Raw genomic sequence first — 55,367 nt, 5'->3', positions numbered from 1 at the left:
CGTGCACCTCGTCGCGGACCGTCGACGGGTCGACGGCGACACCGGCGTCGGTGAGTCGCCGCTCGAGGTCGGTGGCGGTGAAGACGTCGTCCAGCAGCGGCCAGACCGCCGCCACGCCGGCCTGCGCGCGGCGGTGCGACTCGTCGGTGCCGTCACCGAGGCGCAGCACCCACCGCGCGGCGTGGTCGCGGTGGTAGGCCAGCTCGTTGACGCCCTTGGCGGCGATCGCGGCCAGCACCGGGTCGCGGGAGTCGCGCAGCCGGGCGAACACGGCCAGGCGCACGGTGGCCGCGACCAGCAGGCGGGCCATCGTCTGGGCGAAGTCACCGTTGGGCGCGGCCACCAGGGCCGTGCAGCGGAACTCGTCGGCGTCGCGGAAGTAGGCCAGCGCGTCCTCGTCGGGGATCGACTCGGTGGCCCGCTCGCGGCTCCGGCCGAGCACGCCGACCGAGCCGGCGCGCGCCAGCAGCAGCCGGGCCTGGCCGAGCAGGTCGAGGGCGACGTTGGCGACGGCGACCTCCTCCTCGAGCTCGGGCGAGGCGGTGATCCACTGCGTCAGCCGCTGGGCGAGCACGAGGGCGTCGTCGCCGAGCATGAGGCAGTACTCGCCGAGCTCGGCCGGGTCGATGCCGTCGGGGACGGTCGTGTCGACGCCGGCCAGCGGCTCGTCGAAGCCGGTGCCGAACGCCCAGTGCCCGTGGTCCTCCTGGGCGTTGCCGAGCGCGTCGTAGACGGTCTCTTCGTGCGCCATGCGTGCTCCGGTTCCCGGCGAGATCTGCACACCGGCCCGCTTCGGGTGACCGGAGCGGGCGAGTGTGCAGATCCCGTCCGTTACATGTGGGGGACGTTCTCGGGGATGTCGTAGAACGTGGGGTGCCGGTAGACCTTGTCGCCGCTGGGGGCGAACATCGGGTCCTTCTCGTCGGGGCTGGACGCGGTGATGTCGGCGGCCTTGATCACCCAGATGCTCACGCCCTCGTTGCGCCGGGTGTAGAGGTCACGCGCGGCGTGCACGGCCATCTCGGCGTCGGGCGCGTGCAGCGACCCGACGTGCACGTGGTTGAGGCCGCGCTTGCCGCGCACGAACACCTCGTACAGCGGCCAGTCGCGGCGCGCCGTCGCCCGCTTCGGCTCGACCGGCACCTCCGGCCCGGTGGGGACGGCGCCGTGCCCGCCCTCGCTGGTCAGGTCGGTCACGCCGCCACCCCCGAGTGCTTCGCGGCGTAGGCCGTGGCCGCCTCGGTCACCCACGCGTTGTCGTCGCGGGCCGCGCGCCGGCGGGCGATGCGCTCCTTGTTGGCCGGACCGTCCCCACCGACCACGCGCTTGAACTCGTCCCAGTCGATCTGGCCGAACCGGTAGTGGCCGGTCTCCGGGTCGTAGGAGAGGTCGGGGTCGGGCAGGGTCACGCCGAGCACCTCGGCCTGGGGCACCGACATGTCGACGTAGCGCTGGCGCAGCTCGTCGTTGCTGTGCCGCTTGATGCCCCACGCCATCGACTGCGCCGAGTTGGGGCTGTCGTCGTCGGGCGGGCCGAACATCATCAGCGACGGCCACCACCACCGGTCCACCGCGTCCTGCACCATCGCCCGCTGCTCGGGGGTGCCGCGCATCATCGTCATCAGCAGCTCGTAGCCCTGCCGCTGGTGGAACGACTCCTCCTTGCAGATGCGGATCATCGCCCGGGCGTAGGGCCCGTAGGAGGAGCGGCACAGCGGCACCTGGTTGCAGATCGCCGCGCCGTCGACGAACCAGCCGATGACGCCGACGTCGGCGTAGCTGAGCGTCCGGTAGTTGAAGATCGAGCTGTACTTCTGCTTGCCCTCGATCAGCTTGTCGGTGAGGTCGGCACGGTCGGCGCCGAGGGTCTCGGCCGCGGAGTACAGGTACATGCCGTGGCCGGCCTCGTCCTGCACCTTGGCCAGCAGGATCGCCTTGCGGCGCAGGCTGGGGGCGGCGAGCAACCAGTCGCCCTCGGGCTGCATCCCGATGATCTCCGAGTGCGCGTGCTGGGCGATCTGCCGGATCAGCGTCTTGCGGTAGCCCTCGGGCATCCAGTCCCGCGGCTCGATCCGGTGCTCGGCGGCGATGGTCGCGTCGAACTGTGCCTGCAGTTCGTCCTCGTCGACGGGGCGGTCCAGCGTGGCGGTCATGCGCGTCACCTCGAGGTCGGGGGATTACTGACCGGGCGGTCGGTAATTAGTGTGCCCCAGGTCTCCATCCGGCACAAGTGCATCGTTCGACGAGTTCACCGATCCCCGCTTGACAGGTCGCCCGGTTCCACGGTTGGTTACTGACCGGGTGGTCTGTAAATGGCCGCCGGACGGCACCTGTCCCACGGAGGCGCAGCGGATGCGATCGACCACGGAGACGACCCGGCGGCTGGGCTCGGCGCCCGACCCCGCCACGCTCGACCCCGCCGAGCGGATGGGCGTCGACGAGCTGCGCGCCCTGCAGCTCGAGCGGCTGCAGTGGACGCTGCGGCACGCCTACGCCAACGTGCCGCACTACCGGCAGGCGTTCGACGCCGCCGGCGTCCACCCCGACGACTGCCGGGAGCTCGCCGACCTCGCGAAGTTCCCGACGACGGCCAAGGCCGACCTGCGCGACAACTACCCGTTCGGCATGTTCGCCGTCCCGCAGGAGCAGGTCCGCCGCATCCACGCGTCGAGCGGCACCACCGGCCGGCCCACCGTCGTCGGCTACACCGAGGGCGACATCGACGTCTGGGCGACGGCGATGGCCCGGTCCATCCGCGCCGCGGGCGGGCGCCCGGGGGACAAGCTGCACAACGCCTACGGGTACGGCCTGTTCACCGGTGGCCTCGGCGCGCACTACGGCGCGGAGAAGCTCGGCTGCACGGTCATCCCGATCTCCGGCGGCATGACCACCCGCCAGGTGCAGCTGATCCAGGACTTCGGACCCCGCGTGATCATGGTGACGCCGTCGTACATGCTCGCCCTGCTCGACGAGATCGAGAAGCAGGGCATCGACCCGCGGTCGACCTCGCTGGAGATCGGCATCTTCGGCGCCGAACCGTGGACCGAGCAGATGCGCCGGGAGATGGAGGATCGCCTCGACATCGAGGCGATCGACATCTACGGGCTCTCGGAGGTCATGGGGCCGGGCGTGGCCCAGGAGTGCGTGGAGACCAAGGACGGCCTGCACATCTGGGAGGACTACTTCTACCCGGAGATCATCGACCCCGTCACCGGCGAGGTGCTGCCGGAGGGCGAGCAGGGGGAGCTGGTCTTCACCTCGCTCACCAAGGAGGCCATGCCGGTCATCCGGTACCGCACCCGCGACCTGACCCGGCTGCTCCCCGGCACCGCCCGACCCGGGATGCGCCGGATGGAGAAGGTCACCGGCCGCACCGACGACATGATCATCCTGCGCGGGGTCAACGTCTTCCCGACCCAGATCGAGGAGATCGTGCTGCAGACCGAGGGGCTGTCACCGCACTTCACCCTCGAACTGGCGACCCGGGAGCGGATGGACCACCTCACCGTGCAGGTGGAGGCCCGCCCGGACTGCCCGCCCGAGCGCCGCACGGCCGCGGCCAAGGAGGTGTCCAAGCGGATCAAGGACACCGTCGGCGTCAGCGTCGCCGTCTCCGTCGTCGACCCGGAGACCCTCGCCCGCTCGATGGGCAAGCTCCAGCGGCTGCACGACCTGCGCACGCGATGAGCCTGCTGACATGACGGTCGACACCGAGCGGAGCCCGGGGCGGCGCGGCCGCCCCGGCCACTCGCTGGACACGCTGCTCGCCGGCGCGGTCGCCGTGTTCAACGAGCGCGGCTACGAGGCGACCAGCATGGACGAGGTCGCGACCCGGCTCGGGGTGACCAAGTCGGCGCTGTACCACCACGTGCCGAGCAAGGGCGAGCTGCTGCGGCTGGCGCTCGACCGGGCACTGGACGCACTGTTCGCCGTCACCCAGGAGACCGGCGCGACCACCGGACCGGCGATCGACCGCCTCGAGTACGTCGTCCGCGGCTCGGTGCGCGTGCTCGCCGCCGAGCTGCCCTTCGTGACCCTGCTCCTGCGGCTGCGCGGCAACACCGAGATCGAGCGGACGGCGCTGCACCGCCGCCGCGAGTTCGACCGGATCGTCACCGGGCTGGTCCGCGCCGCCGAGCACGAGGGCGACGTCCGCGCCGACGTCGACCCCGCCGTCCTGTCCCGGCTGCTGTTCGGCACGGTCAACTCGCTCACCGAGTGGTACCGCCCGGGCGGCGACCTGTCGGCCGCCGACCTCGCCGACGCCGTCGTCGCCATCACGTTCTCCGGCCTGCGCACCTGACCGATCGGAGCTTTCGGTACCGAAAGCTCCGCCGCACGCTTGAGCTTTCGGTACAGAAAGCTCGGAAGGGGTTCTGATGACCTCCGCACCGCTGCTCGAGAGCTACGTCGCCGGCCGGTGGTTCGCCGCCTCGGACGAGGGCGCGCGCGTCGCCGACGCTGTGACCGGCGAGACCGTCGCCCGGGTGAGCAGCACCGGCCTCGACGTGCCGGCGATGCTCGACCACGCCCGCAGCGTGGGCGGCCCGGCGCTGCGCGAGCTGACGTTCCACCAGCGCGCCGGCCTGCTCAAGCAGCTGGCGCTGAAGCTGATGGCCGACAAGGACGAGTTCTACGCGATCAGCCGCCGCACCGGCGCCACCGACCGCGACAGCGCCGTCGACATCGACGGCGGCTTCGGCACCGTCCTCTCCTACGCCAGCAAGGCCAAGCGCGAGCTCCCCGACGACGTCACCGTCCTCGACGGCGCGGTCGAGCCGCTGGGCAAGCGCGGCACCTTCGCCGGCCAGCACATCTGGACGCCGCTGCGCGGGGTGGCCGTGCAGATCAACGCCTTCAACTTCCCGGTGTGGGGGTTCCTGGAGAAGCTGGCGCCGGCCTTCCTCGCCGGGGTGCCGTCGATCGTCAAGCCGGCCAGCCAGACCGCCTACCTCACCGAGGCCGTGTTCCGGCGGATCGTCGAGTCCGGGCTGCTGCCGGAGGGCTCGGTGCAGCTGCTGGCCGGGAGCGCGTCGGGGGTGCTCGACCAGCTCGGCGGCCAGGACCTCGTCTTCTTCACCGGCTCGGCGTCCACCGCGCGCAAGCTGCGCAGCACGCCGTCGGTGGTGGCCAACTCGGTGCGGTTCAGCGCCGAGGCCGACTCGCTCAACTGCGCGGTGCTCGGCCCGGACGCCACGCCGGACACGCCCGAGTTCGAGCTGTTCGTGAAGCAGTTGGTCACCGAGATGACCGTGAAGGCCGGCCAGAAGTGCACCGCGATCCGCCGCGCGCTCGTGCCGCGGGAGCTCGCGGACGACGTCGTCGAGGCCACCCGCGCGAAGCTCGCCGAGGTCGTCGTCGGGGCGCCGGGTGCCGAGGGCGTGCGCATGGGCGCGCTGGCCAGCATCGACCAGCGGCAGGAGGTGCTGCGCGCGGTCAAGGCCCTGCGCGGGGTCGCCGAGCTGGTCACCCCGGAGGAGGTCGAGATCGTCGGCGCGGACAAGGACCGCGGCGCGTTCCTGCCGCCGATGCTGCTGCGCTGCGACGACCTGTCCGCTTCCGAGCCGCACGACGTCGAGGCGTTCGGCCCGGTCAGCACCGTGCTGCCGTACGACGGCGTGGCGCACGCCGTCGAGCTCGCCGCGCGGGGGCAGGGCAGCCTGGTCGGCTCGATCGTCACGCACGACGAGGCGGTGGCGCGGGAGTTCGTGCTCGGCGCCGCGCACGCGCACGGCCGCATCCTGGTGCTCGACCGCGACGACGCCAAGGAGAACACCGGCCACGGCTCGCCGCTGCCGGTGCTGGTGCACGGCGGTCCCGGCCGGGCCGGCGGTGGCGAGGAGCTCGGGGGCATCCGCGGCGTGCTGCACCACATGCAGCGCACCGCCGTGCAGGGGTCGCCCGACATGCTGACCGCGATCGGCGGGCGCTGGGTGACCGGCGCCCGACGCACCGACGACGGCGTCCACCCGTTCCGCAAGTCGCTCGCCGAGCTGCGCATCGGCGACTCGGTCACCGCCGGGCCGCGCGCGGTGACGCTGGCCGACATCGAGCACTTCGCCGAGTTCACCGGCGACACGTTCTACGCGCACATGGACGAGGCGGCCGCCGCGGCCAACCCGCTGTTCGGCGGCCGCGTGGCCCACGGGTACCTCATCGTGTCGTGGGCGGCGGGGCTGTTCGTCGACCCCGACCCGGGCCCGGTCCTGGCCAACTACGGCGTCGACAACCTCCGGTTCCTGACCCCGGTCAAGCCGGGGGAGGAGCTCACGGTCACGCTCACGGCCAAGCAGATCAGCCCGCGCGGTGGGGCCGACCACGGCGAGGTGCGCTGGGACGCCGTCGTCGTCAACGCCGAGGGCAATCCGGTGGCGACGTACGACGTCCTGACGATGGTCGCCAAGACCTGGCCGCCGGCCACGACGGCCTAGCCCGGTACACCTGGTCCCGCGGCGGGTCAGGCGGTCGAGCCGCTCGCCCGGTGCAGCCGCTCGGCGTCCAGAGAGCCGTCGATCACGGCGGTCGCGACCGCGGTCAGGGGCTCGCCGGACCGGCGCGCATGGGTGCGCATCAGCCGGAAGGCCGCCGCCACGTCGGTCCGGCCCTGCGCGGAGAGGATGCCCTTGGCCTGCTCGATGACGATGCGGCTGTGCAGCGCGGTCTGCAGCTGCTCGGACAGCACGACCTGGTCGCGGATGGCCCGTTCGTTCAGCAGGCCGATGGTCGCGACGTCGGCGAGCCCCTGCACGACGGCGAGGTGGTCGTCGCTGAGCGGTGTCGGCGCGATCGTGAACAGGTTGAGCGCGCCGATCACCTGACCCCGCAGCCGCATCGGCAGGGCGTGCGACACCGTGTAGCCCACCTCCCGGGCGGCCTCGGCGAACGTCGGCCACCGGCCCGCCGCGTCGGCCAGGTCGACGTTGGCGATGGTCTCCCCGCTGGCGAAGCAGTCCAGGCAGGGGCCCTCCTCCCGCTGCAGCTCGAAGAGCTCGAGCAGGCGTGCCGACTCGTCGGTGTAGGCGACGACCTGGAGGTTCCCGCGCTGGTCGTCCAGCATGAGGCCGGCGGCATCGGTGTCGACGAGCTCGACGCACCGTTCGGTCAGGACCTGCAGGAAGTCGACGACGTCGAATCCGTCGACGAGCGTGTCGGCCAGCTCCACGAACACCTCCGCGAGGCGCTGCTCGCGTGCCATGCGTTCCCTCCCTTCCGGTCGATCGCGTGCCGTCGTCACCGATCGTCGTCCTTCGTGCGGAAGTGGACCACCCCGCGCAAGACGTCCCGGGCGAGGTCCCGGATCGGGCGATGTTCGGCGTAGGCCCTCGCCCGCAGCAGCATCAGTGCCTCCTCCAGGGTCACCCCGGCATCGACCGACACGACCCCGGTGGCCTGGTGCACCTCGGCCCGGTCGTCCAGCACCGCCACCGGGTCGCGCGGGCCGTGCTCGCCGCCGTCCCCGGCAGGCAACCCCAGCACGATCAGAGTGGCCGCATCGGCGAAGGCGAGTGCGTCGGTCAGCTCCTCGGGGGACAGGACACCGACGGTGTCCCGGTACAGGTCCAGGACGCCGACCCGGATGGCGCCGACCCGCAGGGGGAACGCGAAGACGGCACGCAGGCCGGCGGCGTGGGCCCCGCCCGCGAAGGCCGGCCACCGGCCGGGCGCCGTGCGCGCCACGTCCGGCTGCAGCACCGGCCGGCCGGTTCGGGACGCGTCGACACAGGGGCCCTCGCCGAGGGAGAACTGCAGTTCCTCCAGCTCACCCGCCGGCCCGTCCGAGACGGCGACGGTGCCGGCCGGCCCGTCGGCCGTCATCAGCGCCAGTCCCGCGCCGGTCACGGGCAGCCATTCCGCGCACAGGGCGACCAGCGCGGCCGGCTGCCCCCGGCCGTCCGGGCACCGGGCCTCGACGGCCGCGACGATCTCCGTCACGCGGTTCGAGGCCACATCCGCTCAGCCCCCTGTACCGACAGCGGCGACGGCGGAGCGCATGGTGACCGTCGTTCCGTGCGGGAGCGAGGTGACCGTGGTGTCGGCGAGCGCAGACATCATCTGGAGACCGCGGCCGCGGTACGGGCCGGTCGGACCGTCGCGCCAGGTCCCGTGGTCGCGGACGACGATCGTCACCTGGCCGTCCTCGACCTCGAAGAGCACGTCGAAGAAGGGCTCGCTCGGCTGCTGCGCGTGCTCGATCGCGTTGGTCGCGGCCTCGCAGGCCGCCAGGAGCAGGTCGCTCAGGTCGTCGGGGGCCAGGCCCGTGTCGTCCAGGAAGACCCGCAGGCCGTGGCGCAGCGACCGGACCGAGACGTCGGTGGAGGGAAGGCGCCACTCGTGCCGGACCGCGCCGGGTACGGCGTCGGTGGTGGGGGTGGAATGCGTGGACATGACCGGCTCCCCAGGACGGTGCGGTCGCCGGGTCCGGGGCCACCAGGTGAGCGGATGCGATCCGCTGCGTTCTCCCAGCCTAGTCCGTTCCCCGCCCCGGCACATCCGGTGCGCCCACGGCGGTCCAGCGGACGGGCAGCCGCTTCACCCCGCGCTGGAAGTTCGAGCGCAGGAACACCGGTTCGCCGTCGAGTTCCAGCGTGCGGGTGCGCCGCAGGAGCTCCGCGAACAGCGCGCGCATCTGCGCCCGGGCGAGCTGGGCGCCGAGGCAGAAGTGCGGCCCGTGCCCGAAGCTCAGGTGCGGGTTGGGGGAGCGGCGGACGTCGAACCGGTCGGGCCCGTCGAACACCCGCTCGTCGCGGTTGGCCGAGGTGAACGAGACGACGACCTTGTCGCCGGCCCGGATGGGGGTACCGGACAGCTCGACGTCGGTGGTCGCGGTGCGCCGGAACACCATCACCGGCGTCCACCAGCGGAGCATCTCGTCGACCGCGCCGGGCAGCAGCGCAGGGTCTGCCCGCAGGGCCGCCAGCTGGTCGGGGTGCTGCAGCAGCGCGATCAGCCCGCCGGGCAGGCCGTTGCGCAGCGTCTCGTTGCCGGCGACGGCGAACAGCCAGAACATGTTCTCGAACTCGGCGTCGCTGACCTGCCCGTCCTCGCCCGACTGCGCCAGCAGGATCGACATCACGTCGTCGCCGGGCGTGCGCCGCTTCTCCTCGGCGAGCAGGCGGGCGTAGGCGTAGAGGTCGGGCATGCCGGCGCGGGTGCGGGGATCGGGCATCCGACCGTCGGCGTCGGGCTGCGGGCGCAGCTCGAGGGCCCGCCGCGCCATCGCCGTCCCCCCGGTGCCGTCGAACGCCGCGGACACCGCGTAGTCGGGGTCCTGCCAGCCGATCACCCGGTTCGACCAGTCGTACATCAGCCACCGGTCCTCGGCCGGCACGCCGAGCACGTCGGCCAGCGTGAGCAGGGGCAGGTCGGCCGCGACGTCCTTGGCGAAGTCGCAGCGCTCCTCGCTCGCCCCGCCGATCATCCGGTCCACCAGCCCGGCGGCCGTCGCCTCGATTCCGGCGGTCAGCGCGGCGACCGCCCGCGGGGTGAACGACCGCGAGAGCATCCGCCGCAGCCGGGAGTGGTCCGGCGGGTCCATGTTCAGCATCATCCGGCGGACCCAGTCGAGGTCCTGGGCGTCGCGGATCTGCGTGGCGCCGAGCCAGGACGAGAACGTCGCCGGGTCGCGCAGCACGCGTTCGACCTCGGCGTGCCGGAGCACGAGCCAGAACCCCGGACCGGCCGGCTGCCCGTGCAGCGCCGGCTCGTCCACCCACGCCACCGCCGACGACGACCGCATCTGGTGGAGCAGCTCGAACGGCGGTCCCGCCTCGTAGGTAACCGGGTCGACGACCGCGGAGATGTTCATGGTCCTGCTCCCTGGCTGCGAGGACTGTGGTGTCGGCGCGACGACCGCGACCGGTCCGGCCGGGACAGAATGCGCCATGCCCGTCTGGGACGTCTCGCGGCTGCCCGAGCCCGATCAGTTCGACTACTGGCGCGAGGTCATCTGCCAGGCGTTCGTCCCGCTGACGCCAGGCCGCAAGAACGGCGGGCCGGGTTTCGCCTGGCGGGTCGAGACGCGGCCGCTGGTCGGGATCAACCGTGCCCGGATCGCCTCGCAGGCGCAGACGACCAGCCACGGCCCGCGCGAGGTCGCGGCCACCGACGACGCCTTCTACTTCGTGAACCTGCAGCTGGCCGGGCGGTGCCGCACCCGCATCGGCCGGGCGGACACCGTCGTCCGCCCGGGACAGTTCGTCCTCGTGGACACGACCCAGCCCTACTACTTCGACTTCGACGACGACTGGCGGATGCTGTCCTTCCGCCTGCCGCACCGGCTGCTCGGCTCCCGACCGTCCGGCGTCGCGCCCCGCCTCGGTGTGCCGGTCGACGGCCACGGCGTCGGGGGAGTGGTCACCGCGCTGATGCGCGCGCTGTGGGACGTCGGCGACGCGGCCGGACCCTCGTCGTCACACGAGCTGGAGCAGTCGTTCGCCTCCGCCGTGCTGGCCGCGACCGCGCCGGCCGCGCCGTCGGCGACTCCCCGCGCGGTCCTGCGGGCCGCCGTGCTGCGGCACGTCGAGGAACACCTCACCGACAGCGCGCTGTCGGTGACGAGCGTCTGCCGCCGATTCGCCATCTCGCCGCGGACCCTGCACAACCTCTTCGTCGACGGCGACGACACCTTCGCGGCCACCGTGCGAGGGCTGCGCCTGGACCGCTGCGCGAGGGTGCTCGCCGACCGTGGCACGACCGCGACCGCGACCGTGGCCGAGGTCGCGGCCGCCCACGGCTTCGACGACCCGACCACGTTCACCCGCGCGTTCCGGCGCCGCTTCGGCACCCGTCCCTCGGACGTCCGGGACGGGGTGGCCACGACCTGACGCATGCCCGTGCACGGAATGCCGAGACGTCGTGCACGCGCTGTCTGGCCCTCGGCTGCTCGCGCCGCGATCCTCGCGTCGACCACCGAGGCGTCCGCGAGGAGTTCCGACGATGACCGTGTCCTTCACCCTCACCCCCGAGCAGGAGCAGCTCAAGGCGGCCGCCCGCGGGTTCGCCCGGGATCACCTGCGGGATCTCGCCGTCGCCGTGCGGGCCGAGCAGGGCCCGCTGGCCCGGGCCCTTCTGTTCCGGCCGACCTTCGAGCGGGCAGTCGCCGCCGGCTTCTTGAAGGGATTCATCCCCACGCCGTTCGGTGGTCGGGCGAGCAGCGGCGTCGACGCCGCGATCTTCGTCGAGGAGTGGGCGGCGGAGAGCCCCGACTTCGTCATCTCGATGGCCGGACCGTTGATCGCGCTCATGCCCGTCTACGAGGTCGGCACCCCGCAGCAGATCGAGCGCTTCGTCGCGCCGTTCCTGGCCGACTCCGGGGCGCCGCTGGCCACCATGGCCTACAGCGAACCCGAGGGCAGCGCGAACTTCGCCGCCGAGGGGCCCGGGTTGGGGGTGCGCACCACGGCGGAGCCCGACGGCGACGAGTGGGTCATCAACGGGCGCAAGGCCTGGGCGTCGCACCTGTGCGGCTGGGACGGCGACGGCCCGGACGTAATGACGATCGTCTGCCGGACGCCGGGCGGCATCTCGCTGATCGTCGCCGAGCGGGAGCACCTCGCCGGTCGGATCGAGGTCGAGGAGTACTACGACCTGCCCGGGCTGAAGGGCGCGCTGACGACGCGCGTGCGGCTGAGGGACGTGCGCGTCCCGCGGGCGAACCTGCTCGGAGAGGAGGGGCAGGGCGTCCAGCTCACCCGGAACGCGTTCTTCCCGAGCGGTGCCTCGATCGGCATCTTCGCCGTCGCTGCGATGCGCCAGGCCTTCGACGTCGCCTACCGCTTCGCCCTGACCGAGACGCGCGGCGGCCCCGTGCCGATCATCGAGTACCAGGCCGTCTCCGACGTCCTCGCCGACGCCAAGGGCCGGATCGAGGCGGTCCGGCTGCTGTCCTGGCGGGCACTGGACGCCGTGATGTCGATGCATCCCAGCGGGCCCGAACTCGCGCTGCACGCCAAGGTATTCGGCTCCCGGACGGGCGTCGACGTCATCACCGAGCTGCTCGGGATCGTCGGCGTCACCGCCTACGACGAGGAGTTCCCGATCGTCCGCCACCTGATGGATGCCCTGTCCTACCCGGTCATCGAGGGAAGCAATGTAGGTGTGCGCCGGAGGCAGCTGCAGGCGTTGCTGACCACGCCGGGCTACGACCCGCTGGCGGCCTCGGGCATGGCCTGAGCCCGCGCGGCCCCGCGGCCTCGACGTCGGCGGGCGATGTGACGACGGCGGCGACGTGCGCGCCGGTTCCTCCACTCCTACGGTGGGGCCACCGGCGCCCCTGCGCGCGCGACCAGGAGGTCGATATGGCCGTCTTCCGGATCCTCGAGGCGAAGGCGCGTCCCGGCGCCGTCGACCGCCTCGCCGATCTCCTCGTCACGCAGAACGACCGGGTGGTCGCCTCCGCCCCTGGCGCGCTCTTCGCGCAGGCGCTGCGCAGCGGCGACCAGGTGCTCGCCGTCTCGAGCTGGGACAGCGCCGAGGCCATGCAGCGTTACCTCGACCAGGACGTGACGCAGGAGTTCTACCGCGCGCTGCCCGAGCTGCTGATGGGCACGCCCAGCATCCGCACCTACGAGGTCATCCGGCCCGGGGACGGCGCCGCCGGAAGCGGGTGGCAGCCGTGACCTGGTACTACCCGAAGGGCTGGACCGACCAGGAGGCCGGCGTCGAGCAGGTCGTCATCCACTACGCCTGCACGCCGCCCGAGCAGGTGCCGGACTGGTCGTGGGAGCACGAGTCGCGGGTCCTCGAGGACCGCGGCGGCTTCCCGCGCACCCGGCTCAAGGTGCTGCGCATGCCCCGCGAGGTCTGGGACATGGAGAACGGCTGGTCGACCCCGGAGTACCGCTTCCACTACTGGTTCGAGGTCTTCCAGAACGGCCACCGCTGGACAACGGACCTGTTCAGCGAGGACATCGTCTACCGCGACCTGGAGTACGTCGACCACCACGGCTGGACGACCAACGTCTGCATCTACTGGTCGGTCGGCGACTGGTCGGCGCCCGTCTACAGCCCGATGGAGGACCCGCGATTCCCCGGGGACTCCGACTACCTCGCCACCAAGTACTACGCGTACCAGGACAAGGAGCGCTTCCACCACGACAAGTACTGGATGCTGCAGCACATGGAGCGGCCGCACCGGTGGCAGTCGCGCATGTACGGCCCGCGCGGGGCCACGCTGGTCCAGCAGTTCCACGTCGGGCACATGTGGCCGCCGGAGGAGAAGGACGAGTTCTGGCTGGGCCCCGACGGCCGCGCCCCCGCGAACGGCAGCCACTGGGTGCACACCCTGTGACCGGGCCCCGGGGTCCGATGAGCGAGGAGTGCTTCGCCCTGCGCCGCACCTGGGTCGACCCCGCGCCCGGGATCGACATGGTGCAGATCCACGTCGTCTGCACCCCGCTCGGCGCCGAGCCGGACTGGGAGGAGGCCGACACCCGGGTGCTGACGCCGAGCGACGCCGCCCCGGGGTTGCGCACCGCGGTGATCGAGGCACCCCGGCGGCTCGACGGCCGCACTGACTACTCGCTGCACCACTTCTTCTTCGTCGTCCAGGGTGCGCAGTCGCGGACCTCGCCGGTGTTCACCGAGGAGATCGTCGCCCGGGAGATCAGCTACGAGGAGCCGACCGGCGACTGGACGCACGTCGGGATCGCGTGGGGGGTCTCGCCGGGCCTGCCGGACCTGGCCGCGCCGAACTACACGGTGGCCGCGCTCGACGGTCTCGGCTTCGGCGACCCGGCCGCCGGGGCGCCCGCCGAGCCGGCTCCCATCCACGAGTTCGTCCGGGCGCAGCCGCTGCCGCACGTGTTCCGCGGACTGGTCTGGGGACCCCGGGGATTCGACGTCCGCTACGTCGTCCACCTCGTGCGCTCCGGCAGCCCGCGGCCGGAGGACGACACCGAGGTCTGGGACGACAACGGTGGCCCCGGGTGGACCCTGACGCTGTGACTTCTCCGACGACCTCCCCGACGACTCCGCCGACGGACGACCTGCCCCTGACCTGGGTCTCGCCGGTGGGTGAGCGCGCCCCGTCCGGCCGGGTGCGCTACCGCGGCCCCCTCGCCACGACCGATCGCCCGCTGCACCTCCACCTGGGCTTCGACGGCACCGACGAGCCCTACCGGGACATCGCCCTGGACCGGGAGGACGACGGCTCGTGGACCGCCGAGGTGCCCGACACCGGCGACCACCTGCTGTTCGACTGCGCCGTGACGGCGGAGGGTGAGCACTGGGACAACAACGCCGGCGCCGACTACCGCCTCTGGATCGGCCTGGACCCGGTCGACTCGCACGTCCACGTGCGCGCGCCCGGTCTGGAGTCGATGGGCCTGGACAGCCTGCGCGCCGCCCTGGCCTCCGGCGGGATGACGCACGCGCTCGTCTCGTGGCAGGACAACCGGTTCGTCGACCGGGTGACCGAGGGTCTGTCCTGGTTGACCAAACTGGTCTGGGTGAGCCCGGGCGGCCCGAGCGTGGCCGAGGTGCGCCGCCGCCTGAGCGACGGCGCGGTGGGGCTCAAGCTGCACCCCTCGTACGACGAGTACCCGGCGGACGCGCCCGGGCTCGACCCCTACCTCGCGGTGGCGGCCGAGGCCGGCGCGCCGGTGTGCGTGCACACCGCCCCCGGCCCGTCGGATCCCGACCTGATCCGGAAGCTCGCGGAGCGGTTCCCGCAGGTCCCGTTCGTGCTGTACCACACCTTCCTCGGCCTGCCCGAAGGACGCCGGCGGGCGGCGCGGCACGCCCAGGAGCTGGACAACCTGTACCTGGAGACCTCGTGGTGCAGCTCCGACGAGGTGCTGCGGCTGCTGGACGAGGTCGGCCCCGAGCGGGTGCTGTTCGGGTCGGACGCCGCCGTCGACGGGCCCACCCACTTCGTGCGCGAGCCCCCGAACATCGAGCTGATCGAGAACTACAACCAGGGCCTGCTGCGGCTGGCCCGTGAACTGCCCGCCGACACGTTCCGCGCGCTGCTCGAGGGCAACACCCGGCGGCTCTTCCGGCTGCCGGGGGCACCGGTACCGGTTCCGGTGCCGGACTCTCCCGCGGCCCTGGAGGACCTGTTCGAGGCGGCGCTCGCGCAGGCCGAGGAGGTCGTGACCAGCGTGGGGCCCGACGACCTGGCCCGCCCGACGCCCTGCGTCGAGTGGCAGGTCGCCGACCTGCTCGACCATCTGCTGACGACGGTGCGACGGGCCGAGCAGGTGGCCCGCGGCGGTCGGGCCCCGCGTCCCGGGCGCCGTGACCGCTGGGCGGTCGCCTTCCCGGCGGCCGTCCGCAAGGCCCGCGGTGCGTGGGCGACCGCCGCGCCCGACGACGTCGCCGTGCCCTGGGGACAGGTTCCGGCCCCGGTCGCCCTCTCCGGATTCCTCCTGGAGGTCGTGGCCCACACCCACGATCTCGCGGTCGCCCTCGGCCGCCGCGAACCGCTCGACGCGCGGCTCGCCGAGGCGGCGCTGCGGATCGCCGAACGGCTCCTGCCGGCCGGGCTGCGCGCGGGCAGCGAGGCCTTCGCCGCCCCCGTTCCGGCGCCGCCGTCCGCAGACCCCTACGCCCGGCTGGCCGCCCTCCTCGGTCGCCGACCCGGCTGAGCGCCGCGCCGGCGGCGGGCCGCTAGCGTCCGGGGGGTGACTCTCCCCAGCGCCGACGAGCTCCGTTCCTCCGCCGAGCAGGCCCTGCGCCGCTGCGGGGTCGACCTCGACGCGATCGCCGGCGACCGGCCGGTCACCTCGCCGGTCAACGGCCGGCCGATCGGCTCCGTCCGCTGGCAGGACGCCGCCGAGGTCGACGACGTCGTGACGCGGGCGGGGGAGGCGTTCCGCACCTGGCGCACCGTGCCCGCGCCCGTCCGCGGCGCCCTCGTCCGCCGCCTCGGCGAGCTGCTCCGCGAGCACAAGGCCGACCTCGCCACGCTGGTCAGCCTCGAGGTCGGCAAGATCAGCTCGGAGGCCGCGGGCGAGGTCCAGGAGATGATCGACATCTGCGAGTTCGCCGTCGGCCTCTCGCGGCAGCTCTACGGCAAGACGATCAGCTCCGAGCGCCCCGGGCATCGGCTGATGGAGACCTGGCACCCGCTCGGCGTGGTCGGCGTGATCAGCGCGTTCAACTTCCCGGTGGCCGTCTGGTCGTGGAACACCGCTCTCGCCCTGGTCTGCGGTGACCCCGTCGTCTGGAAGCCGTCGGAGCTCGCGCCGCTGTCGGCGCTGGCGTCCGCCGCGCTGCTCGACCGGGCCGCCGCGGAGACCGGCGCGCCCGGGGGACTGAGCCAGGTGCTGGTGGGCGGTCCGGAGATCGGTGAGGCGCTGGTCGAGCACCGGGGCATCGCCCTGCTGAGCGCGACCGGGTCGACCCGCATGGGCCGCGCGGTCGGGCCGCGGGTGGCCGACCGGTTCGGCCGCTCGCTGCTCGAGCTCGGCGGCAACAACGCCGCCGTCGTCACGCCGTCGGCCGATCTCGACCTGACCACCCGGGGCATCGTCTTCTCCGCGGCCGGCACGGCCGGCCAGCGCTGCACGACGATGCGCCGGGTGCTCGCGCACGAGGACGTGATCGACGAGGTCACCGAGCGGGTGGCGGCCGCGTACCGGCGGCTGCCGATCGGCTCGCCGGTGGGGGAGGGGACGCTCGTCGGCCCGCTGATCGGCCGGCGGGCGTTCGAGGCGATGCAGGCGGCGCTCGAGGAGGCCCGGGCGCAGGGCGGCGAGGTCGTCGTCGGCGGGGGACGGCGCCACGCCGACGAGGCGCCCGATGCGTACTACGTCGAGCCGGCCGTCGTCCGGATGCCGGGTCAGACCGACGTCGTCCGCCGGGAGACGTTCGCGCCGATCCTCTACGTGCTGCCCTATCGGACGCTGGACGAGGCGATCGCGCTGAACAACGACGTGCCCCAGGGGCTGTCGTCGAGCATCTTCACCGGCGACCACGCCGAGGCCGAGCGCTTCCTCGCCGCGGACGGTTCCGACTGCGGGATCGTCAACGTGAACATCGGGACGTCGGGCGCCGAGATCGGCGGGGCCTTCGGCGGCGAGAAGGAGACCGGGGGCGGCCGCGAGTCCGGCTCGGACGCGTGGAAGAGCTACATGCGCCGGGCGACGAACACGATCAACTACTCCGGTGAGCTCCCCCTCGCCCAGGGGGTCACGTTCACCGTCTGACGCCGGCCGGACCGCGGGCGGCGAGCAGCGCCCCCGCGGCGAGCGCGTACGTCGCGTGCCCGACCACGCCCCGCAGATGGCTGACCAGCGGGTAGTCGGCCGCCTGGGAGAGCGAGGTGCCCTCGTCCACGACGAGGAACGCGCCGGCGCCGACGGTCAGCCCGGCCGCCCACGGGCTCCAGCCGCGGCGCACCAGGGCCGCGGCGAGGACCCCGTAGCCGACACCGAGACTGCGGTGCACGGCCACGCCGATCCGGGCCGCGGCGGCGTCGTCGACGTCCCGGCCGACGGCGGCGGCGAGCTGCTGGCCCAGCTGTCGCAGCGTGCCGCCGGGAGCCAGATCCTGCTCGCGGCGCTTGGACGCCTCGTCCTGCCGCGCGTAGAAGGCGGTAGTGGCCGCGTCCATCGTCCGGCTGGCGGCGTAGCCGGCGAGCGCGCCCGTGACGAGGTCGGTGCGACGAGACGCCATGACCGCCACCTTCCGGGAACCGGTGATGGCCGAGCACTGTCGCACCCGCGTCGGGGGAACGGGACCGGATCGGCCGGGGTGCTGCCGAACTCCGGAAAGTCGGTCGCCTCCGCTCAGTTCCGGGAGCACGCTCTGTCAGTAGGGGGAGAGAGCATTCCGGAGAACCGGAGCTGAGGAGTCCCATGACCACCGCAGGTGCACCACTGGCCATCGAGGCCACCGGGCTGGAGAAGTCGTTCGGGGCGACCCGCGCCGTCGCGGGCGTCGACCTCGCCGTGCCCGAGGGGGCCATCTACGGCGTGCTCGGCCCGAACGGGGCGGGGAAGACGACGACCATCCGCATGCTGGCCACCCTGATCCCGCCCGACGCCGGCACCGCGCGCGTGCTCGGCCACGACGTCCGCACCGAGGGCGACGCCGTGCGGGCCCAGGTCAGCCTCACCGGCCAGCTGGCCTCCGTCGACGAGGAGCTCACCGGCCGGGAGAACCTGATCCTGCTCGGCCGGCTCCTCGGGCTGCCCCGGGTCGGCGCGAAGGCCCGGGCCGACGAGCTGCTCGAGGCATTCGGGATCAGGGACGCCTCCGGGCGGCTGGTCAAGCACTACTCCGGGGGCATGCGCCGGCGGCTGGACATCGCCGCCAGCATCGTGGTCACCCCGCGGCTGATGTTCCTCGACGAGCCGACGACCGGTCTCGATCCGCGGTCGCGCGGCCAGGTCTGGGAGATCTGCCGGGCCCTGGTCGCCGGCGGTACGACGATCCTGCTCTGCACCCAGTACCTGGAGGAGGCCGACCAGCTGGCCGACGGGATCGCCGTCATCGACCACGGGCGGGTCATCGCCGAGGGCACGCCGGCCCAGCTCAAGGCCTCGGTCGGCAGCGGGCAGCTGCACGTCCGCCTGCTCGACGCCGGCCTCCGTCCCGGCGCGGCCGGCGTCCTGGAGCGCGCCGTCGGCACCGTCGTCCTCGAGGCCGATCCCGCGGCCCTGTCGGTGTCCTGCTCGGACGCCGACCGCGCGGCGACCGGTGTCGCCGAGCTGTCCCGGGCCGGCATCGGCATCGCGGAGTTCTCCCTCGGGCAGCCCAGCCTGGACGAGGTCTTCCTGGCCCTGACCGGGCACACGGCCGACGAGGCCACGTCCTTCGACGAGACGACCCTGGAGGAGCAGTCATCATGAGCGCCGCCGTCCCGACCATGGAGGGCGCCGACACCGCCGCCGTCCGCCGGGCCATCTCCACCACGGCGCGGCCACCGCGGCCCGGGCCCTTGTCCACGGCGCTGACGTTCGGCTGGCGCGGCATGCTCAAGGTCAAGCACGTGCCGGAGCAGCTGCTCGACGTCACGGTGACGCCGGTGATGTTCCTGCTGATGTTCACGTACCTGTTCGGCGGCGCCATCGCCGGCTCGACCAGCGCCTACCTCGACTACACGCTGCCCGGCCTGCTGGTGATGTCGGTCCTGTTCACGACCGTCTACTCGGGCGTCTCGCTGAACACCGACCTGACCAAGGGCGTCGTCGACCGGTTCCGCTCGCTGCCGATCTGGCGGCCGGCTCCGCTGCTCGGCTCGCTGCTGGGCGACAGCGTGCGGTACGTCATCGCCGGCACGGTGATCATCGTCGTGGGCGTCGCGCTCGGGTACCGGCCCGACGCGGGGGTCGGCGGCGCGCTCGCGGCGCTGGCGCTGGTGGTCGTGTTCTCGTTCGGGCTCTCCTGGGTGTTCTCGGTGCTCGGGCTGCTGCTGCGGTCGCCGAACGCGGTCATGAACGCCGGGTTCATGGGCATCTTCCCGCTGACGTTCCTGTCCAACGTCTTCGTCGACCCGAGCACGCTGCCCGGCCCGCTGCAGGCGTTCGTCGACGTCAACCCGATCTCGATCCTGTCGACGGCGTCGCGGTCGCTCATGGACGGCGACCCCGACGGCGGCGCGATCCTCGTGTCGCTCGCGGTCGCCGCGGTGCTGGCGGCCGTCTTCCTGCCGATCACGACCCGGCTGTACCGGAGCCGGTGACCGGTCAGGCCCCGCCGAGCGGGGCCGCGCGGTGCTGACCGCGCGCTGGTCAGCGACCTGCGGCGACGAGCCCGGGGCGGGGGATCACGGTCGACTCCAGGGTGCCCCGGCGAGCCACGAGCATCTCGCCGTTGGCGAGGTCGTGCCATCCGCTGCCCCAGCCGGTGGACGACACCACCACGGCGTCGTCGGTGACCCGGTACCGGAGGTCGTAGTACTCCGGACCCTCGTCCTCCTGCGACACGGTGGGATCGAAGCGGCAGACGGCGAGCAGCTCCTCCGGCGTCAGGAGCAGGCAGTTCAGGCTCGTGAAGGACGACGTCGCGGCGATCTCCTCGACGGTGTCGCGCAGCGCCTCCCGCGGCGTCGCACCGGACCGCACGCGGGTCAGCAGGGCGAGGAAGTAGCGCTCGCTGTCGGTGGTGCCGCGGCGCAGGCGGGCGACCTCGGGGGTGACCAGCCGGTCGAGCGAGGACGCCGTCAGCACGGAGCCGTTGTGCGCGAAGGCCAGCCGCCCGTCGGTGAACGGGTGCGTGTTCTCGATCCCGACGTCCAGCCCCATCGTGGCCCGGCGCAGGTGCGCCACCCCCAGATCCGTCGCGTGGCCCCGGGCCCAGAGCCGGAACGCGCGGCTGTCCCACGCCGCGTCGGGTCGCTTGTGCACCGTGACGCCGTTCCCGGTCGCCCGCGCGACGCCCCAGCCGTCGGCGTGCTTGCGCGAGAGCTCGGTGAGGACGTCGAGGTCCTGCTCGCCGACCAGGTCGAGCAGCGTCGTGGGCACGCGGCTGGCCCAGCCCAGGAGTCGGCACATGGTGTCGTCACGATGCCCCGCCGGCTGCCAGGATCGGGGGACATCCGTGCGTGCGTCGTGGTCAGCGGGGCAGACGTGACGCAAAGGGAGCTGACGAGGGAGAGCCCATGGGACGGGTGATCGTGGCCCTGTCGGTGTCGGTCGACGGGTTCTTCGAGGGGCCCGGCGGCGACCTCTCCTGGCACCGCGTCGACGAGGAGTTGCACACCCACTTCAACGAGGAGCTGGCGACGATGAGCGCCTTCCTCGACGGCCGGGTGATGCACGAGCTGATGGCCGCGTTCTGGCCGACCGCGGACCAGGACCCCGCCAGCAGCGCGCCGGAGCGGGAGTTCGCCCGCATCTGGCGGGACATGCCGAAGGTCGTCTACTCACGCACGCTCGAGCGGGCCGACTGGAACGCGCGGATCGTCCGGGAGGTCGTGCCCGAGGAGGTCCGCGAGCTCACCGCGCGCGGCGACGTGGCCCTGGGCGGCGCCGACCTGGCGGCCTCCTTCGAGCGGCTCGGGCTGGTCGACGAGTACCGGCTCTACGTGCAGCCGGTGGTCCTGGGCAGGGGTCGCCGGCTGTTCGCCGAGGGCGCGGGGCTCGACCTGCGGCTGGAGGAGACCCGCCGGTTCGGCAACGGGGTCGTGCTGCTGCGGTACGGGCGGGCGGAGGGGGAGCGACCTGCGCGGGCGGAGGGGGAGCGACCTGCGCGGGCGGTGGGGGAGCGACCTGCGCGGGGCGGGGGCTAGCGGCCCTGGCGGGCGCGGTAGCGCGCGGCCCGCCGGGCGGCCGCCTCCCGGCGGCGCCCGCCGTCGAGCAGCTCGCGTTCCCGTGCCTGCTCGTCGCGCGCGGCCTGTGCCGTCCCGGCCGGGTACCCGGCCCGCTTGACGCGGCTCTCGGTCGTCTCGGTCATGTAGGCGATCGAGAAGAAGAGGGCGAGCAGGATGCCGCCGAGCGCGGCCATCCCGCGGATCCAGAACGGGCCGGGGACCAGGACGAGCACCAGCGCGATAGGTACGGCGAGCTGCACGAACGAGCGCAGCACGTGCCGTAGCGCCCAGGTGCGGGTCGAGGTGTCGTGCAGCACCCACGGGCTGAACCGCCGGGGCAGGCCGCCGCCGAGGGCGTACCAGAGCCAGCGGAACGGACCGGGACGCGCGGGCGTGCCGCTGCGGCCGTCGGGCCCGGCGGAGGTGGTCGGCGGTGCGCTCGCGGTCACCGTCCCTGTGTACCCCTGCGCCGCGACCGGCCGCCGTCGGTGTGACGTATCCGATCGGGCCGACGTCCCCTCCTCCCCGCGAACGGCCGCGCACCGGGCGCGGCCTTCCGATCCGGAGGAGAGAACCATGGTCGAGCAGCGGCGGTCGACGGCCACGATGGAGCGACCGGCGGTGCCGGCGCCGCGCAGCGAGAAGACGCTGGTCGCGGGGGAGCGGCGCCCACCGCGCCGGCCCGGCGCCGCCGTCGTGGACCGCGCGGTGGCGCTCAACGCGCGGTACGCGCCGACCGCCTTGCGCCTGGCGCTGGCGCTGGTCTTCGTCTGGTTCGGCGCGCTGAAGCTGGCGGGTACCAGCCCGGTGGAGGAGCTGCTCGCGCAGACGCTGCCCTTCGTCGATCCCGCCATCTCGGTGCCCGCCCTCGGGGCGGTCGAGGTCGCCCTGGGCCTCGCGCTGGTGGTGGGCCGGCTCCCTCGGCTGGTGCTGCTCGTGCTGGCCGGGCACCTCGCCGGCACGTTCCTCACCTTCGTCACCGCGTCGGACCTGATGTGGGGGAGCGGCTTCCTGGCGCTCACCGCCGACGGCGAGTTCGTGGTCAAGAACGTCGTCCTCATCTCGGCCGCGCTGGTGCTCATCGGCTGGTACGGCCGCCGGGCCGAGGACCGGGCCACCACCTGAACCCCACCGCCTGGACGGACGCCGACGGCGCCGGAGCCCGCGGGCCCCGGCGCCGTCGTGCGTGCGGTCGTGCGTCGTGCTCAGACGCCGACAGGTGTGCCGGTGTCCCTCGCCCTGACCGGCGTCGCCCCGCCGGGGGATGCCCGCCGGGCGAGCAGCGCGGCGGCGATCAGGAACAGCAGCCCCAGGATCGCCAGCCCGATCGGGAGGATCGTGCCGAACAGGTTCAGCCGCGAGGCGTCTTCGGCCGTGTCGGCGGCCTGGGCCTGCGTCGACTCGTCCGTCGTGGTGAGCGTGATGGTCGAGAAGGGCACCTGGAGCGGCACGCCCACGTTCAACTCGGCGGTCAGCTGCTGCTCGCTGCCGGCCCGCAGCGGCGCGCCCAGCTCCGCGTCGGCGAAGACGGTCGAGGTCGTCGCGGACGTCCAGCTGATCGGGATGTCGTCGGGCAGCTGCGGGAGGATCGCCGGCAGCTGGGCGAGCAGCTCCGGGGGCAGCAGGTCGGCCAGCGCGGGGGCCAGCGCGGCCAGCGTGGCCTTCGGCAGCGACGTCGGCAGACCCAGCGCGGCGGGGTCGGCGATCTCGCCGTCGGCCTGCGAGCGGTACTCGTAGACCGTCCGGCCCTCGAGCTCCGACGAGCCCTCGTACTCCAGCGGGTAGGCGGCCGCGGTCGTCTGGTCCCACAGCTGGTAGTCGCCGTCGGTCTCCGGGTCCAGCGGCAGCGTGAAGATCAGGCCGTCACTGGCGACGACGTCCTCGGCGCCCGACGGCGCGTCGACGGACCCGAAGTCCACCCGGTCGACGGCGTAGCGCGTCTCCGTGGGCGGGTCGGCCTGCCCGCCGATGCTCCGCTCGATCGTCCGGACCACGACGGCGGTGTCGCCCTCGACCGAGTCGGTGGCGTAGCTGCGGGTCGCCGTCACCGGGACGTCCTGGAGGAGGACGTCGCCGGCGGCCGATCCGGCGAGCGCGGCGGGGTTCAGGCCGGTGTAGGTGCCCTCGAAGTCCTGGCTGCTCTCGAAGTCGCTGGGCAGCTTGCTCATCGACGGGACGAGCACGAACCGCACGAGGGCCGCCGCGACGAGCAGCAGGACCCCCACCACGGCGAGGGCGGTCGATGATCGGGTGAACCTCACGTCGAGCTCCTGTTCTGCGGCCGTCGTCGGCCGGCGGGACGAACGGGAGGTCCGGCCGGATGCGCGGAACTCGCTCCCTGCCCAGACCCTGCTCGCGATCACGTGCCGGCCCGAGGGTCGTTCGTACCCTCGTGCCAGGTTCGCTCGTCGGGCGTCGCGGGTGCCGCTGGTCCCCGGAAGAGGCCGATGGTCCCGTCAGGAGGGGGCCAGGTGACCGGGCGCGACGGTCCCCCCGGCGGCATGATCGACGCCGACGACGGGTCCCAGCGGACGAGAGGTGGCGGGCGTGCTCTGGTTCCTGCTCAGCGTCCTCGGCTTCGTCGTCCTCACCGCCGGTGTGATCGCGATGGCGCGCAGCGACACCGCCCGGTGGGAGCGGGAGACGACGGTGCGCGCGCACGGCCCGGCGCACCGCCACCCGGCCGGGGTGGTCCTCCCGCACGCCCGGCGACGGCGGGTCGAGCGCATCGCCGCCGGGCGGCCGGTGCTCGTCTCGACCAGCCCGGCCTCGCCGGACCAGCGGGAGGTCCCGTGACCCGGGTGGGGCTCGTGCTCGGGGCCGGCGGGGTCCGCGGGCAGGCCTACCACTCCGGCGTCCTCGCCGTGCTCGAGCACGACTTCGGGTTCGACCCGCGCACCGCCGAGGTGATCGTCGGCACGTCCGCCGGGTCGATCACCGGCACGCTGCTGCGGTTCGGTGTCTCGGCGCAGGACCTGGCCGCCTGGACGGTCAAGGCTCCCCTCAGCGGCGATGACGACCTGCTGCGTCAGATGGCCGAGGTCCCGATCCCGGAGCTGGACCCGCTGCGGCCCCTGCAGGTCCTGCGGCGCCTGCCGCGGCCGCCGGGGCGGCACATGGTGGCGCGGGCGCTGATCCGCCCGTGGCAGTTCCGCCCGCTGGCCGCCGGGTTGGCGCTGCTCGCGCCGGGGCGGCACGACATCGTGGAGCAGCTCGCCGCGCTCCGGGAGCTGGAGCGCTCCGCCTGGCCCGATCGCGACCTGTGGGTCTGCGCCGTCCGGCGTCGCGACGGGCGCCGGATCGTGTTCGGCCGGCCGGGCTCCCCGCCCGCGCCGGTGCACCTGGCCGTCGCGGCCTCGTGCGCGGTGCCGGGCTACTTCACCCCGGTGGAGATCGGCGGCCACACCTACGTCGACGGCGGCGCGCACTCGCCCACCAATGCCGCGATCCTGCGCGGACGCGGCCTGGACCTGGTCATCATCGTGTCCCCGATGAGCGGCCCGGGCAACGGGCTGGGGTTCTTCGCGGCCTCCCGCCGGCACGCCGCCCGGCTGCTCCGCCGCGAGGTGCGCGCGCTCGAGGAGGCCGGGACGCGGACCGTCGTCTTCTCGCCCGGCCCGGCCGAGCAGGAGGCCATGGGCGACGACCCGATGTCGCGGCACCGCCTCGACGCAGTCGTGCAGCGCGCCTTCCTCGAGGCCGGGAAGACCGCGTCCACGCCGGCCGTCCGGGCGCTGCTGCGGCTGGCGGCCGAGGGCCCGTAGCCCGCGCTCAGCCGATGACGACGTTCCAGGGCCGGATCGTCCAGGCGGTCACGAGGCCGTGCACCTCGTAGGGATCCTGCTCGCCCCCTGTCACACGAACGCAGGAGGGCCGCGGCGCTGGTGCGCCGCGGCCCTCCCGTATCACTGCTCGATCAGAGCGGGCGGACGTTCTCCGCCTGCGGGCCCTTCTGGCCCTGCGTGATGTCGAACTCGACCTGCTGGCCCTCGTCGAGGGAGCGGTAGCCGTCGGACGCGATGGCGGAGTAGTGGCAGAAGACGTCGGCGCCGCCGCCGTCCTGGGCGATGAACCCGAAGCCCTTCTCCGCGTTGAACCACTTCACAGTGCCCTGAGCCATGCTGTTTCTCATTCCGTGCAGGGGGTGTCCGGACCGGCTAGTGCCGGTCTTCGGGCCGCCGCACCGACCGGCAGGACCGAGAGGAACGTCAGGGCAGAGACGACTGCGGACGTTCGAGAACGAAGCAGAGGCACAACAGCGACCGGGGAGAACTCTACCCTGCCGCGGCGCGGATACCGGTGATCGCGGGTGATCATGCCTCGATGGTGGGTCCCCGGCCGGCCCGCGCCCCCGGCTCGTAGCGTCTCCCCCCGGGGGACGCACCGGCGGACGACGCCGCCGGGATCGTCGAGCGGAGGGACGGGGAACAGTGGGCACGGACGTGTCGGCGGTGGTGGAACGGATCTACGACGAGGTGCTGCGGCGCAATCCGGGGGAGAAGGAGTTCCACCAGGCCGTCCGCGAGGTCCTCGAGTCGCTGGCGGTCGTGCTCGCCCGGCACAGCGAGTACGCGGAGATGAAGACCATCGAGCGGATCTGCGAGCCCGAGCGGCAGATCATCTTCCGCGTGCCGTGGCAGGACGACAGCGGCGAGGTGCACATCAACCGCGGCTTCCGGGTGGAGTTCAACTCCGCTCTGGGCCCGTACAAGGGCGGGCTGCGGTTCCACCCGTCGGTGAACCTCGGCATCGTCAAGTTCCTGGGCTTCGAGCAGATCTTCAAGAACGCGCTGACCGGGATGCCGATCGGTGGTGGCAAGGGCGGGTCGGACTTCGACCCCAAGGGCCGCTCGGACGCCGAGGTCATGCGGTTCTGCCAGTCGTTCATGACCGAGCTCTACCGGCACCTCGGCGAGTACACCGACGTCCCGGCCGGTGACATCGGCGTGGGCGCGCGGGAGATCGGCTACCTCTTCGGCCAGTACAAGCGCATCACCAACCGGTACGAGTCCGGGGTGCTGACCGGCAAGGGCCTCGGCTGGGGCGGCGCCCTCGTGCGCACCGAGGCCACCGGGTACGGCGCCGCGTTCTTCGCGCAGGCGATGATGGAGGTCCGCGGCGACTCCCTCGACGGCAAGAGGGTCGTGATCAGCGGCTCGGGCAACGTCGCCGTCCACGGGGTCGACAAGGTGCACCAGCTCGGCGGCACGGTGGTGGCGGTCTCGGACTCCGACGGCTACGTGGTCGACGAGAAGGGCATCGACCTCGACGTCCTCAAGCAGGTGAAGGAGGTCGAGCGGGCGCGGATCAGCGAGTACGCCGACCGGGTCGCCGGCGCCGAGTTCGTCGAGGGCGGCAGCATCTGGGACGTGCCCTGCGACGTCGCCATGCCCAGCGCGACGCAGAACGAGCTCGACGTCGACGCGGCGCGGACGCTGGCGCGCAACGGCTGCCGGTACGTCGTCGAGGGCGCCAACATGCCCTCGACCCCCGACGCCGTCGACGTCTTCCGGGAGGCCGGCATCGCCTTCGCCCCCGGCAAGGCGGCCAACGCCGGCGGCGTGGCGACCTCCGCGCTGGAGATGCAGCAGAACGCCTCGCGCGACCGGTGGAGCTTCGAGCACAGCGAGGCCAAGCTCGAGGAGATCATGCGGGGCATCCATACCCGCTGCCACGAGACGGCCGAGGAGTACGGCGCGCCCGGCGACCTGGTGCTGGGCGCGAACGTCGCCGGCTTCCTCGAGGTGGCCGAAGCGGTGCACGCGCACGGGCTGATCTGATGCCGTCCCTCCTGGTCGTCCACCACACCCCGTCGCCGAATCTGCAGACGGTCCTGGAGGCGGTCAAGGAGGGCGTGGCCATGGTCGAGGGGGTCGAGCTCGTGCTGCGGCCGGCGCTGTCGGCCGGCCCGGCCGACCTGCTCGCCGCCGACGGCGTGCTCCTCGGGACGACGGCGAACATCGGGTACATGTCGGGGGCGCTCAAGCACTTCTTCGACACCGTCTACTACCCGTGCCACGACGCGACCGTCGGCCTGCCCTTCGGCGTCTACGTGCACGGCGGCGACGACACGGCCGGGGCGCTCCGGAGCATCGAGCGGATCACGACGGCGCTGCGCTGGAAGCAGGTGGCGGCGCCGCTGAGCCTCACCGGCCCGCCGGGCCCGGCGGACCTGGAGCAGGTCCGGGAGCTGGCCGCGACGGTGGCCGTCAGCCTCTGATCGCCCCGGCGACCGCGGCGGGGTCCTCCATCCGCCGGCGCAGGTCGGCGACGAACCGGGCCGCCGGGGCGCCGTCGACGACGTCGTGGTCGATCGTGACGGTCAGGTCGAGGACGTCGCGGATCCCGACGTCCTCACCGACCACCCGTGGGCGGCGGCTGAGCCCGCCGACCACGACCGTCAGCGAGGCCAGCGTCGGGGGCGAGAGGGCGAACCCACCGCCGCCGCCGAACATGCCGACCGCGGTCACCTGGACCGTCCCGGTCGCCCGGTGCACCCGGACGGAGCGCCGCATCACCGCGTACATCGCGCGGAACAGACCCGGCACGTGGCCGGCGAGGGGCACCAGCCGGCGCAGGCTCGCCCCCGTCGTGGCGCGCTCCGGGCTGTCCTTCACCGCCCGCAGTTCGGCGCTGATGCTCCGGGCGCTCCTGATGTCGGCGTCCCGCACGACCTGGACCAGCCCGAAGGGGCCCTGCCGGGTCTCGACCTCGACGAGGGTCTGCACGTCGACGTGCCGGTGCCGGACCAGCCGGCCCCGCCAGTCGCGGTAGGCGTGCACCTCGGGGTGGGCCGCGGCGGCCCGCGCCACGGAGGCCACGACGAAGGCGGTCATCGACAGCGGTGGCTCGTGCCCCGCGAGCAGGCGCCGGGCCTCGGTGACGTCGACGTCGACCAGCCCGTGCATCGGCATGATGCGCCGCCCGGCGCGGACGGCCGCGGTGACCAGACGTCGGTTCGAAGGGAACGGACGGACGTCGACCCCGCGCCCCCGGGGTGTCACCCCCACGGCACCGTCGCCTGCAGCACCGCCTCGGTGAGCCCGCGAGTACGCAGGCCGGTCACCTGCTGGTACTCCGGGTCGGCGACCATGCGGCTGAACGCCTCGCGGGAGGGGTACCGAACCAGGAGCACCGCGTCCCAGGCCTGGCCGTCCTCGGCGACCAGGGCGGTGGACCCGTCGCCGGCATAGAGCACCTCCGCGCCGTAGCGCGGCAGGAACGTGCGGTGCAGCGCCTCGGCGTACTGCGCGTAGAACTCGCGTCCGCCCTCGGCGTACCGCAGCAGGTTGAGCATCACCACCGGGCCGCCGGGGTCGTCCTGGAGGTAGCGCTTGAGGTCCGCTCCGCGCGGGTCGATCGCCATGCCGCACGCTAGCGCCTGATGGACAAGCCCCTGCCCGACGTGATCGCGCCCGGTCTCGACGTGCTCTTCTGCGGGATCAACCCCCTTGAGCTTTCTGTACCGAAAGCTCGACCGCGCGGCGGAGCTTTCGGTGCAGAAAGCTCGGGATCAGGTCTCGGCGATCCGGCCCCGCAGCGAGCGGCCCAGGAGCAGGGCGCCGAGGCCGGCCAGGACGACGAGCAGCAGGGCGACCCGCAGGCTCGTGGCATCGGCCAGGACGCCGATCACCGGCGGGGACAGCAGGAACCCGACCCGCAGCAGCCAGTTGATCACCGTCAGCCCCGAGCCGTGCGCGAGGCCGGGCAGCTCGTCGGCCGCGTGGTATACGGCGGGCACCAGCGTCGCCACGCCCAGCCCGGCCAGGGCGAACCCGACGAGCGTCGTCGCCACCGACGGGACCGCCAGCGCCAGCCCCATGCCGGCCGCGATCAGCACACCGCCGACCTCGACGACCCGGCGCTGCCCGAACCGGTCGACGACGCGGTCGCCGGTCAGCCGGCCGACCGTCATCGCCGCCTGCAGGGCCACGAAGCCCAGCCCCGCCGTCGCCGCCCCGGCCGCGAGCTCCGTGCGCAGGTAGAGCGCGCTCCACGAGGCGCCGGCGTCCTCGACGACGGCGCCGCACACGGCCAGCAGCCCGAGCGCGGCGAGCGCCGGGACCGCGGCGCGGCGGGCGCTGCGGCCCGGCGTCGGGGCCGTCTCGGGTGTGGGCTCCGGCTCCCGGTCGGCGGCGTCGGAACCGGGCAGCAGCGCGCGGTAGCTGACCAGCGCCGCGCCCCCGAAGACGACCGCGGCCACGCCGAGGTGGACGACCAGCGGCACGCCGAACCCGGCCGCGACCGAGCCCGCCAGCCCGCCGGCGACCGCGCCGATGCTCCAGATGCCGTGGAAGGCGTTGAGGATCGAGCGCCGGTACAGCCGCTGGACGCGCAGCCCGTGGGCGTTCTGGGCGACGTCGACGATCGCGTCCATGGCCCCGGCGACGAGGAGAGCGGCGGCGAGGACCGGCCAGTTCGGCGCCACCGAGACCGCCCACACCGCCAGGCCCAGGACGATGAGGCCGTAGGACGCCACCCGCGCCGACCCGAACCGCCGCATGAGCACCGCCGATGACAACCCGGCCAGCAGCGCGCCGAGCGGGAGCATGGCCAGCGCCGCGCCGAGCGAGGAGTTGGAGAGCCCGAGCTCCGCCTTCACCTCCGGGAGCCGCGGCACCAGGTTGGCGTAGAAGACGGCGTTGACAAAGAAGCAGGCGCCGACGGCCACGCGCGCGCGGCGCAGGCGGGCGGGGGAGAACTCGGCGGGGGCCTGGGACACGGGAGACCATTGTGGCCGCCGCCCTCGGACCGCCGCCCTCAGACCTCCAGCGTCCGGACGAGCGGCACGCCGGGCCGGTAGGCGAGATGCCGCCAGGACGGCGCGTCGATCACGGCCAGGTCGGCCCGCGCGCCGGGCGCGAGGTGCCCGATGTCGGTCCGGCGCAGCGCGGCCGCGCCTCCGGCGGTGGCCGACCACAGCGCCTCGGCCGGCGTCATCCGCATCTCGCGGACGGCGAGCGCGAGGCAGAAGGCCATCGACGAGGTGAAGCAGCTCCCCGGGTTGCAGTCGGTGGCCAGCGCGACGGTCACGCCGGCCGCGAGCAGTCGCCGGGCGTCGGGGTAGGGCGAGCGGGTGGAGAACTCGACGCCGGGCAGCAGGGTCGCGACGGTGGTCCCGCCGGCCAGCGCGTCGACGTCGGCGTCGGTGAGGTGCGTGCAGTGGTCGGCGCTCGCGGCGCCGAGCTCCACCGCCAGCCGCACACCGGGACCGGCCGAGAGCTGGTTGGCGTGCACCCGAAGCCCCAGGCCGGCCGCGCGACCCGCCTCCAGCACGGCGCGGGCCTCGTCGCCGTCGAAGGCGTGCGCCGACGCCGGCTCGCAGAAGACGTCCACCCACCGGGCGTGCGGCGCGCAGGCGGCCAGCATCGGGCCGGTCACCAGCGCCAGGTAGTCGGCCCGGTCGCGCTCCGGGGGCACCACGTGCGCGCCCAGGAAGGTGGTCTCCGGCGTCACCTCGCGGGCCAGCCGCAGGGAGCGGGCCTCGTCGTCGACCGTCAGCCCGTAGCCGCTCTTGATCTCGACGGTCGTGGTGCCCTGGGCGCGCATCTCGGCCACGAGCGCCCGCAGCCGGGTGCGCAGGTCGTCGTCGGAGGCGGCCCGGGTGGCGGCCACCGTCGAGGCGATGCCCCCGCCGTCGTACGGGACGCCGGCCATGCGGGCCTCGAACTCCGCGGCGCGGTCACCGGCGAAGACCAGGTGCGCGTGGCTGTCGACGAAACCGGGGATCACCGCGCGGCCGCCGACGTCGACCCGCCGGTCCGCGTCCGGAGCCCCGCGGGCGGGACCCACCCAGGCGACCCTGCCGTCGTCCACCACGAGCGCCGCGTCGGTGACGACGCCGAGGCCCGGATCGTTGGTGACCAGCTCCGCGATCCCCGTGACCAGCGTGGTCATGCGCCCTCCCACAGCGGTGCGATCGCGTCGGCGAGCAGCCGGCCGTCGTCGCCGAGCACGTGCCGCCCCTCCGCGACGACCACCCGGCCCCCGGCGACGACGGTGTGCACGTCGGCCGCCGTCGCGCACATGACCAGCTGCTCGGGCGCGCATCCTGCGGTGCGCGAGCTGTCGGTGGCGGCGGCGACGAGGTCGGCCCGCTGCCCGGGCGCGATCCGCCCGGCGTCCGGCCAGCCCAGCGCGCTGTGCCCGGCGGCGGTGAGCGCCTCGACCAGCTCGGCCGGCCGGAAGCGACCGCGCTCCCCGGTGATCAGCCGCTCCGACGTCTCGACCATCCGGGCCTCGCCGAGCAGGTCGGTCGCGGCCTGCTGGTCGGTGCCCAGGCAGAGCGGGGAGCCGGCGTCGCGCAGCCACCGGAAGGCGCCCACGCCGTCGGCCAGGTCGGCCTCGGTGCTCGGGCAGGCGCAGACCGCCGTGCCGCTCGCGCCGAGCGCCGCGATCTCGTCGCCGGTCAGGTGGGTGGCGTGCACCGCGGTGGTGGCCGGCCCGAGCACGCCGTGGTCGGCGAGCAGGCGGGTGGGGGTGACGCCGTAGAAGGCCGCGCAGGCCTCGTTCTCGGCGGGCTGCTCGGAGAGGTGCACGTGCAGCGGCCGCCCGGAGGCGGCCCGGACGATCGTGGCCAGCGCCTGCGCCGGGACCGCGCGCACCGAGTGCACGGCCGCGCCGATGCGCAGGCCGGGGCGTTCGGGGAGCAAGGCGACCCGGGCGGCCCAGGCGTCGGCGTCGCCGTCGGAGAACCGCCGCTGGGTGGGCTCCAGCGGCAGGTGGCCGGTGCCCTCGAGGCCGCCGGCGAGGTAGCAGGCGTCGAGCAGGGTCAGGCGGACGCCGGCGTCGGTGGCCGCCTGGATGAGCGCCTCCGACATCGCGTTCGGGTCGTCGTACCGCCCGCCCCCGGCCGGGTGGTGGAGGTAGTGGAACTCGCCGACGCAGGTGATCCCGGCCAGCGCCATCTCCGCGTAGGTGGCGCGGGCCAGCGCGAGGTAGCTGTCGGGGTCCAGCCGGGCGGCGACGGCGTACATCCGCTCCCGCCAGGTCCAGAACGTGCCGCCCCGGTCGTGGGTGCGCCCGCGCAGCGCCCGGTGGAAGGCGTGCGCGTGCGCGTTCGCCATGCCGGGGAGGACGACGCCGTCCAGTCGGGTGTCGCCGGGAACGGGTGCCGGGGCCCGTTCCACGGCGGTGATCCGGTCGCCGTCGACGACGACCCGCACCCCTGCCATCGGGCCCTCGTCCAGCCAGGCGTGCTCGCACCAGTAGGCGCTCAGCACGCGAGTTCCTCGACCACGCGGGCGAGGGCGCTCACACCGGCCAGGCAGTCAGGGAGCTCGGCGTGCTCGGCAGGGGAGTGCGAGACCCCCGTGGGGTTGCGGACGAACAGCATCGCCGCCGGGATGCCCGCCGCCGCCAGGATCCCGGCGTCGTGCCCGGCGCCGGTGGGCAGCACGGGAGCGCCGCCCAGGGCGGCGGCCAGCCGGTCGCGCAGGCGGACGTCGAACGGAGTATGCGGAGTCCACGACTCCTCGACCGGCGCGGTCCCGGACGCCGTCCCGACCGCCGCGACGACCCGGCGGACGTCGCCCTCGAACGGCCCGCGGGCGTCGAGCCAGGCGGTCACCGCCGAGGGGATCGCGTTGACCCCGTTCGGGTGCACGCGCACCTTGCCGACGGTGGCGAGCGCGCCGTGCCGTTCGGCGGCGGCGCGCGCCTCGAGGGTGGCGGCGGCGAGGGCGAGCATCGGGTCGTCGCGGTCGGCCAGCCGGGTGGTGCCGGCGTGGTCGGCGCGTCCGTGCAGGTCGAGGCGCCATCGGCCGTGCGGCCAGATCGCCGACGCCACGCCGACGGCGCCCGCCTCGCCCGGGACGTCGGCCAGCGCGCGGCCCTGCTCGACGTGCAGCTCGACGAACGTACCGATCCGCCGCAGCGTCTCGTCGTCGCGGCTGAGGTGGCGCGGGTCGGCGCGCGCGGCGGCCATGGCCTCGGCCATCGTCGTGCCGCCGTCGTCGGTCAGCGCCCGTGCCCGGTCGGGGTCGAGGACGCCGGTCAGCAGCCGGGAGCCGGCGCAGGCGACCCCGAAGCGGGCGCCCTCCTCGTCGGCGAAGCAGGCGACGGCGACCGGCCGGGCGAGGGCGACGCCGCGCTCCCGCAGCAGGTCCAGCGCCGCGAACGCCGAGACGATCCCGAGCGGGCCGTCGAACGCGCCGCCGTCGGGCACCGAGTCGAGGTGGCTGCCGAGGACGAGGCCCGGGCCGTGGGTGTCGGGGTCCGCCGTCCACGCCCAGAGGTTGCCGGCGCGGTCGGCGACCACGTCCATGCCCCGGCGCCGCGACTCACCGGCGAACCACTCGCGCAGGGCACCGTCCTCCGACGTCCAGGCGAACCGCCGGTAACCGCCGGAGTGCGGGTCCCGGCCGATCGGCGCCAGGTCGTCCCACATCGACTCGAACGAGCTCACGCCGCGCTCACACCCCCTCGGCCATCGGCACGCGGATGCCGCGCTCGGCGGCAACGTCGGCGGCGAGGTCGTACCCGGCGTCGACGTGCCGGATCACCCCCATGCCGGGGTCGTTGCGCAGCACCCGCTCGAGCTTGCGGGCCGCGAGCTCGGTGCCGTCGGCGACGCTGACCTGCCCGGCGTGGATGGAGCGGCCGATGCCGACGCCGCCGCCGTGGTGGATCGACACCCAGGTGGCGCCGGAGGCGGTGTTGACCATCGCGTTGAGCAGCGGCCAGTCGGCGATCGCGTCCGAGCCGTCGGCCATGCCCTCGGTCTCCCGGTACGGGGAGGCGACCGAGCCGGAGTCGAGGTGGTCGCGGCCGATCACGATGGGCGCGCTGATCTCGCCGGAGGCCACCATCTCGTTGAACCGAAGCCCGGCGAGGTCGCGCTCGCCGTAGCCGAGCCAGCAGATGCGGGCCGGCAGCCCCTGGAACGCGACCTTCTCCTGGGCCGCGCGGATCCACCGCTGCAGGTGGTCGTCGTCGGGGAACAGGTCGAGCACCGCCCGGTCGGTGGCCGCGATGTCCTTCGGGTCACCGGAGAGCGCGGCCCAGCGGAACGGGCCCTTGCCCTCGCAGAACAGCGGCCGGATGTAGGCGGGCACGAAGCCGGGGAAGGCGAACGCCCGCTCGTACCCGCCCTGCCGCGCCTCGTCGCGGATGGAGTTGCCGTAGTCGAACACCTCGGCGCCGGCGTCCAGGAAGCCGACCATCGCCTCGACGTGCTTGGCCATCGAGGCCCGCGCGCGGTCGGTGAACTCCTCGGGCTTGGCCTCGGCGTAGTCGTGCCAGTCGTCGGGGTCGATGCCCTCGGGCAGGTAGCTCAGCGGGTCGTGGGCGGAGGTCTGGTCGGTGACGATGTCGATCTCGACGCCGCGTCGCAGCAGCTCGGGGAACACCGTGGCCGCGTTGCCGACCAGCCCCACCGACAGCGCCCGCCGGTCCCGCTTGGCGGCGAGGCACCGCTCGACGGCGTCGTCGAGGTCGTTCGCCACCTCGTCGAGGTAGCGGTGCTCCACCCGGCGGCGCAGGCGGGCGGCGTCGACGTCGACGATCAGGCAGACGCCCCCGTTGAGGGTGACCGCCAGCGGCTGGGCGCCGCCCATGCCGCCGCAGCCACCGGTGAGGGTCAGCGTGCCGGCCAGGGTGCCGCCGAACCTCTTGGCGGCGACGGCGGCGAACGTCTCGTAGGTGCCCTGCAGGATGCCCTGGGTGCCGATGTAGATCCACGAGCCGGCGGTCATCTGGCCGTACATCGTGAGGCCGAGGTGCTCGAGCCGGCGGAACTCGGGCCAGGTGGCCCAGTCGCCGACCAGGTTGGAGTTGGCGATCAGCACGCGCGGCGCCCACTCGTGCGTCTGCAGCACGCCCACCGGCCGGCCCGACTGGACGAGCATCGTCTCGTCGTCCTTCAGCGTGGTCAGCGTGCGGACCATGGCGTCGAAGCTGCGCCAGTCCCGGGCCGCGCGACCGGTGCCGCCGTAGACGACCAGGTCGTCGGGCCGCTCGGCGACCTCGGGGTCCAGGTTGTTCTGCAGCATCCGCAGCGGCGCCTCGGTCTGCCAGCTGCGGGCGGTCAGGGTCGTGCCGCGGGGTGCGCGGACCGGTCGGGCGCCGTCCATGGGGTCCTCCTGAGGGTGGGGCGGGCGGGTCAGTGAAGACGCAGCGCGGTGGCGGTGAGCAGTGCGCCGTCGTCCACCAGGCGGACGACGGCCTCGATCTCGGGGGCGAGGTGCCGGTCGGGGCCGGGACCGCCGACACCGGCCTCGCGGACGGCGTCCCGGACCGCGCCGGTGGCGCGCGCCGGTTCCAGCGGGGCGCGCAGGTCCAGCGCGCGGGCGGCCGTCAGGATCTCGACGGCGAGCACCCGGGTCAGGCCGTCGACCGCGCGGCGCAGCTTGCGGGCGGCGTGCCAGCCCATCGAGACGTGGTCCTCCTGCATGGCGGAGGAGGGGATGGTGTCGACGCTGGCGGGCACGGCCAGCCGCTTGAGCTCGCTGACGATCCCGGCGGCGGTGTACTGGGCGATCATGTGCCCGGAGTCGACGCCCGCGTCGTGCGCGAGGAAGGGCGGCAGCCCGTTGCTGCGACCCGCGTCGAGGAAGCGGTCGGTGCGGCGCTCGCTCATCGCGGCGACGTCGGCCACGGCGATGGCGAGGAAGTCGAGCACGTAGCCGACCGGGGCGCCGTGGAAGTTGCCGTTGGACTCCACCCGCCCGTCGAGCGTGATCACGGGGTTGTCGATCGCCGCCGCCAGCTCGCGGCCGGCCACCGTGGCGGCGTGCTCGACGGTGTCACGGGCGGCGCCGTGCACCTGCGGGGCGCAGCGCAGCGAGTAGGCGTCCTGGACGCGGGTGCACTGGGGCCCGCGATGGCTGGCCATGACCCCGCTGCCGTCGAGCAGCGCGCGCAGGTTCGCCGCCGAGGCGGACTGGCCGGGGTGCGGGCGCAGGGCGTGCAGGTCGGCGGCGAACACCGCGTCGGTGCCCAGCAGCGCCTCGACGCTCATCGCGGCGGCGACGTCGGCGGTGGTGAGCAGCCGGCGCAGGTCGGCCAGGGCCAGGACGAGCATGCCGAGCATCCCGTCGGTGCCGTTGACCAGCGCGAGGCCCTCCTTCTCGGCGAGCTGCACCGGTTCCAGGCCGGCCGCGGCCAGCGCCTCGGCCGCGGGTCGCAGCACGCCGCCGGGGTCGCGCACCTGACCCTCGCCCATCAGCGCCAGCGCGATCGACGACAGCGGGGCGAGGTCACCCGAGCAGCCCAGCGAGCCGTACTCGTGCACCACCGGGGTCAGGCCGGCGTCGAGCAGCGCGGCGTAGGCCTGGGCGGTCTCGGGCCGGATGCCGGTGCGGCCGGTGGCCAGCGTGGAGAGGCGGAGCAGCATCAGCGCCCGCACGACCTCGGGCTCGACCTCGGGGCCGGAGCCGGCGGCGTGCGACCGGATCAGGCTGCGCTGCAGCTGGGCGCGCCGCTCGACCGGGATGTGCCGGGTGGCCAGGGCACCGAACCCGGTGGAGATGCCGTAGTGCGGTTCGTCGTCCTCGGCGTGCGCGTCGACGACGGCGCGGCTGCGGGTGATCTCGGCGACCGCGTCGTCGCCCAGTCGGACCCCACATCCGCCGCGGGCGACCCGGACGACGTCGTCCGGGCTGACCGGACCGACGCCGACGACGACCTGCTCGGTGCTCATGGACCCATCGCACACGGCGGCGACGGCTGCGGATACCCCCTGTCGCCTGCTCGTGTCCGGGATCCCAGACAGTCAGGTGCGGTCGGGCGGGTGGCCGCTGAGGCGGCGGGTCAGTTCCGTGGCCGCCTGGACCACCCGGCCGGCGACGGCGGCGCGGTCCAGCGGGTCCTCGGCCGGGAAGGTGACGGCGACGGCGGCGACCGGGCGCGCGGCGTGGTCGTGCACGGCGGCCGCGACCGAGGCGAACCCCGGGGTCACCTCGCCGTCCTCACCGGCCGAGCCCGCCCGCCGGACCTCGGCGAGCAGCCGGCGCAGCTCCGACAGCCGCTGCGGGCCGGAGCCGTGCCGGTCGACGAACGCCTCGCTGCCGGGGAAGAGCGCGCGCACCTGGGCGGGGGGCAGGTCGGCCAGCATCGCGCGGCCGCTCGCGGTGAGCTGCGCCGGCAGCCGGACGCCGACGTCGGTCACCAGCGGAGGGCGGCCCGGGGCGCGTTGCTCGACCACGTAGAGGACCTCGCGACCGTGCAGCACGGCCAGGTGGGCCGAGTGGCCGACCCGCTCCACGAGCCGCGCCAGGACGGGCCGGCCGAGCCGGGCGAGGGGCTCCTGGCGGAGGTAGGCGCTGCCGATCTCGAACGCGCCGACGCCGAGGCCGTACCGCCGCTCCTCGGGCAGGTGGACGACGAAGCCGGCGTCGACCAGCTCGGCCAGCAGGTGGTAGGTCGTGGAGCGGGGGAGGCCCAGGTCGCGGGCGAGGGCCGCCGCCGGGACGGGGACCGGCTGCCGGGCCAGGGCCTGCAGCAGGGCGAGCGCCTGCCGTGCCGCGGGGACGCCGGGGCGGGTGCGCGACCGCCGCCCCGCGACGGGCTGGGACATCCCCGACAGATTAGGCGGGCCTCCCGGTCGAGCCCGGCTGCTCCAGGCAGGCGCGCAGCCGGTCGAGGTCCGCGGCGATGCTGCGCCGCACCTGCCACCGCATCAGCGGGGTCGCCCAGCCGAAGAACCTGCCCGGGGACCCCGCCGCGTGGATCGCGGCGACGGTCGACCCGCCGTCGGCGTCGGCGTCGGCGTCGGCGTCGGCGAGCTCGTAGCGGACCAGCATCGGGAACGGGCGGTCGACCTTCATCTCGACGAGCCGGTCGGGCTCGTCGGCGGTGACCACGTAGCCGTAGGTGAACTCCCGGCCGAGGAACCGTGCGGTGCGCTCGACGACGGCGCCGGTGACCAGCGGGCCGGGCTGGGCCGGGCGACTGCCGGTGATGCCGCCGGTCCAGGCCAGGTCGTTGCGCGGGTCGAACATGAAGGCGGCCACCTCGGCACGCGGCCGGCGGATGCGGACCTCCGGCCGGACGTCGACGGTCATGCGACGAGCAATCGGAACATGCCTGCTATTTTAGATCCGTCTAAAACAACGGCGTCAAGACCGTGGGCCGATCGGGGGGCGAGATGGAGCCGCTGCAGGTGATCGCCTCGCCCCGCCGGCTGCGCATCCTCGAGCTCGTCTGGGACCGGGAACTGACCGCCGGGGAGATCGCCGCCGAGTTCGACGTCTCCTGGTCGGCGATCAGCCAGCACCTGACCGTGCTGCGCACCGCCGGCTTCGTGCAGGAACGCCGCACCGGCACGAGCCGCATCTACCGCGCCGACCATGCTGCCCTGGGCTCGTTGCGCGCCGTCGTCGAGGAGCACTGGCGGGGGAGCCTGGGCCGGCTCAAGGCCCTCGCCGAAGCAGAGGAACGGGAGCGCCCATGACGGAGCCGGACGTCCTGGAGGTGTCTGTGCACATCGCCGCCCGGCCGGAGACCGTGTTCCCGTACTTCACCGACCCCGCGCGCTACGTGCGGTGGATGGGCACGTCGGCGACCCTCGACGCGGTGCCGGGTGGCTCCTACCGGGTGGGCATCCGCGACGGCGTCGAGGCGCAGGGGGAGTTCCTCGAGGTGGACCCGCCGCACCGGGTGGTGTTCACCTGGGGGTGGACCGACCGGTTCGCGGTCGCGCCGGGGACGACGCGGGTCGAGGTGACGCTCACCGAGGAGGACGGCGGGACGCGCGTGGTGCTCCGGCACCACGGCCTGCCCGGCGAGGAACTGCGCGAGCAGCACCGGGGCGGGTGGGAGACCTACCTCCCGCGCCTCGCGGTCGTGGCCGCCGGGGGAGACGCCGGACCCGACCCGAACGCCGCCGCCTGACCCCGCGGCGCTGTCGTCCCTGACCGGAGGGTGACGGAGTGCCGGTCCGGGGGGCGCGACCGGTGACCGGTGCAAGGCGTTCTGGCATCCGCAGGCAGTCCCGAGAACTCTTCCCCGTGCCGGAGATGTCGTACCGGCCAGACACAGTGCGGGCCGGGTCGCGGCGTCGCGGCCCCCGCCATGAGGGGGAACAGTGATAGATCCACGCTTCTCGGCAGATTCCGGACTCCTGCCCGACAGCGCCGTCGCCGCCATCTCGCTGCCGGAGACCACCGGCCGGCAGATCGTCGTCTTCGCCAGGGACGAGGACGACGGCCAGGTCGACTGGGGGCGGGCGGGCATCTCCAGCGTCGCCGACACCCGCGACTTCGCCTCCGGCGGGCTGCCGCCCGAGGCGATGCAGGAGTCGCAGGCGACCATGTTCGCCAACCTCGGGATCGCCGTCGTCGCGGCCGACCCGAGCCAGGTGGCCATGCTGCAGGCGGCGGACGCCCCCGGACGGCGGATCCTGTCGGTGTCGCCGGAACTGGTGCACCACGTGCTGCAGGACGTGCTCGAGTACACCCGCGCCTACCGCGACGGGGTCGACGACCTGGCCGAGCGGGTGCTGCACGCCCACGACCACGACGGCGCGGCCATGGCGGCCCCCGCCGCGGCGCCCCTGTTCCAGGACACCGCGCAGGCCACCTGGGGGATCCAGGCGACCAAGGCCGACTCCTCGCCGCTGTCGGGCAAGGGGATCGGCGTCGCCGTCCTCGACACCGGCTTCGACCTGACCCACCCCGACTTCGCCGGCCGGACCATGACGGCGCAGTCGTTCGTCCCGGGTGAGCAGGCGCAGGACGGGCACGGGCACGGCACGCACTGCATCGGCACGTCGTGCGGGCCCCGCACGCCGTCGACCGGCCCGCGCTACGGCATCGCCTACGAGGCCGACATCTTCGTCGGCAAGGTGCTGAGCAACTCCGGCAGCGGCACCGACGGCGGCATCCTCGCCGGCATCGACTGGGCGGTGTCCAACGGCTGCCCGGTGATCTCGATGTCGCTCGGGGCCAACGTCATGAAGGCCCATCCGCCGTACTCGGCCGCGGGCGCGCGGGCCCTGGAGAAGGGGTCGCTGATCATCGCGGCAGCGGGCAACAACGCCGACCGGCGGACGGGCAACGTCGGCTTCGTCGGCGCCCCGGCCAACAGCCCGGAGATCATGGCCGTCGGAGCGCTCGAGCAGCGCCTGGAGATGGCCTACTTCTCGGCCCGCAGCCTCCCCGCGCGCGGGGGCCAGGTGGACATCGCCGGGCCCGGGTTCCAGGTGCTGTCGTCCTGGCCGCTGCCCACCCGGTACAAGGCGATCAGCGGCACGAGCATGGCGACCCCGCACGTCGCCGGCGTCGCGGCGCTGTGGGCCCAGGCCACCGGCCGCCGCGGACTGGAGCTGTGGGCCACGCTGATGCAGGAGAGCCAGCGCCTGCTGCAGCCGTCGGTCGACGTGGGCAGCGGGCTGTGCCTGGCCCCCCAGGACGCGCCCCCGCAGCAGTAGCGTCGCGCCATGACGCACGTCAGCGTGACCGTGGGCGACGACCACCGCGACAGCCTGGACGGTGTCGTCGAGCACCTCCGCGCCAGCGGCATGGAGGTGGAGCAGGTGCTGGGCTCGCTCGGCATCGTCACCGGATCGGCGCCCGACGACGCCCTCGACGCCCTGCGGGGCGTCGAGGGCGTCGCATCGGTCGACGCGCAGCTCACCCACCAGCTGCCCCCGCCGGACGCCCCCGTCCAGTAGTTGGGACGCCCCCGCGCGGGGACGGCTCAGAAGGGCGGGACGTCGATGATGAGGGCGTCGGGGAGGTCCAGTCCGAATTCGTAGGGTTCGAGCAGGTAGCTGCCCGGTGGGCGGCTGATGCGGGTGACGCCGGTGGGGGTGGTGACCAGGTAGTTGCCGTCGTCGTCGAGGGCGAAGGCCCAGCCCGGCGCGAAGGTCTTGAGCCGGTGGTGGCGGCGGCACAGGCAGCACAGGTTGTCGCAGTCGGTGGCCCCGCCCTCACCGTGTGGGAGCACGTGGTCCAGGTCGGCCCAGCCGGCGCGGGCGCGGCAGCCCGGATGCCGGCAGCCGCGGTCGCGGGAGGTCAGGAACCGGCGCTGCGCGGCGGTCGCCTCGTACGCGTCGGTGGCCGGGGGTGGGCCGGTCAGCGGGCAGCGGCAGTCCGCCGCGGCGCCGCCGTGCTCGGGGCAGCCGCGGCGCGCGGCGGCTTCCAGTTCGGGGCGGGTGAGGGTGGCCAGCAGGTTGCCGCCGCCGCCGATCAGGTCCAGCTGCAGGGAGCCTTCGGGTGGGGCGCGCAGCCCGCCGGGGCCGATCGCGTCCAGGGCGGCGAGCAGGGCGCGCAGGTGGGCGGCGGTGACCGGCTCCCCGTCGACCAGCCCCACCCCGGTCGGTGTCCCGCCGCCGCCGGGCACGGCCGGGTCGGGCAGCAGCGCGTTGAGTGTGGCCAGGATGGTCAGCCGGGCGGTGACCGCCGGCCGGGAGGTGTCCCAGGGCCGCAGGGTGAGGTTGGCCTGCACCTCGGCGCGGATCAGCCCGATCGGCCGCTGGTCACCGGCGGCCTTGGCGGTGCGGGCGGCGGAGTCGATCGCGTCGAGCATCGCCGCGGCCGCCTCGTGCGGCAGCCGGGTGACCACCTCGGACATGCCCTCGTCGCCGGTGCGGCGCAGGAACACGTCGGCGGTCTTGAGTGCTTCCTTGCGGCGCTTGTCGGCGGCCTCGGCGTCGCGGCGGATGAACTCGGTGCGCACCCGGGCGCGCAGTGCACCGACCGACAACTCGGCGGCCTCGGGCAGCACCACGGCCTCGACGGTGGCCACCACGTGCGGGTCCACGTCCGGCCCGCACCGGTTGACCTCCTCGGCGATCGCCCGGGCCCGCGACCAGGTCAGCTCCCCGTCGGCCAGCGCCGCCCAGGTGTCGGCCAGCCGGTGGCCGAGGGTGAGCGCGACCGCCAGGAACCGGGTCGCCTCACCGCGGGAGAAGTTGTTGATCGCGGCGACCTCGTCGACCAGGAACTCCGAGTAGCCCTCCAGCACCCACGACGACTGGGCCCAGCCCGGCACCGCCGCCCCCGGCCGGCCGGCGGGGCGGTCGCGGTCGGCCCGCCGGTGCACCGCCAGCTGGACGGCCAGATCGACCCGATGGGCCCACAACCGCGAGTCGAGGACGTTCGTGCGGCGCATCTCCAGGGCCAGCCCGGCCTCGCTGCGCGTCGCGACCGGCATCAACTCCGACAGGCGGGTCGGATGCCAGTCCCGATCCCCCGGCGGCACCCACGCCCCCGGCCCCGGCACGCCGGGCACGTCGAGCTGCTGCACCGTCAGCCCGACCCCGAAACCATCGCCCTCGAACACATGAGCGAATCTACGGAGGGGGTACGACAAAACCCGGGTCCCTCGGAAAAAGAGTTCGCGATGTTCGAGCGCCGCTTCGGCGTCCCGGACGGGTGATGCGCCGTGTTCACGTCGGCACTTCGCTCTACCTCCGGGCGCCCTGATGGAGCGCGTGGTGGACCGGACGTTCGACCCGCTGACGTTCCTCGGCTCGGTGATCCGCCGGCCCAAGGGCGCCTGACAGGACCGCGGCTAGCTGTAGGGGCCGTCCGGGGCCACGGCATAGATGCGGGCCAGGTCCGACTCGACGGGGTCCCGGCGGGTGTACGACCAGCGCGACATCGGGCGCTCGGCGAGCGCAGCGGGAAGCCCGGCCGGAACGCGCACCAAGCCGTTCAGGGCGACCTCCCGCGCGGCGGCGCTGCCGGGGATCGCTGTGCTGCCCGGTCGCCGGAGCTCCCGCAGGACCCGGCGACCTTCGCGCGTGGTGGACGGGGGGCGCCGCCGGCGGACGAGACGGGACAGTGGCGCACGCCGGCCGAGCAGGCCGCGGCGGAGCAACCCCTGCTCGACCGCGTCTAGCCGAGGGTCTTCCCGGACGAGGAAGACGATCGTCTCGACACCCCGGTGGCCATGTGCGCCGAGCCCGTCGAGCACGGCCGCCTCGACCGGATGCGTGGCCCCGCCGCCGACGGCCTGCAGGTCCCCTGTCGGGTCGGCCACCCGCACCCGGTGGCGTTCGGCCAGGGCGGCCACGGCGGTCTGCGTCGCACGCCGGCGCCCGCCGGCCAACCACGCCACGTCGTAGAGATCGAGCTGCGCTGCGGTCACATCGTGGCCCTCCGTCGTCCGGATGGGGCGGGTTCACGGTCCCACTGGGTCCAGGCGCGGGCAAGCGACCTTCGTCCGCTCTTGGCCGCGATCAAGTCGAGGTGACCTGTGCGATCGGCGCCGCCAGGCGGCGCGAGGGTCGCCGTGTGAACCCCCAGTAGCAGCCAAGCAAGCAGGGACGCCCCGGGTCATTCCCAAGCACGAGCGCGCCGAGCATCCTGGGCCGGTGGCCGAGATCGCCGCACGAACGGGCCCCCCGACCAAGAGCATGGCCGTCCCGCTGGCGGGGTTCACCGCGGGAGCGGTGGTCGCGCTGCTCGTCGGGGTGTTCGGCAAGATCCACGAGCCCACGACCAGCGGCACCACCACGCTCGGCTACGGCACCGTCATCGAGATGAAGGTCGTAGTGTCGACGGCGATCGGGGTGCTCGCCGTCGTCCAGGTCATCGGCGCGCTCGGGATCTACGGGAAGCTGGGCATCCGGGCGCCCTCCTGGCTGGGGACGGCGCATCGCACGACCGGGATCATCGCGCTCGGGCTGTCGGTCTTCGTCTCCTACCACTGCCTGTGGACGCTGGGCCTGGAGAGCGGGAAGTTCCACGACGGCACCCCCGTGCCGGCGCGCGTCGTCGTGCACGGCGTCCTGGGGTGCGCGGTGATCGGCGCGATCGCGACCAAGGTCGTCGCCGTCCGGTCCAGGCGCGCGCCCGGCTGGTTCCTCCCGGTGGCCGGCGGTCTCCTCTTCACGCTGCTCATGGCCGCCGTCCTGACCTCAGCGGTCTGGTACATCGGCGCGAAGGGCTGGCCCACCCCGGGCGGCTAGCAGTGCGGCTAGCCGAGCACCTCGCGCAGCTTCTGGGCGAAGGCCTCCGGCTCGCCCTGCATCCCGTACTCGCCGCCCATGAACCCGCCGTGATCGCCGGGGAAGAGGACCAGCTCGGCCCCGGTGAGCTCGGCGACGGCGTCCGCGCCGCGCGCTGCCATCGTCTGGCCGGACGCCGCGCCCCGGGCCAGCACTAGGCGCGCCTCCGTGGCGCGCAGGGCGGCGACGTCGGGCCGGTAGCCGGTGCAGCCGCGCAGGTTCTGCCCCAGCAGCGCGTCGTCCCGCGAGCCGTCGTCCTCCGCCGGCAGGCCGAACTGGGCCGGGTCGACCTCCGGGAACCGGTAGCCGTCGGGCAGCTCCCCGTCGTGGCTCACGAGGAGGATGAACATCGCCATCGCCGGCCCCGTCCCGCGGAGCTGGTAGGTCTCGTGCATCTCCTCGATCGCCGCGGTGAGCGCCGGGCGGTCGGGCAGCACCGTGGCCAGCGGCGGCTCGTGGGCCACCAGCGTCCGCACCTGGCCGCCGCGCTGCGCCACCCACGCCAGGGCGTTGACCGCGCCGCCGCTCGTGGCGAACACGTCCACCGGCCCGCCGCCGAGCGCATCGACGATCCGCTGGAGATCGCCCGCGTGCGCGTCCGGTGCGAGCTCGCCGGAACCGTCGCTCCGCTGGCTGCGGCCGGTGCCACGGGGGTCGTAGGTGACGACCGGACGGTCGGGGAAGTGGCCGGCCAGCGTGGCGAAGCCCTCCGCGCCCATGGGGGAGCCGAAGAGCAGCAGCGGGACGCCGGTGCCGAGCTCGCCGCGGACGTCGTAGGTGACGGTGGCGCCGGGCGCCGTCAGGCTGTGGGTGCTGATCGTGGTGGTCATCGTGGGCTCCCAGGGAGGCGGAGGCTGACGGGGTGTCGACTCCTGGACGGCGCCGAGTTCATCGGTCCGGCCGGAGCTCCTTCGCCACGTCGCGCGCCACGGCGCGGGCGTCGAGGTTGATCTGGAACAGCAGTCCCTTGAGCGGGTTCGACAGCCCGACGAACCGCAGCCCGGGGGCTGCCGGCCGGCGCCCGTTCACCCGCGGGCGGCCCTGCCCGTCGAGCACCCCGAGGTGGCCGAGCACCGGCTGGAGCCCGGTCGTGTAGCCGGTCGCGGCGATCACGGCGGAGGGGGTCAGCCGCTCGCCGTCGGCCAGCACGACCGCATCGCCGTCGAACCGCTCCACCGCCGCCACCGGGGTGACCCGGCCGGCCTTCAGCTCCTGCACCAGGCCGACGTCGATGGTCGGCGTCACCCCGGTGGCCCGGGCCTGGGCGACGACACCGGCGTGCGCGGCCGGCAGCCCGTACCGGGTGAGGTCACCGAGCACGCGCCGCTGGAGGAACCGGTTGACCGGGTCGACGAGCCAGGCGGGGGAGTGCTCCATCGTGATCGACATCAGGGTGATCGGCACCGGCCCCAGGGACCGGGGGACGACGTTGGGCGGCGTCCGCACCGACAGCCAGACCCGCCCCGCCCCGCTCTCCGCGAGGTCCGCCGCGATCTCGGCGCCGGTGTTCCCGGCCCCGACCACGAGCACGTCGCGGCCCCGGAACGGCACCGGCGAGGAGTAGCGCGAGGCGTGCAGCACCTCGCCGCCGAAGCCCTCGAAGCCCTCCTGGCCCGGCCAGGCCGGCTCGACGGGGGTGCAGTTGTAGCCGCTGGCGACCACCACCTGGCGCACCCGGATCTTGCCGTCGTCGGCGGTGACCGCCGTCCACGAGTCGCCGGTGCGCTCCAGCCGGCGCACCTCCGTGCCGAACCGGGGGACGACGCCCGCGTGCGCGGCGTAGCGCCGCAGGTACTCCGCCATGTCGTCCTTGGCCACCCACCGCCCGAAGCTGCGCGGGATCGGGAGGCCCGGCAGGGCCGACTGGATGCGCGGCGTGTGCAGGTGCAGCCGCTCGTACCGCCGCGCCCAGGAGTCGCCGACCCCCTCGCCACGGTCGACCACCAGCGGTTCCACGCCCCGCCGAAGGAGACACGCGGCCACCGCCAGCCCCGCCGGTCCCGCGCCCACGACCAGCACGTCTGCATCCATCGCCGACCACCTCCGCAGGAAACCTAGCGGTCCTCCAGCCGGGGTCCAGTCGACCCCAAGCCGCGTCCAGCCGACGTCCAGTGCTCCTCGCGACCCTTCCCTCGACCGGCCGCCGTCGCGGCCGGGAACCGACGAGGAGGAAGTCCCGATGACCCGCATGCTGTACCGGCTGGGAGGCGCCGCCGCGGCGCACCCCTGGCGGACCCTCGCCATCTGGGTGGTCGTCGCGGCCCTCGCCACCGGACTGGCCGGGGCGGCCGGGGGCACCCCGCAGGACGACTGGAACGTGCCCGGCACCGCGTCGCAGGCCGGCACCGACCTGCTGCGCGAAGAGTTCCCCGCCGCGTCCGGCGCCGTGGACCGGGTGGTCGTCCACGACCCGGACGGCGACGCCGTGGCCGCCGACGAGGTGGCCGGGCTGCGCGACCGGCTGGCGGACCTGCCGCACGTGCTCGAGGTGTTCCCGCCCCGCGTCTCCGAGGACGGCGCCACCGTGCTGATCGAGGTCCGGTACGACGTGCCGGTCACCGACGCCGCCATCTTCGGCGACCTCGCGCCCCTGGAGGACGCCGCCGCACCGGCCGTCGACGCCGGCCTGCAGGTCGCCTTCGGCGGCGAGGTGCCCGACAGCGCCGGCCTCGCACCCGGCGGCGCCGGCGAGGTCATCGGCGTGGTCGTCGCGCTCCTGCTGCTCGTGCTGACCTTCGGCTCCGTGGTCGCCGCGGGGCTGCCGATCCTGGTCGCCCTGCTCGGGCTGGGTGTCGGCTCGGCGGGCGTCCTGCTGCTCGCGGCCGTCATCGACGTCAGCACCTCGGCCCCGACGGTGGCCACGATGGTCGCCCTCGGCGTCGGCATCGACTACGCCCTGCTGCTGGTCACCCGGCACGTCGAGGGGCTGCGTGCCGGGCTCTCCGTCCGGGAGGCCGCCGCACGGTCGACGGCGACCGCCGGGCGGTCCGTGGTGTTCGCCGGGAGCACCGTCCTGGTCTCCCTGATGGGCCTGGGCCTCGCCGGGCTGCAGACCTACGCGACGTTCGGCCTGGCCACCGCGATCGGCGTCATCAGCGTCATGGCCGCCGCGCTCACCGTCGTCCCGGCCGTCCTCGGGCTGGCCGGTCCCCGCGTCCTGCCGCGGAAGGTGCGCCGGCACGCCGAGACTGCCTCGGGCACGCCGCTCGCTGCCCGCTGGGCCGAGCGCGTCGGACGCCGCCCCCTGCCGTGGGCGCTCGGCGCGCTGCTGCTCCTGCTCGCCCTCGCCGCCCCGGTCACCGACCTGCGGCTGTGGCCGGCCGACGTCAGCGCCCAGCCGGTGGAGTCGACCACGCGCCAGGCCCACGACCTGATCGCGGACGCCTTCGGGCCGGGCGCCAACGGTCCGTTCCTGGTCGCCGTCGACCTCGACGCCGTCCCGGCCGACCGGCTCGCCGACCTGCGGGCCGACCTGGCCGCCGTGCCCGGCGTCGCCGGGGTGGGGGAGCCGGTCGTGTCGCCGACCGGCGGTGCCGCCGTCCTCGTGCTGGAGCCGACCACCGAGCCCGCCGACGAGGCGACGACGGAACTGCTCGCCCACCTGCGCGCCGACGTCCTCCCCGACGGCGTGTACGTCACCGGGCAGACGCCGGTCCTGGCCGACATCACCGACCTGCTCGACGAGCGGATCTGGGTGGTCATCGCCTTCGTCGTCGGCGTCTCGGTGCTGCTGCTGACCCTGGCCTTCCGGTCGCCGGTCGTGGCGCTCAAGGCCGCGGTGATGAACCTGCTCAGCATCGGCGCCGCCTACGGCGTGATGGTCGCCGTGTTCTCGTGGGGCTGGGGCCGGGAGCTGTTCGGCCTGGACCAGACCGTGCCCATCTCGAGCTGGGTGCCGATCCTGATGTTCGCGGTGGCCTTCGGGCTCTCGATGGACTACGAGGTGTTCCTGCTCGGCCGGGTGCGCGAGGAGTGGCGCCGCACCGGCGATCCGCACGCGAGCGTCGTCGCCGGGCTGGCCTCGACCGGCCGGCTCATCACCGCCGCCGCCGCGATCATGGTCGCCGTCTTCCTCGGCTTCGCCACCGAGGGCGACCTGATCCTCAAGCAGGTCGGCGCCGGCCTCGCCGTCGCGACTCTGGTCGACGCCACCGTCGTCCGCATGGTCCTGGTGCCGGCCACGATGGCGCTGCTCGGCCGCTGGAACTGGTGGCTGCCCGGCTGGCTGGACCGCCTGCTGCCGCACCTGGACGTCGAGCCGCCCGCGCTGGCCGCGATCGACGACCGCACCCCGCTCGAGCTGCCCGAGCCCGTCGGCGCCCGCTGACCGCCGGAAACCCCCACCAGAAGGAGAACCGCGATGACCCGCACCGTCCCGTCCGTGCCGCAGGTCCGGCTGCCCGGTCAGGCTGCCGCCCCCGAGGGCCCGGTCGACATGATCATGATGTACGTGCTGCACCACGCCTTCCGGCGTGACCTGGCCGCCTTCGCGGCCCGGGTGCCCGCCGTCCCCGTGGACGACGCAGCCACCTGGCGGGCCCTGGCCCAGCGATGGACCGGCTTCGCCGCCTGGCTGCACGAGCACCACAGCGGTGAGGACGCCGGCCTGTGGCCCCTGCTGCTGGAGCGCGTGGACGCCGCCGGCGACGCGGCCGGGCGGGCCACCCTCGAGGCGATGGAGGCCGAGCACGCCGAGATCGACCCGCTGCTCGAGGCCTGCGCCCGCGGGTTCGCCCGGATGGCCGAGGGCGGCACGGCCGACGACCGCGGCGCACTCGCCGTCCGGACGGCGGCCGCGCGGGACGCGCTCGGCCGGCACCTGGAGCACGAGGAGACCGAGGCGATGGTGCTGCTCCAGCGGCACCTGACCCAGGCCGACTGGGACGACGTCGACCGGCGGTCCTTCTCCAAGCCGACGAAGCCCGCCGAGGTGGCCTTCGTGGTGCCCTGGGTGTGCCTCGGCCTGCCGGCCGACGTCCGCGAGCGCGCGTTCGCGGTGGCCGGACAGGGGTTCAAGGTGGCCTGGTGGCTGACCCGCGGCCGGTTCGCCCGGGCGCACCGCCGGGCGTTCGGCGGCTGATCCTCAGAAGCCGTGGCGGTCCCGCTGGTCGCGCAGCCACTGCGCGACCAGCGGGACGCCCCATGCCGCGCACTGGTCGAGCGCCCGGTCGGCGTGGACCGATGCCGCCGCCGGGTCACCGGCGGCCGCCGCGGCGAAGGCGAGGAACGCGTCGATCGGTCCGAGCGGCGCGCCGGACCCGCCCACGCACAGCCCACCGGAGTAGGGCGCGGCCCGGGCGTAGACCGCGGCCCCCAGCTCCGGGTCGCCCACCTGCAGCGCCACCTCGCCCGCGGTGCACCAGACCAGCATCGAGAACCAGGTCTCGGGCTCCTCGACGTCGATCAGCGGCACCAGGGCGCGCGCCTCCTCGGTCAGCCCCAGGCGCAGCAGCAGCGCGGCGACCACCGGCGCGACCGGGAGCTTCGAGCGGCCGACGAGCTCGTCCAGCCGCGGCAGCACCTCGGCCAGCCGCCCCTGGTAGAGCCGGACGGTCACGAGCGCGCCGCTGTACCCGTCGGCGCCCTGCGGCAGCGCCGTCTGCTCGAACAGCCGCGCCAGGTGGTCGAGCACCTGGTCGGCCTCCTCGCTGCGCCCCGACATGGCCAGCCAGGGCGCCTCCATCGCGTCCAGCACGAGCATCAGGTACGCCATGCGCAGCGGGGTGGCCCGGCTGCGGGCCGCGCGGATGGCCACCCACATCTCGGGGATGCGGCCCAGCTCGCCGAGGACCGCCGCCCGCAGGGTCTCGGCGGTCGCCTCGGCCGGGGCGTCACCGGCCGCTCGCGCCCGGGCGGCCGCCTCCTCGACCAGGGCCAGCCGCGACGACGCGCTCGAGGGCCACCAGGTCGCGACGAAGGCCGTGACCAGCGCGTGCTGGAGGAGGGCGGGGTCCCCGATCCGCCGGGCCATCGCCAGCGCCTCGTCCACCAGCGCCCGGCGCTCCTGCGGGGCCGAGGCGTAGTACAGCTCGGAGGCCAGCGCCAGCATCGCCCGGCAGCGCAGGTCGCCGTCGCCCTCCGGCAGCCCGGCGAGCGCGCGGCGCAGGGCGGCGACCGCCGGCTCGTGCACCACGCCGTGCGACCGCGCCTGCCACACCGCGCCGTCGGTCACGCCCCGGGCGGCCATCGCCGCGCGCTCGACGTCGCCGGCTGCCTCGGCGGCGGCCACCGCCTCGTCGGTGGCGGCGCTGAGGCCCTCCCAGTCGGCGGCGAGCCGGCACGCCCGCGCCAGCGTCATCAGCACGTCGTAGCGCTGCTGCCAGCCCGCGGTGGCGTCCAGCGCCTGCGCGTCGAGCGCGGCCCGGAGCAGGTCCCGGGCCTCCTCGTGCGCGTACACCCGCAGGGCCTGCTCGGCGGCGGCCGCGGCGGCCGGCCAGGCCCTCGCCGCGGCCGACGGCCCGGCCGCCAGCCAGTGCCGCGCGCTCTCACCGGCCACCTGCGGGCCGGAACCGGTGTCCTGCCACGCCGCTGCGGCGCGGGCGTGCAGCCGCGCGCGCCGCGACAGGGTCAGGGTGCCGTAGGCGGCGTCCCGCACCAGCGCGTGCGCGAACCGGAACCGGTCGGGGCCGTCCTCGGTGACCAGGCCCGCGGCGAGCGCCGGGTCCAGGGCGTCGAGCACGGCGTCCTCGCCCTCGCCGAGCACCGCGGCGAGCAGGGGGAGCGGGACCTCCCGGCCGAGGACGGAGGCGGCGCGCACGGCGGTGAGCGTGCGCTCCGGAAGACCGGCCAGGCGGCGGGAGAGGACGTCGGAGATCGCGGCCGGCAGCTCGTCCTCCGCGACCGGGGAGCCGGTGTCCTGCACGAGCCGGGCGTACTCGACGAGGAAGAACGGGTTGCCGTCGGTGCGGCGGAACAGCAGCGCGCGGTCGTCGGGGGTGACCTCGGCGCCGGCGACGGCAGTGACCAGGTCGGCCGCCTCGCCGGCGCCGAGCCCACCGAGCTCGATCCGCACCGCGTGCCGCCGGGCGAGGGCCTCGGCGACCTCGGCCAGCGGACCGGTGGGTTCGGGGTGCCGCCGCCACGTGACGACGACGGCGAGCCGGCCGGACTCCGCCGTCGTGACCAGGTGGCGCAGCACGCGGAGCGAGGAGGCGTCGGACCAGTGCAGGTCGTCGAGGACGAGCAGGACCGGGCGTTCGACGGTCGCGGCGAGCACCCGCCGGCAGATGGCGTCCCAGGTGCGGAAGCGGCTCGCCTGGGGGTCGCCGTCGGTCCCGCCGTCGGCGATCGGGTCCCCCGGCGCTCCGGGCAGCTGCCCGAGCACCGTCGTCCACGGCCACAGCGGCGGGGCACCCTCGTCCTGGGAGCACCGTCCGGTGAGCACCAGCGCCCCGCGGTCGGCGGCGACGCGGCCCAGCTCACCGGCCAGCCGCGACTTGCCGATCCCGGGGTCGCCGACGAGCGACGCGAACGCGGGCGTGCCGGCGTCGAGCAGACCGGTCAGCCGGGCCAGCTCCCGGTCCCGGCCGACCAGTGGCCACGCAGCCACCGCAGCGGCAGGCGGCTCGTGCGGGACGGGCCTGGCGGCGGGGCTCCACGTGAGCACCGGGTCCTGCCGGAGGACCGCCTCCTCGACCTGCCGGAGCTCCGGGCCGGGGTCGACGCCCAGCTCCTCGGCGAGGACGCCGCGCACCTCGCGCGCCGCGGCCAGCGCGTCGGCCTGGCGCCCGGCGCGGGCCAGGGCGAGGACCCGCAGCGCCCACAGGCGCTCGCGGAGGGGGTGCTCGCCGGTCGCCCGCTCGAGGTCGGCGGCCAGCGCCGCGTGGTCGCCGTCGCGCAGGCGGACGACGGCCTCGAGTTCGTCGGCGACCAGCCGCAGCTCGGTGAGCCGCGCGCGCTCGGCGACCGCCCGGGGAGCGTCCCCGAGCTCGGCGTAGGGCGTGCCCCGCCAGGCCGCCCGGGCGGCGGCGAGCTCCCGTCGCGCCCGATCGAGATCCGGCGGTTCCGCACGGACGAGGAGGTCGTGGGCCGCGGGCCCGAGGGCGAGCCGGGCGGCCGCGACGGCCCGCTCGAAGGTCACCGCGTCGAGGGCGTCCGGTGCCACGTCGAGGACGTAGCCGGCGTCCGTCGTCGCGACGACGCCGCCGGTGGACCGGGACTCGCGGGCCGGCTCGACGGCGCGACGGAGGCCGGAGACGTAGGACTGCAGCGTGCCGAGCGCCCCGGGCGGGGCGTCGTCGCCCCACAGCTGGTCGACCAGCGCCGGGGCGGACACCGCGCGACCCCCGGCGAGCACGAGCGCGGCCAGCAGCGCGCGCTGCTTGCGCACGCCGAGATCGACCGGCCCATCGGCCCGACGCACCTCGATCGGGCCGAGGACCGAGATGTGCACGGCCGGGGAGCTTAGGGTTTCCGGCCGCTCACGAGGGGGCGCCGGCGCGCGGCACGGCCAGCGCCGCGACGACGCCGGCCCCCAGCACGGCCGCGGTGACGGCGAACGCCACCTGGAACGACGCCACGTCGGTGAGCCAGCCGGCGATCAGCGGGCCGGCGATGGCACCGAGGTCGGCGGCCATCTGGAACACCGCGACCACCCGCCCGCCGCGGGCCGGGCTGATGTCGCCGACGAGCGCCGCCGGGGCGCTGGCCAGCAGCGACGCCGCGAGGCCGAACAGCGCCATCGACAGCAGGAACGCCCCGATCGCCGGGGGGAGCACCAGGATCACGATCGATGCGGTGGCCACCGTCGAGCCGAGCACCAGCGAGGGCCGCCGGCCCCACCCGTCCACCAGCCGGCCCGACCGGAGCAGCCCCAGCGCCTGGGCGAGTGACCCGGCCAGCAGCCCGGCGCCGGCCCACGCGACGGTGCGCCCCAGCTCCTCGGTCACGTACAGCGGGACCAGCGAGTTGCGCACGCCGAACAGCACCCACCCGACGCCGAGGTTGGCGACCAGGGCGGCGATGTAGGCCCGGGACCGAAAGGCCGCGCGGAGGGAGACGGGCCCGGCGTCCAGGTCGGGACCGGTGTGCACCGGCGGCTCGTCCGGGTTCCTCGCCGTCGGTACCGAGCGGAGCAGCGCGACGGCCACCGCGCCGGCCACGAGCAGGAACCCGGCGTAGAGGAAGAACGGCAGCCGCGGGGACAGCTCGGCGAGCAGGCCGCCGGCCGCGGGGCCGGCGATGCCGCCGAGGATGAAGCCGCCCTGCCAGGTGGCCGCCGCGCGGCCCCGGTGCGAGGGCGGCGCCACCCGCAGCAGCAGCGACAGCGCGGCGACGGTGAACATCGCGCTGCCCACCCCGCCGGCCGCCCGGAGGCCGAGGAACACGGGGAAGGAGCCGGCCAGACCGGCCAGGCCCGTGGTGACCGCGACGATCAGCAGCCCGGCGGTCAGCACCCCCCGCTCGCCGAAGCGTTCGACCAGGGTGCCGCCGCTGAAGGCCGACACGAAGCGGAAGAAGGCGAAGGCGCTGACGGCCAGCCCGACCGCCGTCGTCCCGACGCCGAAGGCGCGCGCGAACAGCGGGATGGCCGGGGCGACGATGCCGAAGCCGAGCGCGACCACGAAGGCGATGACGGCGAGGACCCCGACCTCGCGGGGCATCCCGCCCCGCCCGAGGAGTCGCACGAGGCGCGATCCTCGCACGGGGCGCTCAGGTGGCGGCGAGAGCCCGCTCGAGCCCGTCGAGGATCAGGTCCAGGCCGTACTCGAACTCAGCGCCGTAGTCGTAGCCCGGCTGCAGCACGTGCGTGACGGTGAGCTCGGTGAGGTGCGGGTACCGGTCGGCGGCCATGCGGGCGAACATGGTCTGCGCGACCTCCGCTGCCTCTTCGGCGGTGTCGAAGGGGAGCGTCGCCTCCTGCAGCGCGAAGCCGTAGACGTAGCTGTCGATCGCGGAGAACGCGTGCGCGGCCAGCGGCACGGAGAAGCCGCCGGTGCGCAGCGTGCGCAGCACCGTGTCGTGGTGGCGCAGCGTCGCGGGGCCGGGGGAGGTGCGCGACGAGACCAGTGCCGTCGCCCACGGATGCCGGCGGAGCGCGGCCCGGGCCGAGATCGCGCGGTCGCGCATGGCCGGCCGCCACGCGGCGCCGTCGGGCGGCAGGGCGATCTCGGCGAAGACCAGGTCGGTCATGCCGTCGAGGAGGTCGCCCTTGTTCGCGACGTGCTTGTAGAGGGACATCGCCTCGACGTGCAGGGCCTCGCCCAGCCGGCGCATGGTCAGCGACTCGAGCCCGTGGGCGTCGGCGAGGGCGAGGCCGGCGGCCAGGACGCGCTCCCGGCTCAGCGGCAGTCGTCCGTTCGGGGGCACCATCCGCCACCTCCTCTCCTGAGCCGCGGGGCGCAAGCCTCTTGACGAGCTTACGTTGTAAGCGTAGGACTTACAACGTAAGCCACCCGATGCGAGGAGCACCCCGATGACCGCCAGCCAGCCCGCCCCGACCCGCCCGCCCGGCCACGGTGAGTCGACGATGACCGCGGCGGTGCAGGACAGGTACGGCGAGACGGGCGACGTGCTGCACCTCGCGCAGGTCGCGCGACCGACCCCCGGGCCCGACGAGGTCTTGCTCCGGGTGCACGCGGCCGGGGTCGACCGCGGCGTCTGGCACCTCATGGCCGGCGTGCCCTACGCGGTCCGGCTCACCGGCCTCCGCGCCCCGAGGAACCCGGTGCGGGGGCGCGAGGTCGCCGGCCGCGTCGAGGCGGTCGGGTCCGGGGTGTCCACGCTGCGCGTCGGTGACGAGGTGCTCGGCATCGGCAACGGGACCTTCGCCGAGTTCGCCACCGCCCGTGCCGCCAAGCTCGTGGCCCGCCCCGCGGCGCTCCCGGTCGAGCAGGCCGCCGTCATCGGGGTCTCGGCCACGACCGCGCTGCAGGCGGTGCGCGACCACGGTCGCGTGCAGGCCGGCCAGACGGTGCTGGTGCTCGGCGCGTCCGGCGGGGTCGGCTCCTTCGCCGTGCAGATCGCCAAGGCCTACGGCGCCGAGGTCACCGGCGTCTCCAGCACCGGCAAGCTTGACCTGGTGCGCTCGCTCGGGGCCGACCACGTCGTCGACTACACCCAGGGCGACGTCACGGCGGCGGGCCGGCGCTACGACGTCGTCGTCGACATCGGCGGCAGCCGGTCGGTGCGCACGCTGCGGCGGCTCCTCACGCCCACCGGCACGCTGGTCTTCGTCGGCGGCGAGGGCGGCGGACGGCTCCTCGGCGTCGGGCGCCAGCTCCGGGGCGTCCTGCTGTCCCCGTTCGTCCGGCAGCACCTGCGCATGTTCGT

General features: G+C 74.5%; 55 protein-coding genes (2 of these 55 running past the window's edge). 26 read left to right on the top strand and 29 right to left on the bottom strand.

What is annotated here, in order from left to right:
- The 3 genes from paaC to paaA form a co-directional block, all read right to left on the bottom strand.
- Positions 1-751, bottom strand: the 5' portion of a protein-coding gene (gene paaC, locus ABD644_RS11195; protein ID WP_344688940.1) for a 1,2-phenylacetyl-CoA epoxidase subunit PaaC. Its footprint begins 161 nt before the window's first position; 751 of the gene's 912 nt are visible here — the first part of the coding sequence; it begins with the start codon at positions 749-751; its stop codon lies off the left edge, out of view.
- An 80-nt stretch (positions 752-831) separates the two neighbouring features.
- Entirely contained in the window at positions 832-1,197 is a 366-nt protein-coding gene (gene paaB, locus ABD644_RS11190) for a 1,2-phenylacetyl-CoA epoxidase subunit PaaB (RefSeq protein WP_344688939.1), read from the bottom strand.
- Positions 1,194-2,153, bottom strand: a complete 960-nt coding sequence (gene paaA / locus ABD644_RS11185; RefSeq protein WP_344688938.1) for a 1,2-phenylacetyl-CoA epoxidase subunit PaaA — start codon at positions 2,151-2,153, stop codon at positions 1,194-1,196. Before paaA ends, paaB begins: the two co-directional genes overlap by 4 nt.
- 199 nt (positions 2,154-2,352) lie before the next feature.
- Between paaA and paaK the strand changes: the two genes are divergently transcribed.
- The 3 genes from paaK (at position 2,353) to paaZ (ending at position 6,431) form a co-directional block, all read left to right on the top strand.
- Complete coding sequence (paaK, locus tag ABD644_RS11180) at positions 2,353-3,687, top strand: phenylacetate--CoA ligase PaaK (protein WP_344688937.1); 1,335 nt, start codon at positions 2,353-2,355, stop codon at positions 3,685-3,687.
- A gap of 10 nt (positions 3,688-3,697) precedes the next feature.
- Positions 3,698-4,303: a TetR-type transcription factor C-terminal domain-containing protein gene (locus tag ABD644_RS11175; protein WP_344688935.1), complete on the top strand. Its 606-nt coding sequence runs from the start codon at positions 3,698-3,700 to the stop codon at positions 4,301-4,303.
- 76 nt (positions 4,304-4,379) lie between these two features.
- Positions 4,380-6,431 (top strand): phenylacetic acid degradation bifunctional protein PaaZ, encoded by a 2,052-nt coding sequence (paaZ, locus tag ABD644_RS11170; protein ID WP_344688934.1) that lies wholly within the window; start codon positions 4,380-4,382, stop codon positions 6,429-6,431.
- A 26-nt stretch (positions 6,432-6,457) separates the two neighbouring features.
- Here paaZ and ABD644_RS11165 read toward each other — a convergent pair whose 3' ends face one another.
- The 4 genes from ABD644_RS11165 to ABD644_RS11150 form a co-directional block, all read right to left on the bottom strand.
- Positions 6,458-7,195: a GAF and ANTAR domain-containing protein gene (locus ABD644_RS11165; protein ID WP_344688933.1), complete on the bottom strand. Its 738-nt coding sequence runs from the start codon at positions 7,193-7,195 to the stop codon at positions 6,458-6,460.
- 35 nt (positions 7,196-7,230) lie between these two features.
- Positions 7,231-7,932: a GAF and ANTAR domain-containing protein gene (locus tag ABD644_RS11160; RefSeq protein ID WP_344688932.1), complete on the bottom strand. Its 702-nt coding sequence runs from the start codon at positions 7,930-7,932 to the stop codon at positions 7,231-7,233.
- 21 nt (positions 7,933-7,953) lie between these two features.
- The gene (locus ABD644_RS11155; protein ID WP_344688931.1) at positions 7,954-8,385 is read right to left on the bottom strand and encodes an ATP-binding protein; all 432 of its coding nucleotides are present in this window, start codon (positions 8,383-8,385) and stop codon (positions 7,954-7,956) included.
- 79 nt (positions 8,386-8,464) lie between these two features.
- Complete coding sequence (locus tag ABD644_RS11150) at positions 8,465-9,805, bottom strand: cytochrome P450 (protein ID WP_344688930.1); 1,341 nt, start codon at positions 9,803-9,805, stop codon at positions 8,465-8,467.
- A gap of 76 nt (positions 9,806-9,881) precedes the next feature.
- Between ABD644_RS11150 and ABD644_RS11145 the strand changes: the two genes are divergently transcribed.
- From ABD644_RS11145 to amaB, 7 genes are all read left to right on the top strand, one after another.
- Positions 9,882-10,823 (top strand): AraC-like ligand-binding domain-containing protein, encoded by a 942-nt coding sequence (locus ABD644_RS11145; protein ID WP_344688929.1) that lies wholly within the window; start codon positions 9,882-9,884, stop codon positions 10,821-10,823.
- Positions 10,824-10,935: 112 nt separating this feature from the next.
- Positions 10,936-12,171 (top strand): acyl-CoA dehydrogenase family protein, encoded by a 1,236-nt coding sequence (locus ABD644_RS11140; RefSeq protein ID WP_344688928.1) that lies wholly within the window; start codon positions 10,936-10,938, stop codon positions 12,169-12,171.
- A 125-nt stretch (positions 12,172-12,296) separates the two neighbouring features.
- On the top strand, positions 12,297-12,617 hold the full coding sequence (locus ABD644_RS11135; protein ID WP_344688927.1) for a putative quinol monooxygenase: 321 nt from the start codon (positions 12,297-12,299) through the stop codon (positions 12,615-12,617).
- Positions 12,614-13,288 carry a hypothetical protein gene (locus ABD644_RS11130; RefSeq protein WP_344688926.1) on the top strand — a complete coding sequence of 225 codons (675 nt, stop codon included), beginning with the start codon at positions 12,614-12,616 and terminating at the stop codon, positions 13,286-13,288. Before ABD644_RS11135 ends, ABD644_RS11130 begins: the two co-directional genes overlap by 4 nt.
- A complete protein-coding gene (locus ABD644_RS11125; protein ID WP_344688925.1) occupies positions 13,285-13,944 on the top strand; it encodes a hypothetical protein in 660 nt (219 codons plus the stop codon). The genes ABD644_RS11130 and ABD644_RS11125 overlap by 4 nt, the downstream gene beginning before the upstream one ends.
- Positions 13,941-15,587, top strand: a complete 1,647-nt coding sequence (locus tag ABD644_RS11120) for a TIGR03086 family metal-binding protein (protein ID WP_344688924.1) — start codon at positions 13,941-13,943, stop codon at positions 15,585-15,587. Before ABD644_RS11125 ends, ABD644_RS11120 begins: the two co-directional genes overlap by 4 nt.
- 36 nt (positions 15,588-15,623) lie before the next feature.
- On the top strand, positions 15,624-17,150 hold the full coding sequence (amaB, locus tag ABD644_RS11115; RefSeq protein ID WP_344688923.1) for an L-piperidine-6-carboxylate dehydrogenase: 1,527 nt from the start codon (positions 15,624-15,626) through the stop codon (positions 17,148-17,150).
- Here amaB and ABD644_RS11110 read toward each other — a convergent pair.
- On the bottom strand, positions 17,140-17,619 hold the full coding sequence (locus ABD644_RS11110) for a hypothetical protein (protein ID WP_344688922.1): 480 nt from the start codon (positions 17,617-17,619) through the stop codon (positions 17,140-17,142). The genes amaB and ABD644_RS11110 overlap by 11 nt on opposite strands.
- Before the next feature lie 182 nt (positions 17,620-17,801).
- Here ABD644_RS11110 and ABD644_RS11105 point away from each other — a divergent pair, with 182 nt between their 5' ends.
- Both ABD644_RS11105 and ABD644_RS11100 read left to right on the top strand, forming a co-directional pair.
- The gene (locus tag ABD644_RS11105; RefSeq protein WP_344688920.1) at positions 17,802-18,797 is read left to right on the top strand and encodes an ATP-binding cassette domain-containing protein; all 996 of its coding nucleotides are present in this window, start codon (positions 17,802-17,804) and stop codon (positions 18,795-18,797) included.
- Positions 18,794-19,630 (top strand): ABC transporter permease, encoded by an 837-nt coding sequence (locus ABD644_RS11100; protein WP_344688919.1) that lies wholly within the window; start codon positions 18,794-18,796, stop codon positions 19,628-19,630. Before ABD644_RS11105 ends, ABD644_RS11100 begins: the two co-directional genes overlap by 4 nt.
- A gap of 49 nt (positions 19,631-19,679) precedes the next feature.
- Here ABD644_RS11100 and ABD644_RS11095 read toward each other — a convergent pair whose 3' ends face one another.
- Complete coding sequence (locus ABD644_RS11095) at positions 19,680-20,441, bottom strand: class II glutamine amidotransferase (protein ID WP_344688918.1); 762 nt, start codon at positions 20,439-20,441, stop codon at positions 19,680-19,682.
- Between the two features lie 107 nt (positions 20,442-20,548).
- Here ABD644_RS11095 and ABD644_RS11090 point away from each other — a divergent pair, with 107 nt between their 5' ends.
- A complete protein-coding gene (locus ABD644_RS11090) occupies positions 20,549-21,178 on the top strand; it encodes a dihydrofolate reductase family protein (RefSeq protein WP_344688917.1) in 630 nt (209 codons plus the stop codon).
- Here ABD644_RS11090 and ABD644_RS11085 read toward each other — a convergent pair.
- Positions 21,175-21,648, bottom strand: a complete 474-nt coding sequence (locus ABD644_RS11085) for a DUF5313 family protein (RefSeq protein ID WP_344688916.1) — start codon at positions 21,646-21,648, stop codon at positions 21,175-21,177. The genes ABD644_RS11090 and ABD644_RS11085 overlap by 4 nt on opposite strands.
- Before the next feature lie 127 nt (positions 21,649-21,775).
- On the opposite strand from ABD644_RS11085, the gene ABD644_RS11080 reads away from it, so the two are divergent.
- Complete coding sequence (locus ABD644_RS11080; RefSeq protein WP_344688915.1) at positions 21,776-22,324, top strand: DoxX family membrane protein; 549 nt, start codon at positions 21,776-21,778, stop codon at positions 22,322-22,324.
- Between the two features lie 80 nt (positions 22,325-22,404).
- Here ABD644_RS11080 and ABD644_RS11075 read toward each other — a convergent pair whose 3' ends face one another.
- On the bottom strand, positions 22,405-23,460 hold the full coding sequence (locus ABD644_RS11075; protein ID WP_344688914.1) for a porin PorA family protein: 1,056 nt from the start codon (positions 23,458-23,460) through the stop codon (positions 22,405-22,407).
- A gap of 286 nt (positions 23,461-23,746) precedes the next feature.
- On the opposite strand from ABD644_RS11075, the gene ABD644_RS11070 reads away from it, so the two are divergent.
- Positions 23,747-23,995, top strand: a complete 249-nt coding sequence (locus tag ABD644_RS11070) for a hypothetical protein (RefSeq protein ID WP_344688913.1) — start codon at positions 23,747-23,749, stop codon at positions 23,993-23,995.
- Positions 23,992-24,963, top strand: a complete 972-nt coding sequence (locus tag ABD644_RS11065) for a patatin-like phospholipase family protein (RefSeq protein WP_344688912.1) — start codon at positions 23,992-23,994, stop codon at positions 24,961-24,963. Before ABD644_RS11070 ends, ABD644_RS11065 begins: the two co-directional genes overlap by 4 nt.
- Positions 24,964-25,115: 152 nt before the next feature.
- Here the strand turns inward: ABD644_RS11065 and ABD644_RS11060 are convergent, their stop codons facing one another.
- The gene (locus ABD644_RS11060; RefSeq protein ID WP_344688911.1) at positions 25,116-25,319 is read right to left on the bottom strand and encodes a cold-shock protein; all 204 of its coding nucleotides are present in this window, start codon (positions 25,317-25,319) and stop codon (positions 25,116-25,118) included.
- 310 nt (positions 25,320-25,629) lie between these two features.
- Here ABD644_RS11060 and gdhA point away from each other — a divergent pair, with 310 nt between their 5' ends.
- Both gdhA and ABD644_RS11050 read left to right on the top strand, forming a co-directional pair.
- Complete coding sequence (gene gdhA / locus ABD644_RS11055; RefSeq protein WP_344688910.1) at positions 25,630-26,979, top strand: NADP-specific glutamate dehydrogenase; 1,350 nt, start codon at positions 25,630-25,632, stop codon at positions 26,977-26,979.
- A complete protein-coding gene (locus ABD644_RS11050) occupies positions 26,979-27,419 on the top strand; it encodes a flavodoxin family protein (protein WP_344688909.1) in 441 nt (146 codons plus the stop codon). The genes gdhA and ABD644_RS11050 overlap by 1 nt, the downstream gene beginning before the upstream one ends.
- Here the strand turns inward: ABD644_RS11050 and ABD644_RS11045 are convergent.
- From ABD644_RS11045 to ABD644_RS11000, 10 genes are all read right to left on the bottom strand, one after another.
- Complete coding sequence (locus tag ABD644_RS11045) at positions 27,409-28,203, bottom strand: 2-oxo acid dehydrogenase subunit E2 (RefSeq protein WP_344688908.1); 795 nt, start codon at positions 28,201-28,203, stop codon at positions 27,409-27,411. The two genes, ABD644_RS11050 and ABD644_RS11045, sit on opposite strands and share 11 nt — an antisense overlap.
- Positions 28,200-28,565 carry a DUF1330 domain-containing protein gene (locus ABD644_RS11040; protein ID WP_344688907.1) on the bottom strand — a complete coding sequence of 122 codons (366 nt, stop codon included), beginning with the start codon at positions 28,563-28,565 and terminating at the stop codon, positions 28,200-28,202. Before ABD644_RS11040 ends, ABD644_RS11045 begins: the two co-directional genes overlap by 4 nt.
- A gap of 147 nt (positions 28,566-28,712) precedes the next feature.
- Positions 28,713-29,921 (bottom strand): MFS transporter, encoded by a 1,209-nt coding sequence (locus tag ABD644_RS11035; RefSeq protein ID WP_344688906.1) that lies wholly within the window; start codon positions 29,919-29,921, stop codon positions 28,713-28,715.
- 38 nt (positions 29,922-29,959) lie between these two features.
- Positions 29,960-31,096 carry an imidazolonepropionase gene (gene hutI, locus ABD644_RS11030; RefSeq protein WP_344688905.1) on the bottom strand — a complete coding sequence of 379 codons (1,137 nt, stop codon included), beginning with the start codon at positions 31,094-31,096 and terminating at the stop codon, positions 29,960-29,962.
- The gene (locus tag ABD644_RS11025; RefSeq protein ID WP_344688904.1) at positions 31,093-32,421 is read right to left on the bottom strand and encodes a formimidoylglutamate deiminase; all 1,329 of its coding nucleotides are present in this window, start codon (positions 32,419-32,421) and stop codon (positions 31,093-31,095) included. Before ABD644_RS11025 ends, hutI begins: the two co-directional genes overlap by 4 nt.
- Positions 32,415-33,605, bottom strand: a complete 1,191-nt coding sequence (locus tag ABD644_RS11020) for an allantoate amidohydrolase (protein ID WP_344688903.1) — start codon at positions 33,603-33,605, stop codon at positions 32,415-32,417. Before ABD644_RS11020 ends, ABD644_RS11025 begins: the two co-directional genes overlap by 7 nt.
- A 7-nt stretch (positions 33,606-33,612) precedes the next feature.
- Entirely contained in the window at positions 33,613-35,271 is a 1,659-nt protein-coding gene (hutU, locus tag ABD644_RS11015; RefSeq protein ID WP_344688902.1) for a urocanate hydratase, read from the bottom strand.
- A 29-nt stretch (positions 35,272-35,300) separates the two neighbouring features.
- Positions 35,301-36,839: a histidine ammonia-lyase gene (gene hutH / locus ABD644_RS11010; protein ID WP_344688901.1), complete on the bottom strand. Its 1,539-nt coding sequence runs from the start codon at positions 36,837-36,839 to the stop codon at positions 35,301-35,303.
- A gap of 72 nt (positions 36,840-36,911) precedes the next feature.
- Positions 36,912-37,715, bottom strand: a complete 804-nt coding sequence (locus tag ABD644_RS11005; protein WP_344688900.1) for an IclR family transcriptional regulator — start codon at positions 37,713-37,715, stop codon at positions 36,912-36,914.
- 10 nt (positions 37,716-37,725) lie between these two features.
- Positions 37,726-38,202, bottom strand: a complete 477-nt coding sequence (locus tag ABD644_RS11000) for an SRPBCC family protein (RefSeq protein ID WP_344688899.1) — start codon at positions 38,200-38,202, stop codon at positions 37,726-37,728.
- Between the two features lie 62 nt (positions 38,203-38,264).
- On the opposite strand from ABD644_RS11000, the gene ABD644_RS10995 reads away from it, so the two are divergent.
- From ABD644_RS10995 to ABD644_RS10980, 4 genes are all read left to right on the top strand, one after another.
- Entirely contained in the window at positions 38,265-38,591 is a 327-nt protein-coding gene (locus ABD644_RS10995; protein WP_344688898.1) for an ArsR/SmtB family transcription factor, read from the top strand.
- Positions 38,588-39,031, top strand: coding sequence for an SRPBCC family protein (locus ABD644_RS10990; RefSeq protein ID WP_344688897.1), 444 nt, complete (start codon positions 38,588-38,590; stop codon positions 39,029-39,031). The genes ABD644_RS10995 and ABD644_RS10990 overlap by 4 nt, the downstream gene beginning before the upstream one ends.
- Positions 39,032-39,224: 193 nt before the next feature.
- A complete protein-coding gene (locus ABD644_RS10985; protein ID WP_344688896.1) occupies positions 39,225-40,568 on the top strand; it encodes a S8 family serine peptidase in 1,344 nt (447 codons plus the stop codon).
- A gap of 9 nt (positions 40,569-40,577) precedes the next feature.
- Positions 40,578-40,811, top strand: a complete 234-nt coding sequence (locus ABD644_RS10980; protein WP_344688895.1) for a hypothetical protein — start codon at positions 40,578-40,580, stop codon at positions 40,809-40,811.
- 26 nt (positions 40,812-40,837) lie between these two features.
- Here the strand turns inward: ABD644_RS10980 and ABD644_RS10975 are convergent, their stop codons facing one another.
- Positions 40,838-42,424 (bottom strand): HNH endonuclease signature motif containing protein, encoded by a 1,587-nt coding sequence (locus ABD644_RS10975; RefSeq protein WP_344688894.1) that lies wholly within the window; start codon positions 42,422-42,424, stop codon positions 40,838-40,840.
- Positions 42,425-42,655: 231 nt separating this feature from the next.
- Positions 42,656-43,234 carry a TIGR04222 domain-containing membrane protein gene (locus tag ABD644_RS10970; RefSeq protein ID WP_344688893.1) on the bottom strand — a complete coding sequence of 193 codons (579 nt, stop codon included), beginning with the start codon at positions 43,232-43,234 and terminating at the stop codon, positions 42,656-42,658.
- 226 nt (positions 43,235-43,460) lie between these two features.
- On the opposite strand from ABD644_RS10970, the gene ABD644_RS10965 reads away from it, so the two are divergent.
- Positions 43,461-44,057, top strand: a complete 597-nt coding sequence (locus ABD644_RS10965) for a DUF6529 family protein (RefSeq protein WP_344688892.1) — start codon at positions 43,461-43,463, stop codon at positions 44,055-44,057.
- Positions 44,058-44,065: 8 nt separating this feature from the next.
- Here the strand turns inward: ABD644_RS10965 and ABD644_RS10960 are convergent, their stop codons facing one another.
- Both ABD644_RS10960 and ABD644_RS10955 read right to left on the bottom strand, forming a co-directional pair.
- A complete protein-coding gene (locus ABD644_RS10960; protein ID WP_344688891.1) occupies positions 44,066-44,926 on the bottom strand; it encodes an alpha/beta fold hydrolase in 861 nt (286 codons plus the stop codon).
- 58 nt (positions 44,927-44,984) lie between these two features.
- Positions 44,985-46,127: a flavin-containing monooxygenase gene (locus ABD644_RS10955; RefSeq protein ID WP_344688890.1), complete on the bottom strand. Its 1,143-nt coding sequence runs from the start codon at positions 46,125-46,127 to the stop codon at positions 44,985-44,987.
- Between the two features lie 148 nt (positions 46,128-46,275).
- Here ABD644_RS10955 and ABD644_RS10950 point away from each other — a divergent pair, with 148 nt between their 5' ends.
- On the top strand, positions 46,276-48,423 hold the full coding sequence (locus tag ABD644_RS10950; RefSeq protein ID WP_344688889.1) for an MMPL family transporter: 2,148 nt from the start codon (positions 46,276-46,278) through the stop codon (positions 48,421-48,423).
- 33 nt (positions 48,424-48,456) lie between these two features.
- Positions 48,457-49,176 carry a hemerythrin domain-containing protein gene (locus tag ABD644_RS10945; protein WP_344688887.1) on the top strand — a complete coding sequence of 240 codons (720 nt, stop codon included), beginning with the start codon at positions 48,457-48,459 and terminating at the stop codon, positions 49,174-49,176.
- 3 nt (positions 49,177-49,179) lie between these two features.
- On the opposite strand, the gene ABD644_RS10940 is transcribed toward ABD644_RS10945, so the two are convergent.
- The 3 genes from ABD644_RS10940 to ABD644_RS10930 are packed head-to-tail and all read right to left on the bottom strand — an operon-like array spanning position 49,180 to position 54,407.
- Complete coding sequence (locus tag ABD644_RS10940) at positions 49,180-52,488, bottom strand: ATP-binding protein (RefSeq protein ID WP_344688886.1); 3,309 nt, start codon at positions 52,486-52,488, stop codon at positions 49,180-49,182.
- A gap of 28 nt (positions 52,489-52,516) precedes the next feature.
- Positions 52,517-53,722 (bottom strand): MFS transporter, encoded by a 1,206-nt coding sequence (locus ABD644_RS10935; protein ID WP_344688885.1) that lies wholly within the window; start codon positions 53,720-53,722, stop codon positions 52,517-52,519.
- A gap of 25 nt (positions 53,723-53,747) precedes the next feature.
- A complete protein-coding gene (locus tag ABD644_RS10930) occupies positions 53,748-54,407 on the bottom strand; it encodes a TetR/AcrR family transcriptional regulator C-terminal domain-containing protein (RefSeq protein ID WP_344688884.1) in 660 nt (219 codons plus the stop codon).
- A 103-nt stretch (positions 54,408-54,510) separates the two neighbouring features.
- Here ABD644_RS10930 and ABD644_RS10925 point away from each other — a divergent pair, with 103 nt between their 5' ends.
- On the top strand, positions 54,511-55,367 hold the 5' portion of the coding sequence (locus ABD644_RS10925) for an NAD(P)-dependent alcohol dehydrogenase (RefSeq protein ID WP_344688883.1). 163 nt of this gene lie beyond the right edge of the window; 857 of the gene's 1,020 nt are visible here — the first part of the coding sequence; its start codon is at positions 54,511-54,513; its stop codon lies off the right edge, out of view.

Origin of the sequence: Blastococcus jejuensis, from assembly GCF_039534705.1 — a bacterium.
Taxonomy (GTDB): Bacteria; Actinomycetota; Actinomycetes; order Mycobacteriales; family Geodermatophilaceae; genus Blastococcus_B; species Blastococcus_B jejuensis.
The sequence above is the reverse complement of the archived record's forward strand: the minus strand, read 5'-3'. Positions and strand labels throughout refer to the sequence as shown.

Excerpts from the sequence above, each read along its gene's own strand:
- ABD644_RS11090 (WP_344688917.1), top strand. The coding sequence starts at position 20,549 with ATGGGACGGGTGATCGTGGCCCTGTCGGTGTCGGTCGACGGGTTCTTC.
- ABD644_RS11050 (WP_344688909.1), top strand. The coding sequence starts at position 26,979 with ATGCCGTCCCTCCTGGTCGTCCACCACACCCCGTCGCCGAATCTGCAG.
- paaA (WP_344688938.1), bottom strand. The coding sequence starts at position 2,153 with ATGACCGCCACGCTGGACCGCCCCGTCGACGAGGACGAACTGCAGGCA.
- hutH (WP_344688901.1), bottom strand. The coding sequence starts at position 36,839 with ATGAGCACCGAGCAGGTCGTCGTCGGCGTCGGTCCGGTCAGCCCGGAC.
- ABD644_RS11110 (WP_344688922.1), bottom strand. The coding sequence starts at position 17,619 with ATGGCGTCTCGTCGCACCGACCTCGTCACGGGCGCGCTCGCCGGCTAC.
- ABD644_RS11140 (WP_344688928.1), top strand. The coding sequence starts at position 10,936 with ATGACCGTGTCCTTCACCCTCACCCCCGAGCAGGAGCAGCTCAAGGCG.
- ABD644_RS11175 (WP_344688935.1), top strand. The coding sequence starts at position 3,698 with ATGACGGTCGACACCGAGCGGAGCCCGGGGCGGCGCGGCCGCCCCGGC.
- ABD644_RS11150 (WP_344688930.1), bottom strand. The coding sequence starts at position 9,805 with ATGAACATCTCCGCGGTCGTCGACCCGGTTACCTACGAGGCGGGACCG.
- ABD644_RS11135 (WP_344688927.1), top strand. The coding sequence starts at position 12,297 with ATGGCCGTCTTCCGGATCCTCGAGGCGAAGGCGCGTCCCGGCGCCGTC.
- hutU (WP_344688902.1), bottom strand. The coding sequence starts at position 35,271 with ATGGACGGCGCCCGACCGGTCCGCGCACCCCGCGGCACGACCCTGACC.
- ABD644_RS11000 (WP_344688899.1), bottom strand. The coding sequence starts at position 38,202 with ATGACCGTCGACGTCCGGCCGGAGGTCCGCATCCGCCGGCCGCGTGCC.
- ABD644_RS10950 (WP_344688889.1), top strand. The coding sequence starts at position 46,276 with ATGACCCGCATGCTGTACCGGCTGGGAGGCGCCGCCGCGGCGCACCCC.
- ABD644_RS10955 (WP_344688890.1), bottom strand. The coding sequence starts at position 46,127 with ATGGATGCAGACGTGCTGGTCGTGGGCGCGGGACCGGCGGGGCTGGCG.
- ABD644_RS10945 (WP_344688887.1), top strand. The coding sequence starts at position 48,457 with ATGACCCGCACCGTCCCGTCCGTGCCGCAGGTCCGGCTGCCCGGTCAG.
- ABD644_RS11105 (WP_344688920.1), top strand. The coding sequence starts at position 17,802 with ATGACCACCGCAGGTGCACCACTGGCCATCGAGGCCACCGGGCTGGAG.
- paaK (WP_344688937.1), top strand. The coding sequence starts at position 2,353 with ATGCGATCGACCACGGAGACGACCCGGCGGCTGGGCTCGGCGCCCGAC.
- ABD644_RS10960 (WP_344688891.1), bottom strand. The coding sequence starts at position 44,926 with ATGACCACCACGATCAGCACCCACAGCCTGACGGCGCCCGGCGCCACC.
- paaZ (WP_344688934.1), top strand. The coding sequence starts at position 4,380 with ATGACCTCCGCACCGCTGCTCGAGAGCTACGTCGCCGGCCGGTGGTTC.
- ABD644_RS11155 (WP_344688931.1), bottom strand. The coding sequence starts at position 8,385 with ATGTCCACGCATTCCACCCCCACCACCGACGCCGTACCCGGCGCGGTC.
- ABD644_RS11005 (WP_344688900.1), bottom strand. The coding sequence starts at position 37,715 with ATGTCCCAGCCCGTCGCGGGGCGGCGGTCGCGCACCCGCCCCGGCGTC.
- ABD644_RS10930 (WP_344688884.1), bottom strand. The coding sequence starts at position 54,407 with ATGGTGCCCCCGAACGGACGACTGCCGCTGAGCCGGGAGCGCGTCCTG.
- ABD644_RS10980 (WP_344688895.1), top strand. The coding sequence starts at position 40,578 with ATGACGCACGTCAGCGTGACCGTGGGCGACGACCACCGCGACAGCCTG.
- ABD644_RS11040 (WP_344688907.1), bottom strand. The coding sequence starts at position 28,565 with ATGGCGATCGACCCGCGCGGAGCGGACCTCAAGCGCTACCTCCAGGAC.
- ABD644_RS11165 (WP_344688933.1), bottom strand. The coding sequence starts at position 7,195 with ATGGCACGCGAGCAGCGCCTCGCGGAGGTGTTCGTGGAGCTGGCCGAC.
- hutI (WP_344688905.1), bottom strand. The coding sequence starts at position 31,096 with ATGACCACGCTGGTCACGGGGATCGCGGAGCTGGTCACCAACGATCCG.
- ABD644_RS11100 (WP_344688919.1), top strand. The coding sequence starts at position 18,794 with ATGAGCGCCGCCGTCCCGACCATGGAGGGCGCCGACACCGCCGCCGTC.
- ABD644_RS11080 (WP_344688915.1), top strand. The coding sequence starts at position 21,776 with ATGGTCGAGCAGCGGCGGTCGACGGCCACGATGGAGCGACCGGCGGTG.
- ABD644_RS11145 (WP_344688929.1), top strand. The coding sequence starts at position 9,882 with ATGCCCGTCTGGGACGTCTCGCGGCTGCCCGAGCCCGATCAGTTCGAC.
- ABD644_RS11095 (WP_344688918.1), bottom strand. The coding sequence starts at position 20,441 with ATGTGCCGACTCCTGGGCTGGGCCAGCCGCGTGCCCACGACGCTGCTC.
- ABD644_RS11060 (WP_344688911.1), bottom strand. The coding sequence starts at position 25,319 with ATGGCTCAGGGCACTGTGAAGTGGTTCAACGCGGAGAAGGGCTTCGGG.
- ABD644_RS10990 (WP_344688897.1), top strand. The coding sequence starts at position 38,588 with ATGACGGAGCCGGACGTCCTGGAGGTGTCTGTGCACATCGCCGCCCGG.